This is a genomic window from Achromobacter marplatensis (assembly GCF_049060505.1).
GTDB classification, from domain to species: Bacteria; Pseudomonadota; Gammaproteobacteria; order Burkholderiales; family Burkholderiaceae_B; genus Achromobacter; species Achromobacter marplatensis_A.
Window position 1 is genome coordinate 510764 of the sequence record NZ_JBMGRB010000002.1, and the last position, 57083, is coordinate 567846.

52 protein-coding genes (2 of these 52 running past the window's edge) are annotated in these 57083 nt (G+C 66.0%); 13 read left to right on the forward strand and 39 right to left on the reverse strand.

Annotated elements, in window-relative coordinates; all coding sequences use genetic code 11:
* The 16 genes from ACI0FO_RS07145 to ACI0FO_RS07220 form a co-directional block, all read right to left on the reverse strand.
* Window positions 1–634, reverse strand: the 5' portion of a protein-coding gene (locus tag ACI0FO_RS07145; RefSeq protein ID WP_416025309.1) for an isocitrate lyase/PEP mutase family protein. The gene continues 227 nt to the left of window position 1, outside the view; only the first 634 of its 861 coding nucleotides appear in the window; it begins with the start codon at window positions 632–634; the stop codon falls past the left edge of the window.
* Window positions 635–642: 8 nt separating this feature from the next.
* The gene (locus ACI0FO_RS07150) at window positions 643–2037 is read right to left on the reverse strand and encodes an FAD-dependent oxidoreductase (protein ID WP_416025311.1); all 1395 of its coding nucleotides are present in this window, start codon (window positions 2035–2037) and stop codon (window positions 643–645) included.
* Window positions 2034–2642 carry a cysteine hydrolase family protein gene (locus ACI0FO_RS07155; RefSeq protein ID WP_416025313.1) on the reverse strand — a complete coding sequence of 203 codons (609 nt, stop codon included), beginning with the start codon at window positions 2640–2642 and terminating at the stop codon, window positions 2034–2036. The genes ACI0FO_RS07150 and ACI0FO_RS07155 overlap by 4 nt, the downstream gene beginning before the upstream one ends.
* Before the next feature lie 9 nt (window positions 2643–2651).
* Window positions 2652–4718 carry a hydantoinase/oxoprolinase family protein gene (locus ACI0FO_RS07160; protein WP_416025315.1) on the reverse strand — a complete coding sequence of 689 codons (2067 nt, stop codon included), beginning with the start codon at window positions 4716–4718 and terminating at the stop codon, window positions 2652–2654.
* The gene (locus ACI0FO_RS07165; RefSeq protein WP_416025317.1) at window positions 4715–6385 is read right to left on the reverse strand and encodes a hydantoinase B/oxoprolinase family protein; all 1671 of its coding nucleotides are present in this window, start codon (window positions 6383–6385) and stop codon (window positions 4715–4717) included. The genes ACI0FO_RS07160 and ACI0FO_RS07165 overlap by 4 nt, the downstream gene beginning before the upstream one ends.
* 10 nt (window positions 6386–6395) lie before the next feature.
* Window positions 6396–6899, reverse strand: coding sequence for a 3-isopropylmalate dehydratase (locus ACI0FO_RS07170; protein ID WP_416025318.1), 504 nt, complete (start codon window positions 6897–6899; stop codon window positions 6396–6398).
* A complete protein-coding gene (locus tag ACI0FO_RS07175) occupies window positions 6896–8164 on the reverse strand; it encodes a 3-isopropylmalate dehydratase large subunit (protein WP_416025320.1) in 1269 nt (422 codons plus the stop codon). The genes ACI0FO_RS07170 and ACI0FO_RS07175 overlap by 4 nt, the downstream gene beginning before the upstream one ends.
* A gap of 2 nt (window positions 8165–8166) precedes the next feature.
* Window positions 8167–8877 (reverse strand): ABC transporter ATP-binding protein, encoded by a 711-nt coding sequence (locus ACI0FO_RS07180; protein ID WP_416025322.1) that lies wholly within the window; start codon window positions 8875–8877, stop codon window positions 8167–8169.
* On the reverse strand, window positions 8874–9629 hold the full coding sequence (locus tag ACI0FO_RS07185; RefSeq protein WP_416025324.1) for an ABC transporter ATP-binding protein: 756 nt from the start codon (window positions 9627–9629) through the stop codon (window positions 8874–8876). Before ACI0FO_RS07185 ends, ACI0FO_RS07180 begins: the two co-directional genes overlap by 4 nt.
* Complete coding sequence (locus ACI0FO_RS07190) at window positions 9622–10590, reverse strand: branched-chain amino acid ABC transporter permease (RefSeq protein ID WP_416025326.1); 969 nt, start codon at window positions 10588–10590, stop codon at window positions 9622–9624. The genes ACI0FO_RS07185 and ACI0FO_RS07190 overlap by 8 nt, the downstream gene beginning before the upstream one ends.
* A 2-nt stretch (window positions 10591–10592) precedes the next feature.
* Complete coding sequence (locus ACI0FO_RS07195) at window positions 10593–11465, reverse strand: branched-chain amino acid ABC transporter permease (RefSeq protein ID WP_105559828.1); 873 nt, start codon at window positions 11463–11465, stop codon at window positions 10593–10595.
* Between the two features lie 9 nt (window positions 11466–11474).
* Window positions 11475–12680, reverse strand: coding sequence for an ABC transporter substrate-binding protein (locus ACI0FO_RS07200; RefSeq protein WP_416025328.1), 1206 nt, complete (start codon window positions 12678–12680; stop codon window positions 11475–11477).
* An 18-nt stretch (window positions 12681–12698) separates the two neighbouring features.
* A complete protein-coding gene (locus tag ACI0FO_RS07205) occupies window positions 12699–13496 on the reverse strand; it encodes a GntR family transcriptional regulator (RefSeq protein ID WP_416025330.1) in 798 nt (265 codons plus the stop codon).
* A gap of 157 nt (window positions 13497–13653) precedes the next feature.
* Window positions 13654–15144, reverse strand: a complete 1491-nt coding sequence (adeC, locus tag ACI0FO_RS07210; protein ID WP_416025332.1) for an AdeC/AdeK/OprM family multidrug efflux complex outer membrane factor — start codon at window positions 15142–15144, stop codon at window positions 13654–13656.
* Window positions 15144–18323 carry an efflux RND transporter permease subunit gene (locus ACI0FO_RS07215; protein WP_416025334.1) on the reverse strand — a complete coding sequence of 1060 codons (3180 nt, stop codon included), beginning with the start codon at window positions 18321–18323 and terminating at the stop codon, window positions 15144–15146. Before ACI0FO_RS07215 ends, adeC begins: the two co-directional genes overlap by 1 nt.
* A 14-nt stretch (window positions 18324–18337) precedes the next feature.
* The gene (locus tag ACI0FO_RS07220; RefSeq protein WP_416025679.1) at window positions 18338–19513 is read right to left on the reverse strand and encodes an efflux RND transporter periplasmic adaptor subunit; all 1176 of its coding nucleotides are present in this window, start codon (window positions 19511–19513) and stop codon (window positions 18338–18340) included.
* Between the two features lie 347 nt (window positions 19514–19860).
* Between ACI0FO_RS07220 and ACI0FO_RS07225 the strand changes: the two genes are divergently transcribed.
* On the forward strand, window positions 19861–20766 hold the full coding sequence (locus ACI0FO_RS07225) for a LysR family transcriptional regulator (RefSeq protein ID WP_416025681.1): 906 nt from the start codon (window positions 19861–19863) through the stop codon (window positions 20764–20766).
* Window positions 20767–20864: 98 nt separating this feature from the next.
* Here ACI0FO_RS07225 and ACI0FO_RS07230 read toward each other — a convergent pair whose 3' ends face one another.
* From ACI0FO_RS07230 to ACI0FO_RS07270, 9 genes are all read right to left on the reverse strand, one after another.
* Window positions 20865–21596: a pseudouridine synthase gene (locus ACI0FO_RS07230; protein WP_105559822.1), complete on the reverse strand. Its 732-nt coding sequence runs from the start codon at window positions 21594–21596 to the stop codon at window positions 20865–20867.
* A 37-nt stretch (window positions 21597–21633) separates the two neighbouring features.
* The gene (locus ACI0FO_RS07235; protein WP_416025336.1) at window positions 21634–23133 is read right to left on the reverse strand and encodes a M81 family metallopeptidase; all 1500 of its coding nucleotides are present in this window, start codon (window positions 23131–23133) and stop codon (window positions 21634–21636) included.
* Between the two features lie 25 nt (window positions 23134–23158).
* Window positions 23159–23794: an ANTAR domain-containing response regulator gene (locus tag ACI0FO_RS07240; protein ID WP_416025338.1), complete on the reverse strand. Its 636-nt coding sequence runs from the start codon at window positions 23792–23794 to the stop codon at window positions 23159–23161.
* 2 nt (window positions 23795–23796) lie between these two features.
* Complete coding sequence (locus tag ACI0FO_RS07245) at window positions 23797–24960, reverse strand: transporter substrate-binding domain-containing protein (protein ID WP_416025340.1); 1164 nt, start codon at window positions 24958–24960, stop codon at window positions 23797–23799.
* Window positions 24961–25021: 61 nt separating this feature from the next.
* On the reverse strand, window positions 25022–25735 hold the full coding sequence (locus ACI0FO_RS07250; protein ID WP_416025342.1) for an ABC transporter ATP-binding protein: 714 nt from the start codon (window positions 25733–25735) through the stop codon (window positions 25022–25024).
* On the reverse strand, window positions 25732–27549 hold the full coding sequence (locus ACI0FO_RS07255) for an ABC transporter permease subunit (protein WP_416025344.1): 1818 nt from the start codon (window positions 27547–27549) through the stop codon (window positions 25732–25734). The genes ACI0FO_RS07250 and ACI0FO_RS07255 overlap by 4 nt, the downstream gene beginning before the upstream one ends.
* Entirely contained in the window at window positions 27542–28375 is an 834-nt protein-coding gene (locus tag ACI0FO_RS07260; protein ID WP_416025346.1) for a branched-chain amino acid ABC transporter permease, read from the reverse strand. Before ACI0FO_RS07260 ends, ACI0FO_RS07255 begins: the two co-directional genes overlap by 8 nt.
* Before the next feature lie 56 nt (window positions 28376–28431).
* A complete protein-coding gene (locus tag ACI0FO_RS07265; RefSeq protein ID WP_416025348.1) occupies window positions 28432–29598 on the reverse strand; it encodes a substrate-binding protein in 1167 nt (388 codons plus the stop codon).
* Between the two features lie 22 nt (window positions 29599–29620).
* Window positions 29621–30526 (reverse strand): nitrilase family protein, encoded by a 906-nt coding sequence (locus tag ACI0FO_RS07270; RefSeq protein ID WP_416025349.1) that lies wholly within the window; start codon window positions 30524–30526, stop codon window positions 29621–29623.
* 320 nt (window positions 30527–30846) lie between these two features.
* Here ACI0FO_RS07270 and ACI0FO_RS07275 point away from each other — a divergent pair, with 320 nt between their 5' ends.
* The 4 genes from ACI0FO_RS07275 (at window position 30847) to ACI0FO_RS07290 (ending at window position 33950) form a co-directional block, all read left to right on the forward strand.
* Window positions 30847–31467, forward strand: coding sequence for a chorismate--pyruvate lyase family protein (locus ACI0FO_RS07275; RefSeq protein ID WP_416025351.1), 621 nt, complete (start codon window positions 30847–30849; stop codon window positions 31465–31467).
* A 74-nt stretch (window positions 31468–31541) separates the two neighbouring features.
* On the forward strand, window positions 31542–32129 hold the full coding sequence (locus ACI0FO_RS07280; RefSeq protein ID WP_416025353.1) for a hypothetical protein: 588 nt from the start codon (window positions 31542–31544) through the stop codon (window positions 32127–32129).
* Window positions 32130–32203: 74 nt separating this feature from the next.
* Window positions 32204–32839: a hypothetical protein gene (locus tag ACI0FO_RS07285; protein ID WP_416025355.1), complete on the forward strand. Its 636-nt coding sequence runs from the start codon at window positions 32204–32206 to the stop codon at window positions 32837–32839.
* A complete protein-coding gene (locus tag ACI0FO_RS07290) occupies window positions 32832–33950 on the forward strand; it encodes a hypothetical protein (protein WP_416025357.1) in 1119 nt (372 codons plus the stop codon). Before ACI0FO_RS07285 ends, ACI0FO_RS07290 begins: the two co-directional genes overlap by 8 nt.
* A 4-nt stretch (window positions 33951–33954) precedes the next feature.
* Here the strand turns inward: ACI0FO_RS07290 and ACI0FO_RS07295 are convergent, their stop codons facing one another.
* From ACI0FO_RS07295 to ACI0FO_RS07310, 4 genes are all read right to left on the reverse strand, one after another.
* Complete coding sequence (locus tag ACI0FO_RS07295; protein ID WP_416025359.1) at window positions 33955–35403, reverse strand: MFS transporter; 1449 nt, start codon at window positions 35401–35403, stop codon at window positions 33955–33957.
* A gap of 7 nt (window positions 35404–35410) precedes the next feature.
* On the reverse strand, window positions 35411–36115 hold the full coding sequence (locus tag ACI0FO_RS07300) for an SDR family oxidoreductase (RefSeq protein WP_416025360.1): 705 nt from the start codon (window positions 36113–36115) through the stop codon (window positions 35411–35413).
* A gap of 112 nt (window positions 36116–36227) precedes the next feature.
* Window positions 36228–36827: a TetR/AcrR family transcriptional regulator gene (locus ACI0FO_RS07305; protein WP_416025361.1), complete on the reverse strand. Its 600-nt coding sequence runs from the start codon at window positions 36825–36827 to the stop codon at window positions 36228–36230.
* Window positions 36828–36940: 113 nt separating this feature from the next.
* A complete protein-coding gene (locus tag ACI0FO_RS07310; RefSeq protein WP_105559862.1) occupies window positions 36941–37477 on the reverse strand; it encodes a YaeQ family protein in 537 nt (178 codons plus the stop codon).
* A 654-nt stretch (window positions 37478–38131) separates the two neighbouring features.
* On the opposite strand from ACI0FO_RS07310, the gene ACI0FO_RS07315 reads away from it, so the two are divergent.
* On the forward strand, window positions 38132–38803 hold the full coding sequence (locus ACI0FO_RS07315; protein ID WP_416025364.1) for a LysE family translocator: 672 nt from the start codon (window positions 38132–38134) through the stop codon (window positions 38801–38803).
* A gap of 434 nt (window positions 38804–39237) precedes the next feature.
* Here ACI0FO_RS07315 and ACI0FO_RS07320 read toward each other — a convergent pair whose 3' ends face one another.
* The 5 genes from ACI0FO_RS07320 to ggt form a co-directional block, all read right to left on the reverse strand.
* The gene (locus ACI0FO_RS07320) at window positions 39238–41106 is read right to left on the reverse strand and encodes a dipeptide ABC transporter ATP-binding protein (protein ID WP_416025683.1); all 1869 of its coding nucleotides are present in this window, start codon (window positions 41104–41106) and stop codon (window positions 39238–39240) included.
* 14 nt (window positions 41107–41120) lie between these two features.
* The gene (gene nikC, locus ACI0FO_RS07325) at window positions 41121–41999 is read right to left on the reverse strand and encodes a nickel transporter permease (protein WP_006227378.1); all 879 of its coding nucleotides are present in this window, start codon (window positions 41997–41999) and stop codon (window positions 41121–41123) included.
* Complete coding sequence (locus tag ACI0FO_RS07330; RefSeq protein ID WP_416025366.1) at window positions 41996–42940, reverse strand: ABC transporter permease; 945 nt, start codon at window positions 42938–42940, stop codon at window positions 41996–41998. The genes nikC and ACI0FO_RS07330 overlap by 4 nt, the downstream gene beginning before the upstream one ends.
* A 150-nt stretch (window positions 42941–43090) precedes the next feature.
* Window positions 43091–44605 (reverse strand): ABC transporter substrate-binding protein, encoded by a 1515-nt coding sequence (locus tag ACI0FO_RS07335; protein WP_416025367.1) that lies wholly within the window; start codon window positions 44603–44605, stop codon window positions 43091–43093.
* A 35-nt stretch (window positions 44606–44640) separates the two neighbouring features.
* Window positions 44641–46269 (reverse strand): gamma-glutamyltransferase, encoded by a 1629-nt coding sequence (gene ggt, locus ACI0FO_RS07340; RefSeq protein ID WP_416025369.1) that lies wholly within the window; start codon window positions 46267–46269, stop codon window positions 44641–44643.
* 106 nt (window positions 46270–46375) lie between these two features.
* On the opposite strand from ggt, the gene ACI0FO_RS07345 reads away from it, so the two are divergent.
* Window positions 46376–47278 (forward strand): LysR family transcriptional regulator, encoded by a 903-nt coding sequence (locus ACI0FO_RS07345; RefSeq protein ID WP_416025371.1) that lies wholly within the window; start codon window positions 46376–46378, stop codon window positions 47276–47278.
* Between the two features lie 3 nt (window positions 47279–47281).
* Here the strand turns inward: ACI0FO_RS07345 and ACI0FO_RS07350 are convergent, their stop codons facing one another.
* From ACI0FO_RS07350 to ACI0FO_RS07365, 4 genes are all read right to left on the reverse strand, one after another.
* Window positions 47282–49453 carry a phosphocholine-specific phospholipase C gene (locus ACI0FO_RS07350; protein WP_416025373.1) on the reverse strand — a complete coding sequence of 724 codons (2172 nt, stop codon included), beginning with the start codon at window positions 49451–49453 and terminating at the stop codon, window positions 47282–47284.
* Between the two features lie 35 nt (window positions 49454–49488).
* Window positions 49489–49689, reverse strand: a complete 201-nt coding sequence (locus ACI0FO_RS07355) for a hypothetical protein (protein WP_416025375.1) — start codon at window positions 49687–49689, stop codon at window positions 49489–49491.
* A 21-nt stretch (window positions 49690–49710) separates the two neighbouring features.
* Window positions 49711–51717, reverse strand: a complete 2007-nt coding sequence (locus ACI0FO_RS07360) for a nucleotide pyrophosphatase (protein ID WP_416025377.1) — start codon at window positions 51715–51717, stop codon at window positions 49711–49713.
* Window positions 51718–51952: 235 nt separating this feature from the next.
* The gene (locus ACI0FO_RS07365; RefSeq protein WP_416025379.1) at window positions 51953–53926 is read right to left on the reverse strand and encodes a PhoX family protein; all 1974 of its coding nucleotides are present in this window, start codon (window positions 53924–53926) and stop codon (window positions 51953–51955) included.
* A gap of 195 nt (window positions 53927–54121) precedes the next feature.
* On the opposite strand from ACI0FO_RS07365, the gene ACI0FO_RS07370 reads away from it, so the two are divergent.
* Window positions 54122–54565, forward strand: coding sequence for a hypothetical protein (locus ACI0FO_RS07370; protein WP_416025381.1), 444 nt, complete (start codon window positions 54122–54124; stop codon window positions 54563–54565).
* 63 nt (window positions 54566–54628) lie between these two features.
* Here ACI0FO_RS07370 and ACI0FO_RS07375 read toward each other — a convergent pair whose 3' ends face one another.
* Window positions 54629–54859, reverse strand: a complete 231-nt coding sequence (locus ACI0FO_RS07375; RefSeq protein WP_416025382.1) for a hypothetical protein — start codon at window positions 54857–54859, stop codon at window positions 54629–54631.
* Window positions 54860–54900: 41 nt separating this feature from the next.
* On the opposite strand from ACI0FO_RS07375, the gene gspG reads away from it, so the two are divergent.
* The 5 genes in view from gspG to gspK are tightly spaced (at most 17 nt apart) and all read left to right on the forward strand, a layout consistent with a single transcriptional unit that may run on beyond the window.
* Complete coding sequence (gene gspG, locus ACI0FO_RS07380) at window positions 54901–55329, forward strand: type II secretion system major pseudopilin GspG (RefSeq protein ID WP_416025384.1); 429 nt, start codon at window positions 54901–54903, stop codon at window positions 55327–55329.
* The gene (gene gspH / locus ACI0FO_RS07385) at window positions 55301–55789 is read left to right on the forward strand and encodes a type II secretion system minor pseudopilin GspH (protein ID WP_416025386.1); all 489 of its coding nucleotides are present in this window, start codon (window positions 55301–55303) and stop codon (window positions 55787–55789) included. The genes gspG and gspH overlap by 29 nt, the downstream gene beginning before the upstream one ends.
* Window positions 55776–56177, forward strand: coding sequence for a type II secretion system minor pseudopilin GspI (gene gspI / locus ACI0FO_RS07390; protein WP_416025387.1), 402 nt, complete (start codon window positions 55776–55778; stop codon window positions 56175–56177). The genes gspH and gspI overlap by 14 nt, the downstream gene beginning before the upstream one ends.
* 17 nt (window positions 56178–56194) lie before the next feature.
* Entirely contained in the window at window positions 56195–56806 is a 612-nt protein-coding gene (locus ACI0FO_RS07395) for a PulJ/GspJ family protein (RefSeq protein ID WP_416025389.1), read from the forward strand.
* Window positions 56803–57083: the beginning of a type II secretion system minor pseudopilin GspK gene (gene gspK, locus ACI0FO_RS07400; protein ID WP_416025391.1), read on the forward strand. Its footprint extends 673 nt past the window's final position; 281 of the gene's 954 nt are visible here — the first part of the coding sequence; the start codon lies at window positions 56803–56805; the stop codon falls past the right edge of the window. The genes ACI0FO_RS07395 and gspK overlap by 4 nt, the downstream gene beginning before the upstream one ends.

The following is a 57083-nucleotide window of genomic DNA, read 5'->3' on the forward strand; positions in this document are numbered from 1 at the left end:
TCTTGCCGCCTTCCACCATGTTCGCCAGCAACGGCACGCGGGCGGCGAAGCGCGCACACGCGGCCTGCATCTGTTCCGGCGTGCGCAGCGCTTCGATGAACAATGCGTCGGCGCCCGCTTCCAGATAGGATTCAGCCCGGTCCAGCGCGGCGTCCAGCCCCTCAACGGCCAACGCGTCGGTACGCGCCAGTATCAAGGTGGAGGCGGTGGTCCGCGCGTCCACCGCAGCGCGCAGCTTTCCGCACATCTCGGCGGCGGGAATCACGGTCTTGCCGTCCAGGTGGCCGCAGCGCTTGGGAAACGTCTGGTCTTCCAGCTGGATCATCGCGGCGCCCGCGCGTTCGAAGCCGCGCACCGTTCGCTGTGTGTTCAAGGCATTGCCGAACCCTGTGTCGGCGTCCACGATGACCGGAGTGGCCACGCGTTCGGTGATCCGGGCCAGCGTATCTTCGACTTCGGAATAGGTGGTCAGCCCGATGTCTGAACGGCCCAGCCGCGTATAGGCGATCGAGGCGCCCGACAGGTACAGCGCGTCAAAGCCGGCCTGCTCGGCGATCAATGCCGATAAGGGGTCGTAGACGCCGGGCGCCAACACGGCGCCTGCGGCCAACTGCGCTTTTAAAGGTTGCGTCATGGATATTCCTATACAAGCGTGCGTTCAAGCAGCGCGGCGGCGGTTGCCGCGGCGATATGGCCCCCCGCCACCGCGCTGAGCAGTCCATTGCCGGACAAATAGCCCGACACGTCGTTGCCCGACACGCCGCGTGCGGCGCCGCCGGCAGCCAGCAGATTGGGCAACGGGACGCCGTGGGAATCCAACACGCGGCATTGCGCATCGATATCCAGCCCGCCTTGCGTGTGGAACAGTGCGCCGGTCACCTTGACCGCGTGATACGGCGGCAGCAAACCGCGTCCGAAGCGCCGGCCGTGCGGATCAGCGGCATCCGGATGGACACCTTGGAGCGTCCGTCCCAAAGCGCCGGCGTCGCAGCCGATCAGCGTGGCCAGCTCGGGCAGTCCGGCGCAGTGCCGGACCGCCTGGCCCGCTTCGGCCGCCACGAAGTCCGGGAAGCCGCGCGCCAGCGCCAGGGTGCGGTCGTCGAACACGTTCCAGGCAATCCCGCCCGGCTGTGCCAGCACGTGGACCGCGGCTTCGGAATAGCCGTGCGTCTCGTCATGAAAACGCAGGCCGTTGGCGTTGATCTGCACGCCACCGTCCATCATGACGGCCCAGGAGATAAGCGCCCCCTGCGGCGTCGCCCAGGATCCATGCCCCTGGTACCCACCCAGATCGGCCACGCGCGCGCCCAATTGCCTGCCCCATTCGATGGCGCTGCCGTCATTGCCGGCGTGGCCGCCGTACACCGCGCCTCGCATGGCGGGCAAATGTTCGGCCACCATGGCTGCGTTGCCGCCAAATCCGTTGCAGGCCAGGATCAACACTGCGCAGCCAATCACGTCGACCGACCCGTCGGGCCGCTCGCATCCGACGGCGGTGATGCGGCCGTCTTCGGTTGCCCAGATCTCGCGCGCCAGCGCCCGCGTCAGCAGCGTTGCCCCCGCGCCGGTCGCTGCGCGTTCCAGGGCGGCGACCAGCGCCTGGCCCGTGCGTTCCGGCAGGGCGTGCATGCGGCGCGCGGAGTGGCCGGGGTAGAGGAACCCGTCCAGCACCTGGAACGCCAGGCCATGGCGCCCCAGTGCATCCATGGCCGCCGCGGCGGCGCCGGTGTAGGCGGCGACCAGATGCGGCGCGGCGCTTCCACCGGCCTTGGCCTGGATGTCGGCGGCAAAGCGCGCCGCGTCGTCATCGATGCCGGCCTCGCGCTGCACCGCGGAGCCCGCCGCCGGGATGAAGCCCGAAGACAGCGCCGACGACCCGCTTGACGTGGCATCGCGCTCGATCAACACGGTCTCGATGCCGGCCTCCGCCAGCCGCAGCGCGGCGGTCAGCCCGCACGCGCCGGCCCCGATGATGAGCACCGGCACATGCATCACGTCGCCACCCGGGACGCCGCGTTTGACGGCGGGCGCGCTCACGGGGCCAGCCTGCCCAGGAAGTCCTGGCACGTCACGATATCCGCCACCGTGCGCAGGTCGGCCAGTGCGGCATCGTGCATGGCAGGCGTAGGCGCGGCGCAGCCGTCGGCCAGCACCGTCACGTGATAGTCCCGCATGTGCGCGTCGCGCGCCGTGCTTGCCACGCCGCCGTTGGTGACGATGCCGGCGATCACCACGTCGGCCACGCCCGCGCGGCGCAGTACCCAATCCAGCTGTGTGTTGAAGAACGCCGAATACGCCACCTTCCAGACCGACACGTCCACCAGGCCGTCCAGTTCGGCCACGTTGGCCTGGCCGTGCGACCCAGCGGCGAAATCGCCTTTCGCCAGGAATGGACGTAACTGCTTCAGATGCGGCGAGATCATGGGTTCGCCCCGCGCATCGGGCCACAAGGTGAACAGGCTGGCGGCGACAAGGCCGCCTTGCGCCTTGAGCGCGCGGGCGACTGGCGCAACGCGTGCCGGGAGGGCGCGCGCCTGCGGACTGACGGCAGCGCCCCGGTCATACGCGCCGCCCGGCGCCAGGAAATCGTTTTGCAGGTCAATGACAAGCAACGCGGTCGTGCGGGGATCCAAGGGGTGCATGGCGGTCTCCTAAGCGTCCCGACGGGTGATCAACAGATTGCCCAGTGCGTCGACGCGGCCGGCAAAGCCGGGCTCGATCCAGATGGTGGTGTCCGGCTGCTCAAGAATGGCGGGGCCGGCCACCTCGGCCCCCACGGGCAGGTCCAGGCGCGCGTACCGTGCGGCTTCGTGCCAATGGCCGGCGTGGAAAACCCGTTGCGTGCCCAGCGCGGACGGCATGTCCTGGCAGGTCGGCGCCAACAGCGCCAGATCGAACTTGGGACGCTGCCCGATGCGGGCATAGCGCAGATTCAGGATGCGCACGGCAATGCCGTTCAGGCAGCGGCCGAATGCCGCACGGTAGGCGCCTTCGAAGGCGGCGGCGATACCCGGGCGTGTCAGCGCATTGCGCGCGACCTCCACGCGCACGGTATGGCTCTGGCCCACGTACAGCATGTCCAGCTCGATACTTTCGCGCACGCCTTCGAAGGCCACGCCCGCGGAGTCCAGCCGTTCCAGGCAAGCGGCGGCCAGGCCGTCGATGCGCGCAAGCAGATCGTCGGTATCCAGCGCGTCCAGTGCCGAGTTCAACGTCTGCACGCCGTCGTGCCGCATATCGGCCATGACGCATCCCAGCGCCGACGTCACGCCTGGGTAGCGCGGCACGATGCCGTGGGCCGCGTCGACTTCATTCATCATGGCGCACACGTGCAACGCGCCGCCCCCGCCGAACGGCATGTAGGCGAATTTGCGCGGATCGTGCCCCCGTTCGATCGAGACCACCCGGATCGCGCCCGCCATCTTGGCGTTGGCCACGGTCAGGATCGCCTCGGCCGCCGCATGGACGTCCAGCCCCAGCGGCCTGGCGACATGCTCGTCGATGGCGGCGCGCGCCAGGTCCGCATTCATGGTGGCCAGCAGCCCGCCGCCCAGCGGGCGGTCAGCCGGAATGCGGCCCAGCAACACGTTGGCATCCGTGACGGTGGGCCGGGTATTGCCGCGGCCATAGCAGGCCGGGCCGGGATTGCTGCCCGCGGATTCGGGGCCGACCTGCAACAGGCCTCCCGCATCGACGCTGGCGATCGACCCGCCGCCGGCGCCGATGGTTTCGATCTGGATCATCGGCGCGCGCACCACCATGCCGAAATCGATCACGGTCTGCGCGGACAGCGAGGCCTCGCCGCCCGCCACCAGCGATACGTCGAATGAGGTGCCGCCCATGTCGCCGGTGACGACGTCGGGAAAGCCGGCCGCTCGCGCGATGGCCGCGCAGGCGATCACGCCGGCCGCCGGCCCCGAGAGCGCGGTGCGCACCGGCACGTCGCATGCCGTCTGCCGGGACATCACGCCGCCGTTGCTTTGCACGACCAGCAATTCGCCTCCGAAGCCGTGCTCGCGCAGGTCGGACTCCAGACGGGTCAGATAGCCGCCCACCACCGGCTGCAAGGCGGCGTTGAGCACCGCCGTCGAGCAGCGCTCGAATTCGCGGATTTCGGGCAACACCTCGGTCGCCGCCGTCACGTTGCCATTCGGCCAGACCGCGCGCACGCGCGCCGCCGCCTGCGCCTCGTTGACCGGATTCGCGTAGGCGTTGACGAAGAACACGCACACCGCCTCGCAGCCTTGCGCAAGCAGCGTGCGGGCGGCCGCCTCGACCTGGGCCAGGTCCACGGGGGTATGCACCGTGCCGTCGGCCAGCACGCGCTCGCTGACCTCCAGGCGTCGGTCGCGCGGAACGATCGGCTCGTAGTTGCCGCGCAGCCCCCAGGTCTGGGGCCGGTCGCGCCGCCGCATTTCCAGCACGTCGCGGAACCCGACCGTCGTGATGATGCCCGTGCGCGCCACTTTGCGCTCCAGCAACGCATTGGTGCCCACGGTGGTGCCGTGGACGATGGTGGTGATGGCGCCCGCGCCATCGGCCACCCGGGCGATGCCGTTCATGAAGCCACGCGCCTCTTCGCCACGCGTCGACGGCACCTTGACCACGCGCGCGGCGCCGCCTGCCTCGTCCAGCACGAACAGGTCCGTGAACGTGCCGCCCACGTCCACGCCCACGACCAATCCCTGCGGGGGGTTCACTCCGTGTGCCGCGCTCATGCCGACTGCTCCTTTTTGTTGCCGCCTACATAGCCCATCTTGCGGTCGTGTTCGCGCGCTGCGGCCGAACGCCCCGCCGGTTCGCCATACCCTCCGCCGCCCGGCGTTTCCAGACGCACGCGATCGCCGCGCTGCAACTGGATGCCCAGCATCTTGGAACTCATGGGCGGCGTGCGCCATTGCCCGCCCTGCCGATAACGGAAGACGTTCAACGCGGCCTCGCCGCCGCCCGCGATGCCCTTGGGCGCGCTACGCCCTCGTTCGCCGAAGATGAATGCCTCGGCGCTGTCTTCCAACAGCTCGATTTCGTAGATGGCGCCCAGTCCGCCGCGATGAGTGCCGTCTCCCGCCGAATCCGGGCGCAACGCCCACTGCGTGAAGCGCACCGGATACGCGGCCTCCAGGATCTCCAGCGGCGGGATGGTGGCGGTGGAGATGGGCGCATTGCCGTGGCTCAGTCCATCTCCATCGGAATGTCCGCCATGGCCCCCCCCGAAGAAGCTGAACATCACCCAGCGCTGCCCCTTGCGCGCCGCATCGCTGCGGTAGCCGGCGATGGACAGCGCGTTGATCGTGCCGTAGGCCTGCGCCATGGCGCGCCGGGGAGAGGCTTGCGCCATGGCGCAGAAGATAACGTCGATCATGCGCAGAATGGTCTCGGTGTAGCCACCCACCGGGCGCGGGCGGTCCGCCGAGATGACCAGGCCGTCGGGCAGCACCACGTCCACCGCGTCAAGCACGCCCGCATTCGCCGGCACGTCCGGAAACAGGTGCTTCAGCGCCACGTAGCACGCCGCGATGGCGGTCGCGCGCGATATATTGACCGGACCGGCGCAGGCGGGCGAGGTGCCATTGAAATCCAGCGTCAGCCGGTCGCCGTCGATCTTCAGCTTGAGCGCAATGCGCAGGGCCGCGTCGCGCACGCCGTCGTTGTCCAGCATGTCTTCGAACGCATATTCTCCGTCCGGCAGGCGCGCGATATGGTCGCGCATCAAGCGGCGCGCGCGCGCGCGTAAGGTGTTCAGCGATTCCAGCACGGTGGCGTCGCCGTATTCGTCCAGCAGCCCGCCCAGCCGGCCCGCGCCCAGTTCAAGCGCGGCCAACTGGCCATTCAAGTCGCCCCACAGGCTGTCGGGCAAGCGGGTGTTGGCCTTCAGGATGGCCAGCACGTCCAAGTCCAGGACGCCCGCGCGCACGATGCGCACCGGAGGGATCTGCACGGCTTCCTGCCAGCACTCGGTAGCCGCCGGGTTGTAGTTGCCAGGCACCGCGCCGCCCACATCGTGCCAATGCGCGGCCGACGCCAGGAAGCAGAACAGCTGCCCGCCCCGGAACACCGGCCGCACCAGCTTGAAGTCGTTCGCGTGCGTGCCGCCTTCGTAAGGGTCGTTGAACAACCAAACGTCGCCCTCGACCATGCCGCCGCGCTCGGCGGCCGCCTTCGCCGCCGCCTTGACGGCGAACGCCATTGCGCCCACAAAGACGGGCAGCCCGGACTTGCCTTGGATCAGGGTGGCGCCGGTGGCTGCGTCGTACATGCCGTGGCAGGCATCGTGGGCCTCGGCGATGATGGGGTTGAACGCGCTGCGGTACAGCGTCGCGTCCATCTCATCGGCAATCTGTTCCAGGCGGCCCTTCAGGACCGCCAGGGTGACGGGATCAAGCATTTTCTTCTTCCTAAAAGGTTTGACGCTGTTTCAGCAGGTTCAGCAGGCCGCCGGCCGTGACCATGTCCATCAAAAAGGGCGGGACGGGCTCGCAGAGCATTTCAGAAGGGTCGGCGCCGTCCGCGCGCCGGATGCGCCCGGCGGCGGGATCAAAGGCGATGCGCTCGCCTTCGATCAACGCTTCCGCTTGCGCGCAGGTCAGCAGCAGCAGGCCGACATTGAAGGCGTTTCGGAAGTACAAGCCGTTGAACGACGGCGCGATCACTGCCGCCACGCCCAGGTGCACCAGCGCGGCGGCGGCCTGCTCGCGGGACGAGCCGATGCCAAAATTCGGGCCGGCCGCCAGTACGTCGCCTGGCCGCACCTGACCCGCGAATTCCGGCCGGACGCGTTGCAGGCAATGGCGCGCGATCTCGTCGATGCCGAACTTCATATAGGCACCCGGGGCCAGCGCATCGGTGTCGATGTCCGCCCCCACGCGCCAGACGCGATGCGTCCCGTTGTGGTCCGTCATGCCATGAACTCCCGCGGATCGGCGATGCGCCCGGCCACCGCCGAGGCCGCCACGGTATAGGGCGAAGCCAGGTAGACCTGCGCGGTCTCCGAGCCCATGCGCCCCTTGAAATTGCGCGCGGTCGTGGAAATGACGCTGGCGCCGTCGGGGATAGAGCCGCCATAGCCAGCGCAGGCGCCGCAAGACGTGGGCAGCACCTGGGCACCGGCCTCGCGCAGCCACTGCATCACCCCTTCCTGCTCAGCCTGCCGCTGGTCCTGGATGCTGGCCGGCGCCACTATCAGGCGCATGCCGTCGGCCAACCGGCGCCCGCGCAGCACGCTGGCGGCGGCGCGCAGGTCTTCCAGTTTGGCGCCGGTGCAGGCGCCGATATACGCCACCTGCACCGGCACGTCGCGATACTGTTCAACGTCGCGCGCATTGGCCGGGCTGTGCGGCGCGGCAACCTGGGGCGCCAGCGAATCGGCGTCGAAGTCGTGCCATTCGGCGTCCGCGTCCGCATCGCTTCGCCAGCGATCCAGGTCCAGCGCCTGCGCCACGCCCGCCTCGCGCAGATAGGCGGCGGTGGTCTCGTCGGGCGCGATCAGCCCCACCTGCGAACCCAGCTCGGCGCTCATGTTCGACAAGGTCATGCGTTCCTGCATGGACAGCGCGCGCACGGCCTCGCCGCAGAACTCAACCGCCTGGTAGCGCCCGCCATTCATGCCGTAGCGGCCGATCATGTGCAGCATCATGTCCTTGGCGGTGACGCCAGCGGCCAGCCGTCCGCGCCATCGCATCATCAGGGTCTTGGGCACCTTGACCCAGATCTGGCCGGTGACGGCCACCCCCAGCATCTCGGTGCTGCCAATACCGAACATGTACGCCCCGAACGCACCGCCCGTGGGCGAATGCGAATCCCCGCCCACGCAGAACATGCCCGGGCGGATATGGCCATGCTGAGGCACGACCACATGGCAGATGCCGACCGAGTCATACACGTTGGGCAGCCGCTGCCCCGCCGCCCAATCGCGCGCAATGCGCACGATGCGGCGCGATTCATCGTCGGATTCAGGCACGTAGTGGTCAATGACCAGCACGATCCTGGCGGGGTCCCACAACTTGGCGCCCAGTTCCTCCAGCATGGGCTGCAGGCGCCGCGGGCCGCTGGAATCATGGAACATCGCCAGGTCCACCGCGCAGGTGACGATTTCGCCCTCGTCGACAGCGGATCGCCCGCAAGCGGCGGCGATCAGCTTCTGGGCCAGGGTTTGAGGCCGGGTCATCGCTACATCCCCAGGTAGGCGCGGCGAACGTCGTCGCTGGCCATCAGTTCCGCGCACGATCCGCTGTGGCGCACTGCCCCGTTTTCCAGCACATAGGCGCGTTGCCCGGTCTCCAACGACAGGCCGACGTTCTGCTCGACCAGCAGGATCGACAGCCCGTCGGCGTGCAACCGCCGGATCAGGCCGAACAGTTCTTCCACCATCAACGGCGACAGCCCAAGCGACGGCTCGTCCAGGATCAGCAGCCGGGGTTCGGCCATCAGGCCCCGGCCGATCGCCAGCATCTGCTGCTCGCCGCCCGACATGGTGCCGGCCAACTGCGTCAGCCGCTCGCGCAGCCGCGGGAAGATATCCAGCACCCGGTCCAGGTTCGCCGCGCGATTGCCGCGCGCACGCGTGAACGAACCCAGCTCCAGGTTCTCGCGCACGCTCAGGTTCGGGAAGATACGCCGCCCTTCGGGCACCTGGATAAGCCCCGCCTTGACGACCTCGCGATAGTGACGCCCCGTCAAGTCGGCGCCGCCAAAGCGGACGGATCCGCCCCAGGGCCGGCATAGCCCGGAGACGGTGTTGTTCAACGTGGATTTGCCGGTGCCGTTGCTGCCCAACAGGACCACGATCTCGCCTTCGCCCACCGTCAGGTCCACGCCGCGCAACACCTCCATGCGCCCGTAGCCTGCCCGCAGGCCGGTGATTTCCAGCAGCGCGCTCATGCCGCGGCTCCCTGCGCGGCCAGCCGGGCCGCCGCGCCATGCCCCAGATAGGCTTCCACCACCGAGGGGTCGCAGGTCACTTCGCCAGGCGTGCCGGACGCGATCAGCTTGCCCTGGGCCAGCACCCACACGTGTTCGGCCAAACTCATCACCGCGCGCATGACGTGTTCGATCATCAACACCGTGACGCCATCGTCCACCAGCTTTCTTACCACCGGAATCATCTCGTCGATCTCGCTTGGGTTCAGCCCCGCCAGCACCTCGTCCAGCAGCAGCAGGCGCGGTCGCGTAGCCAGCGCGCGGGCCAATTCCAGCCGTTTTCGCCCCGCCACCGTCAGGTCGGCCGCGGGCTTGTCCAGCACCCCTTGCAGGTTGACGCGCGCGGCCACCTCTTCGGCCGCAGCCAGCGCCGCCCTCCGATCACGCAGGCGCAAATGCGCGCCCACCGCAATGTTCTGGCGCACCGTCTGGGCGCCAAAGGGCTGCACGATCTGGAAGGTTCGGGTCAGGCCCAAGCGCGCCGACTCGTGCGGCGCGCGGCCCGTGATGTCCTGGCTGGCAAAGTGCACCGAACCCGTGCCCGGTTTCAGAAAGCCGGACAACAGCGCGAACAGCGTGGTCTTGCCCGCGCCGTTCGGGCCGACCAGCGCGGTCAGCGAGCCTTGCGGCACGTCAAGGTCGACGTCCTGGACCGCCTTCAGGCCGCCGAAGGAGATAGACAGATTACGGGCTTGCAGCAGCGTTTCAGACACGGGCGCGCTCCTTGCCGAACAGCTGGGCCAGCGAGCGGCCACCGCCGCTGATGCCGCGTGGCAGGAACATCACGATCAAGATGAGCACCACGCCGTAAATCACCATACTGATGCCCGGCAGTTCGCCGAACAGGTTGCGCGTCAGGTCGGCCAGCCCGTGCAGGACGACCGCACCCAACACCGGCCCCCAGAGCGTGCCCAAGCCCCCCACGATCGCGCCCACCAGGGCCTCTACCGACACGGCGGAACCGAAGGCGATACCCGGATCGATGTACTGGAACACCTGCACGTAAAAGGCGCCGGCGGCGCTCATGAACGCCGCCGACAGCGCAATGCCGCCCAGCTTCACGCGCAGCGGGTTCACGCCGATGGCGCGCGCGGCGTCCTCGTTGTCGCGCACCGCCTGCAGGTAGGCGCCGAAACGCGAATGGCGCAGCCAGGCCGTGGTGGCCAGCGCCAGCATCACGAAGGCCAGCAGCAAGTAGACATAGCCTCGGCGCGACGCGAACTGCATATTGGCCGCCCCTTCTTGCAACGGCACCATCAGCCCCACCCCGCCGCCGGTGAAAGACGCCGACAACGCCAGAATGCGGAACACCTCGGCGAACGCCAGCGTCACCAGCGCGAAGTACGAACCCTTCAGCCCGTAGCGGAACGTCAGGCCGCCCACCGCCAGGCCCGCAAGCGCGCCAAACGCAATGGCCATCGGCAGCGCCAGCCAGGGGTTGATCCCCAGGTTCAGTTGGCCCAGCGCCTGGGCATAGGCGCCCACGCCGAAGAACAGCGCATGGCCGAAAGACAGTTGGCCGCCATAGCCGCCCAGGATGTTCCAGGCCTGCGACAACAGGGCCGCGTACAGCGACATCATCACAAAAGTCAGCAAGACGCCCGACTGAACGAACGCCGCGAAGGCGGCCAGCGCCACCCCAAACAACGCGATTGCGCAAAGATCCCGGTTCATGCTCAGCCCCTCGCCCCGAACAGCCCCTGCGGGCGAAACAGCAGTACCGCGATGAAGATCGCGAAAATGCCCATTTGGCCCAACGAATCGCCCAGGAACAGGCCTCCGATGGACTCCACCACGCCAATCAGCAACCCGCCCGCCAGCGCGCCCGCGAAGCTGCCCATGCCGCCCAGCACCACAATGGTGAACGCCACCAGCACGAAGCCGCTGCCCACCTGTGGGTTCACGTAATAGGCCGGCAGCAGAAAACAGGCGGCCGCGCCCAGGCAGGCCATGCCGATGCCGAACGACAGCGCATAGACCTTTTCCACGTCGATACCCATCAGCCTGGCGCCCTGCTTTTCCCGCGCCACCGCGCGGATCGCCCGGCCCAGGTCGGTGCCGCGAAGGATCCAGAGCAGCACCGCCGCCACCGCCAGCGCGCCGAAAAAGGCAATGACCTTGGGCAGCGCGATCATGGCCGGGCCGATTTCCACGGTGGACAGGGTGTAGGCCGTATCGATGCTGCGCGTGTCCGACTTGAACCACACCAGCGCCAGGTTTTCCAGCACGATCGCCAGGCCCAACGTAACCAGCAGGATGTTCTCGTCCTTGCCGTGGCTGGCGCGGTTGATCACGAAGCGTTGCAGCGCGTAGCCCAGCGCAAACATTCCCGCCACCACCAGTGGCAGGGCCGCGTAGGGATCGATGCCTAGCCGGTCCTTCAGCAGGTAGACGGCGTACAGCGCCACCATCAGCGCGGCGCCGTGGGCGAAGTTGATGATGTGCAGCACCCCGTAGATCAGGGTCAGCCCCAGGGCGATCAGCGCATACACCGCGCCGGTCGTCAGGCCGTTGAGCACGGAAGAAAAGAGGATGGCGGGATCCAGCATGCTTCGCGCTCAGGCCTTCAACGGGAAGATGGCATCGGCCTGGCGGTATTCGGCCGGAACGATCACCTTGATGTCGCCACCGATTACCTGCGTCAGCAGCGGCCGCGCCCCGGTGTTCTGGCCGTTCACAAACCGGGTCGGTCCATACGGCATCAGGTTGTCCTGGAAGGTGCTGGCGGCCAGCGCGTCGATGATGGCGGCGCGGTCGGCGGACTTGGCCCGCTCAAGGGCGTCGGCCAGCAACTGCATCGACACGTAGGTCATGAAGACTTCATAGCTGAAGTACGCGCCCTTTTCCTCGACCCGGGCTTTCAGGGGCGCCACGCGCGGATCCTTGGGGTTGAACCAATGGTTGCAATCGATGATGCCGTTGGCGATGTCGGGGAATTCCTTCAAGAACTTGTAGCTGGACGCCGCGCCTCCCAGCACCGAATAGATGGCCTTGGGCTGCACCTTCTGCTGCTTCATGGCGCGCAACAGCAGCGCGTACTCGTTGTAGTAGTTGGCGGGAATGACGATGTCCGGATTCACCGACTTCATGCGCAGCACGATGTTGTTGAAGTCGCGGGTGGGGTTCGGGTGCTTCACCACGTCCTTCACCTCGAAGCCGTGCTGCGGCAGCGACTTCGACAGGAGCGCCGCGGTACCGGTGCCGAACAGCGAGTCTTCATGCACGATCATGACCGTTTTGGCCGGCTTGCCCGCGGCGTCGTTCAACGCGGCCAGGTCGCTGATGGCGCGTTCGCTGCAGGCGCGGTAGCCGGGGCCGAAGCGGAAAGTGTTCTTCAGACCGCGCTCCACGATCTGGTCGGCCACGCCTACGTCCACCACATGCGGCAGGTTGTACTTGGCGGCGGTCTGGGTCGTGGCCAGGCAGATGGCAGACGCATACGCGCCGACGATGGCCGACACCCCCGCCTCGTTCATCTTCTCCACTTCGGCGGAGCCGGCTTCAGGGCGGGACTGCGCGTCGCCCAGCACGGCCGCCAACGGCGCGCCGCCCAGCGACTTGATGCCGCCGGCTTTATTGATGTCTTCAATCGCCAGCAGCGCGCCCAGGCGGCATTGCTGGCCCGAGTACGCCAGCGCACCGGTCACGGGGTGCAGCACGCCAATCTTCACGGGCGTGGCGCCCTGCGCGCGCGCCACCCAGGGCGCGGATACCAGGGCTGCCGCGGCGGCGGAGCGATAGAGAAAGGTGCGGCGCGAATTCATGGGAGATCTCCGAAGGGTTCAATGAAATTGGGCCGACAGCTCTTCGCTGACCCAGACCTTGGCGTCGATGCTGCCGACGCGCGACAGCTGCAATTGGTACTGATAGCGGTCGGGCCGATACAGGCCCTGCAACAGCTGGACGGGGCGGTCGTTCACGTCGCGCACGACGCGGGTGACCGCCAGCAGCGCCGAGCCCACCGACACGTCCAGATGGCGCGCCACCTGCGCATCGGCCAGCTTGGCCGAAATCGTCTGCGTGGCGCCGCCGAACTCCACCCCCGCAGCCTCCAGCAGCATCAGCAATGGCTCGCGCTCCAGGTCCGCGCGTGTAAAGTCGGCCACGGCCTGCGGCACATAGGTCGTGATGTGGGAAAGCGGCCCGGCCTCGGTGCTGCGCACGCGCAGGCTCTTGTGAACCGGCGTGCCGGGCGGGATGCGCAGCGACTCGGCCACGGCCAACGGCGCAGACACCAGCGTGCTGTCCAACACCTGCACCGAGGTACGCAGGCCCATGTTGACGATGTTCTCAAGCAGCCCGGTCAGATGCGCCTTCTGCGGCGCGTTGGGCGCGGGCGCGGCCTGCGGGCTGGACGCCGCGCGCAACGGCCACGTCCCCAGCCCGGGGCGCCGAGACACCAGCCCGTCGGACACCAGCATTTCCAGCGCTTTGCGGATGGTGATGCGGGCCACGTCGAACTGGTCGGCCAGCGCGTGTTCGCCTGGCAGCCCATCCTGGTCGAACCTGCCCTCTTGCAGCTGCTCGCGCAGCACAAGGTAGATCTGATGGTATTTCGGCAAAGGTAGTGAGGTTCCCATGTCGGGAACTCTAGGGGTGTCCTAATGTACCGTCAATGGAACAAATAACGCGATGGGCTGTTCCATCGGGAAAACACTGAGCCGAAAAAAAGGCCGCGCAATGCGGCCTTGTGGAACCCGATACCGCGGCAGGGGAAGATCCCCTGCCCCTTGCCGGTTACGACCCGGCGCCGGATCCCGCCGCCGGCGCGGCTTGCGCGGCCGTGGCCGTGCGTTCAGTCCAGCCGCCGCCCAATACCTTGTACAAGGTCACCAGGTTGGACAACCGGGCCAGGCGCGTGTCCACCAGCGCCTGCTGCGAGGTGTACAGCGAACGCTGTGAATCCAGCACGCTCAGGTAGTCGTCGATGCCTTGACGGAAACGCTGGTCGGATACGTCATAGGCCCGCTGATTGGCGTCCACCAGCAAGCGCTGCGCGTGGATCTGGTCGTCCAGCGTACCGCGGCCAGCCAAGGCGTCCGCCACTTCGCGAAAGCCGGTCTGGATGGACTTTTCGTACTGAGCCACCTGAATGTTCTTCTGCACCTTCGCCAAGTCCAGGCCCGCCAACAGCGAACCGCCCGCGAAGATCGGCACTGTGATCTGGGGCACGAAGCTCCAGGCGCCGGAGCCGCCTTCGAACAAGCCGCCCAGGCTGGCGCTGGCGGTGCCCGCCTGGCCCGTCAGGCTGATGGTCGGGAAGAACGCCGCGCGCGCCGCGCCGATGTTGGCATTGGCGCCCTTCAACTGGTGTTCGGCCGCACGGATATCCGGGCGGCGGGCCAGCAGGTCGGACGGCAGCCCGGCGGGCAAGGTGGTCGGCAGCATGCCGTCGTCCAGCTTGACGGCCTGGTCCAGCGCCGCGGTGATCTCGGGCGACATGGGCTGCCCCACCAGCAACGTCAGCGCATTGCGGTCCTGCGCGGCCTGGCGCGTGTATTGCGACAGGTTGCGCTGGGCCGTGCGCAGCGACACTTCGGCCTGGCTGAGGTCCAGCGCGGTGGACAGGCCCTGGTCATAGCTTTGCTGCGTGAGCTTGAAGGAGTCTTCCTGGCTCGTCAGGGTGTCCCGCGTCAGGCTCAGCAATTCCTGGTCGGCGCGCAGCGTCAAATAGGCGTTGGCCACCTCGGCGATCAGCGTCAGCTGGGTCGCCGTGCGGGTTTCGTCCAGCGCCAGATAGGACTCCAGCGCCTTATCGCTCAAGCTGCGTATGCGGCCGAACAGGTCCAGCTCCCAGGCCGACATGGCGGCGCCCACCTGATAGCTGTGGCTGGTCGTGGCCCGGCCGCTGGCGGACAGGTCCGCCGGCGAACGCTGGGCCGTTTCCTGGCCCGCGATACCCACGCTGGGCATCAGGTCGGCACGCTGAATGCGGTACTGCGCCCGCGCCGCTTCGACGTTCAGGGCGGCCACGCGCAGATCGCGGTTGTTGGCCAGCGACAGTTCAATCAGCTGCTGCAAGAGCGGATCGCTGAAGAAATCGCGCCAGCCGATATCCGCCGTGGACATCCCTTGCGCGGCCTGCGAACCGTCGGCCTTGTAGGCCGGGCCGGTGGGATAGGCGGCGTCGACCGGCGCGTCCGGCCGTTCGTAGGTAGGAGCCAGCGAGCAACCCGCCAGGGCTGCCGCCAGGGAAACAGACAATAACGTTCTCATCTGAAATTTCATTACGGTTGTCCTTCGGCGGACACTTCCTGCGAGCCGTTGGCGCTGGGGTCGTGCTTGTCTTGGTTTTCGCTCATGCGCTTCACCTTGAACATGCGCAGCATGATCACGAAGAAGGCCGGAACGAAGAAGATCGCCAGGAACGTGCCCGTCAGCATGCCGCCGATCACGCCCGTGCCGATGGCGTTCTGGCTGCCCGAGCCGGCGCCCGACGAGATCGCCAGCGGCGTCACGCCCAGGATGAACGCCAGGGACGTCATCAGGATGGGACGCAGGCGCTGGCGGGCGGCATGGATGGCCGATTCCGTCAGGCTGGCGCCGGACTCGAAGTGTTCCTTGGCGAACTCCACGATCAGGATGGCGTTTTTGGCCGCCAGCCCCACCGTGGTAAGCAGCCCCACCTGGAAGTACACGTCGTTGGACAAGCCCCGCATCAAGCTCGCCAACAGCACCCCGATGATCCCCAGCGGCACCACCAGCATGACCGCGGTCGGGATGGACCAGCTTTCATACAGCGCCGCCAGGCACAGGAACACCACGATCAGCGAAATGGCATACAGCGCCGGCGCCTGCGAACCCGACAGGCGTTCTTCGAAGGACAAGCCCGTCCATTCGAAACCCACGCCGACCGGCAGCTTGGCCGCCAGCCGCTCCATTTCTTCCATGGCCGCGCCCGAGCTGTAGCCCGGCGCCGCCTGACCCTGGATGTTGTAGGACGGCACGCCGTTATAGCGGTTCAGCTTCTGCGGGCCAAAGCTCCATGTCGCCTTCGAGAAGGCCGAGAACGGCACCATGTCGCCCGCGTTATTGCGCACATACCATTTGTTCAAGTCTTCCGGCAGCATGCGCGACGACGCCTCGCCTTGTGCGAACACCTTTTTCACGCGGCCACGGTCGATGAAGTCGTTCACGTAGGACGAACCCCATGCGGTGGCCAGCGTGCTGTTGATGTCCGACACGGCCACGCCCAGCGCACGCGCCTTCTCGCGATCGATGTCCAGCTGGTACTGCGGCGCGTCTTCGATGCCGTTCGGGCGCACGCCGACCAGCACCGGGCTTTTCGCGGCTTCGCCCAGCAACTGATTGCGCGCGGCAAGCAGCTTTTCATGGCCCACGCCCGCGCGGTCCATCAGCTGGAAGTCGAAACCGGTCACGTTGCCCAGTTCCATCACGGACGGCGGCGGCACCACGAACAGTTGCGCGCGGCGCTCGGTCTTGCCGAAGTGCGCATTGGCGCGCGCCGCCACGGCGCCGGCCTTCAGGCTGGCGTCGCCGCGTTCTTCCCAGTCGCGCAGCTTGATGAACAGGATGGACGCGTTCTGGCCGCGGCCGCCGAAGTTAAAGCCGTTCACCGCGAACACCGAGGTCACGGCGTCTTTTTCTTCGGTCAGCAGATACTTCGTGGCATCGTCGATGACGGCCTTGGTGGCTTCCGCGGTAGCGCCAGCCGGCGTCTGAATCTGGGCGAACAAAATGCCCTGGTCTTCCGCAGGCAGGAACGCCGTCGGGATGCGGGTGAACAGCCAGCCCATGGCGATGACAAGCGCCAGGTACACCACCATCAGGCGCTTGGTGCGGTTGAGCCCGCGCGCCACGCTATTGGCGTAGCCGTTGCTGCTGCGTTCGAACGTGCGGTTGAACCAACCGAAGAAGCCCTTCTTCGTGCCATGGTGGCCCTTCGGGATGGGCTTGAGCAGGGTCGCGCACAAGGCCGGCGTGAAGACGATGGCCACCAGCACCGACAGCACCATCGACGACACGATCGTGATCGAGAACTGGCGATAAATCACGCCGGTGGAGCCGCCGAAGAACGCCATCGGGATGAACACCGCGGCCAGCACCATGGCGATGCCGATGAGCGCGCCGGTGATCTGGCTCATGGACTTGCGCGTGGCCTGCTTGGGCGTCAAGCCCTCTTCGGCCATCACCCGTTCAACGTTTTCCACCACCACGATGGCATCGTCCACCAGCAGGCCGATGGCAAGCACCATGCCGAACATCGTCAGGGTATTGATGGAATAGCCAAACGCGGCCAGCACGCCGAACGTGCCCAGCAACACCACCGGCACGGCCAGCGTGGGAATGATGGTGGCGCGGAAGTTCTGCAGGAACAGGTACATCACCAGGAAGACCAGGATGATGGCTTCCACCAGCGTCTTGAACACTTCGTGGATCGACAGGCTGACGAACGGCGTCGTGTCATACGGGTAGACGACGTCCATGCCCGGCGGGAAGTACGGCTTCAGGTTATTGATGGTGTCCCGCACCGCCTGCGCCGTGTCCAGCGCGTTGGCGCCCGGCGCCAGCTTGATCGCCAGGCCCGAGGCAGGCTTGCCGTTGTAGAAGCTGTCGATGGCGTAGGTCTGGCCACCGAGTTCGATGCGCGAGACATCGCCCAGGCGCACTTGCGAACCGTCGGCGTTGACCTTGAGCAGGATGCGGCCGAAATCTTCCGCCTTCTCCAGGCGCGACGGCCCAATGATGGTGGCGTTCAACTGCTGCCCGCGCACGGACGGCAGGCCGCCCAGCTGGCCGGACGACACCTGCACGTTCTGTTCCTTGATCGCCGCAACCACGTCGACCGTGGTCAACCCGTAGTTGACGAGCTTGGCGGGGTCCAGCCAGATGCGCATCGCGTATTGCGAGCCGAACAACTGGAAGTCGCCCACGCCCTGCGTGCGGCTGATGGGATCCTGGACGTATGACGCGACGTAGTCGGCCAGGTCGTCCTTGGTCATCGTGCCGTCGGTGGACACGAAGCCCGCCACGATCAGGAAGTTCTTCGTGGCCTTGGTGACGCGGATGCCCTGCTGCTGCACTTCCTGCGGCAAGAGCGGCTGCGCCAGCGCCAGCTTGTTCTGCACCTGCACCTGCGCGGTGTCCGGATTGGTGCCTTGCTTGAAGGTCAGCGTGATCGACATGCTGCCGTCGGAATTGCTTTCCGACGAGATGTACTGCAAACCGTCCAGCCCGTTCATCTGCTGTTCGATCACCTGCACCACGGTGTCCTGCACGGTCTGCGCGGAAGCGCCCGGGTAGGTCACCGCGATGCCGATGGCCGGCGGCGCGATGTTGGGGTATTGGGAGACCGGCAATTGCAGGATGGACAGCGCGCCGGCCATCATCAGCACGATCGCGATCACCCAGGCGAAAACCGGCCTATCGATAAAAAACTTTGCCATGCATGGCTCCCTGATTACTGCTTGGCCGGCGCGGCATTCGCCGCCTGCGGCTGCTGCGCATTGGCGCCCGCTTCGGTGGCGACGACTTCGACGCCCGGACGCACCATCTGCAGACCTTCCACGATGACCTTGTCGCCAGCGGCCAGGCCGTCGGTCACCAGCCACTTGTCGCCAATGGCGCGGTCGGTCTTCAATTCACGCAGTTCGACCTGATTCTTGGCATTGACCACCAGCGCCGTCGGCAGACCGCGCTGGTTGCGGGTCACGCCGCGTTGCGGCACCAGCAAGCCGTCGGCGGCCACGCCATCCGCCAGGCGGGCGCGCACGAACATGCCGGGCAACAGACGGCGGTCCGGGTTCGGGAACACCGCGCGCAGCGTGATCGAGCCGGTGCCCTGGTCCACGGTCACTTCCGAGAACTGCAGCTTGCCGGTCTGCTTGTATTGCGAACCGTCTTCCAGCGTCAGCGTGACCAGCGCGGCCTGCTCGCCGTCGGCCTTCTTCAACTGGCCGCTGGCCAACGCGTCCTGCAAACGCAGCAACTGAACGCTGGATTGGGTCACGTCGACGTAGATCGGGTCGATTTGCTGCACTGCAGCCAACGCACCGGTCTGGTTGGCCGTGACCAGCGCGCCCTCGGTCACCGAGGACCGGCCGATGATGCCGTCGATGGGCGACAGCACCTTGGTGTAGACCAGGTTGATGCGGGCCGTATCCAACGCGGCCTTGGCCGACATCACGTCGGCGGCGGCCTGGTCGCGCGACGCGACGGCGTTGTCATAGGTCTGCTGGCTGACGGCGCGCGTGGCCACCAGCGGTTTGTAGCGTTCGGCCAGCAAGGCGGCGGTCTTTTGCTGCGCTTGCGCGCGGGCCAGGGCGGCCTTCTGGCTGTCCACGCTGGCCTGGTAGAGCGCGGGGTCGATCTGGTAGAGCTGTTCGCCCGCCTTGACCTCGCCGCCTTCCGTGAACAGGCGCTTCTGGACAATGCCGTTGACCTGGGGCCGGACTTCGGCAACCCGGAATGCGGAGGTGCGGCCCGGCAATTCCGTGGTCAGGGAAACGGGCTGCGTGGTCAAGGTCACGACCGAGACTTGCGGCTTGCCCGCCTGCGGCGCGTCCTGCTTTTTGCCGCAAGCGGCCAGGGTGAGAGCCGATGCCGTCAGCGTGACGATCGCCGCGCCGCGCCACATAGCGCTTTTCTTGTTCATAGATTGCATTCCAAAAAATATGAGGCCCCACGCTGCACCCGCTTTCGCGGGCTTGCTGCCCCTAAAAGGGCTTTTTTGCCCCGGGCAGGCAAAGCGGCAAAAACAAACCGCCTAGCCGCGCCCGAACTGGCAAGGCAGTGCATCAACTGGGTGGATTCGCGTTGAACACGCAGGGTGGGCTTAGTCGCATTGCTGCATTGCAGAACTCGCATTCTGAGTTATCCCGCCCAGGAAACAAAGGGGCACATTAAGAAAACATCATTCCATTTATGGGACAATTAGATCTTCCCGGCCTATGACAGAATCTCGCCATGAAACGCTTACAAGGCATGGAACTCTTCGTGGAAGTGGCCAAGACGCACAGTTTTAGCCGCGCGGCGGCGACACTGGGCGTCCCCAAGTCCACCTTGTCTCGCCAGGTGGCCGAACTGGAACGATCCGTCGGCTTGCGGCTGCTTAGCCGCACCACGCGCAAGGTGGAACTGACCGACGCGGGCCGGCTGTACTTCGAACGCTGCCAGCGCATCGTCGCCGAAGCGCAGATCGCCCATGAAGAACTGCAGAAGCTGGTGGATACGCCAGCCGGGCCGCTGCGGGTGAACATGCCCGCGGATTTCGGCACGGACTTCCTGGCTGAATCGTTCATGGAATTCTCCCGCCGCTATCCCGACGTCACGTTTTTCCTTGACCTTGCCAATCCGGACCACGCGTCGCGCGTATTCCAGACCTGCGACATCTCCATCGAAATCGGCGACCTGCCCGACTCAACGCAGATTGCCAGGTTGCTGGGCATGCTGCCCGCCCATTTGTATGCCTCGCATGACTACTTGCAAAAGCACGGCGAACCGCGGCACCCCAGCGACTTGACCCGCCACGAGTGCATAGAGTTCCGCGCCGAAGGCGCCGGCCGCGTGACCCGCTGGCCGCTTTCCAACGGCGACCAGCACATTGAATTCACGCCGGGTAACCGGTTTTCAGTCAATGGCGTCGCCATGGCGCGCCGGTTGGCCATGCTGGGCGCGGGCATCGCGGTGTTGGTGGGCGGCCAGACGGCCGAACAGCAGTCAGGCCAACTGCGGCGCGTGCTGCCGGACTGGCAACTGGGGCCCTTCCCTGTCTATGCGGTCACCGAAACCCGGCTTCTGCCCGCCAAGACACGGATCTTCATCGAATTTCTGATGGAGCGCCTGGGTAGCGACGGGCAAGCGAAGAATACCCCCGCTTTCATGAAGTAACGGCGTCTTGGAAACAGATTGAAAAATCTGCCGACCACCGCGCAGGCGTGGCGGCCGCACCCGTCGACGGAGCGGCGGACATTCCGGAAAAACGGGGGTCAGAACCCTTCGTCGTCGCGCAGATAGCGCCATTGGCCCAGAGGCAGGTCGCCCAGCGACACGCGGCCGATCCGCACGCGCTTCAAGCCCACGACCTTCAGGCCGACCAGTTCGCACATGCGGCGGATCTGCCGCTTCTTGCCTTCCCGCAGCACAAATCGCAGTTGGTCGTGGTTCTGCCACCGCACTTGGGCGGGTTTGAGCGCGCGGCCGTCCAGCGACAGGCCGTGATTCAGGAGTTCAAGCCCACGGTCCGAGAGATCGCCCTGCACGCGCACCAGGTATTCCTTGTCGACGCTGGAATCTTCGCCGATCAGGTGTTTGGCGATGCGGCCATCCTGCGTCAGCACCAGCAGGCCTTGGGAATCGATGTCCAGCCGGCCGGCCACGGCCAGCCCATCCAGGTGCGCGCGCTCGAAGCGTTGCGGCGCCCGGTCACCCGAAAAACGCGAGCGCGAATCGATCAGCGCCACCGCCGGCGTATAGCCTTTTTCGGCCTGGCCGGACACATAGCCGACTGGTTTGTTGATCAGGATCGTTACCCGTGAGGTCTGGCGCGCCTGCGCGGCGCGCTCAAGCGTGATGACCTGGTCGGGATAGGCCCGGGCGCCCAGTTCGGACACCACGGCGCCGTCCACGCGGACCCAGCCGCGTTCGATATAGCTGTCGGCCTCGCGGCGCGAGCAGAGTCCGCGCTCGGACATGAGCTTGGAGATGCGTACTTTTTCCATGGCCGGTATTGTATGCGGACGCCCGCCGGCCTGCCGCTCAGGCCGACGGGTCGTAGTCGGACAGCGCCATGGGATCCAGCGGATACAGCGGCCGACGCCGGCGTTCGTAGGGGAACAGGGAAAAATCCGAACTGGTGACGCCCGCGCTGGCGCATTCCACCAGCGCCTGCGAAATGGGCTCGAACACCGGCCGGCAGTACATGCGGGATTTGACCAGCACGAAGCGCGCCCGACGCGGGTCCAGCCCCATGCTTTCAAACACGCCCAGGTCCCAGGGTTCGTGGGTGCGCTCGGTGATCACCAGTTGCGCCGCGCCAATATCCAGCACGGCACTGCGGCCCATGCACGCCGTCTGCCCGGTATAGGTGGGACCCGTGATGACGTATTGGCCATCGGTTACGGCCCCGACCACGCCCTGCAGCCGCACCGGCGCCGCGGGCCGGCCGATGGCGGGAATCGGCCGCTTGTTGCCCACCAGGATATCGACCTGGGCGCCCTCGCCCGCCGCCGTCAACGCCTCCACGGCTTGGGGATCGCAGTACAGGCCCGCGACAATGCCCGTCAAACCGGCGTCCACCGCGGCCATCAGCACTTCCATGGTGTCGCAGGTGCCGCCAGACATGCAGTTGTCGCCATGGTCCAGCAGCAGTACCGGCTTGCTTGCGCCGCATGCCAGCTCGACGGCGCGGGCCAGGGAATCGGCCAGGGGTTCGCTGTCGTAGAAAAAGCCGTCCCGCGCCGCCCAGATGGAGCGCGCCATCCCGGTCGCTGCCTGCTCGGCCAGCGCCGGCTCGCCCGCCCCCACCACCACCACGCTCAGGCAAGGGTATGGGATGTCCGCCAAGGCGAATCCCGCCAGCACGGATACGGCCAACGTGCCCGCGTCCTCGGCGCGCCGGGCCGCCTGCACGGCGTCGCGCATGGCGCCTTGCGCCGTGGCGCTGTGCAAGGTGTGCGTCATCAAGGGCAGGCGGCGCCACGCCATCACCGGGCGCGGCCCGCCGTTGAGCCAGTCGAACAGGATGCGGCCCGCGTGCTCGCCGGTTTCGTACATGTCCACGTGCGGATAGGTCTTGAAGCTGACGATGACGTCGGCGTTGGCCATCATCTTGGGCGTCACGTTGCCGTGCAGGTCCAGCGCCACGGCGATCGGCACGTCGGGCGTCTGCTGGCGCAAGCGCTCCAGCAGGTCGCCTTCGCCGTCGTCGGTGCTTTCGACCGCCATGGCACCATGCAGGTCCAGCAGAATGGCGCCGCATCCGCGCGCGCCGGCCACGATCTCGTCGCAGAGCTTGCGATAGGCCTTCGCGTCCACCCGGCCGCTGGGATACGCGGTGGCGGACACCGGCGTGACCACCGACGCGCCGTTCGCCTCGGCGATGTCGATGAAGGCCGACATCGCCGTGCGCTTGCCCTTGTTCTCTTCGTAGGCCGCCGCGCCGAAGGCGGGGCCGTCGTTGCCAAAAGCGGCCAATGGCGTCGGCACGGGCGAGAACGTATTGGTCTCGTGGTTCAAGCGGGCAATCATGACTTTCATTGTTTTCCTCTTTGCCGGCAGGTACTTAGCCGATTGACGGCGGCCCCGGGCGTGTGCCGCCCAGGCCGAGCTTTTCCATGGCTTCGCTGGCCTCGATGATCATCGCGGCGACTTCGGCCACGCTGACGCGCAAACCCGTGGCACGAGTGCGCATGTGCTCATAGGCCGCGCGTTCGTCCAGCCGCTGGTGATCCATCAGCACGCGGATCGCTTTTTCGATAACGCGCCGCGCCTTGATGGTGTTTTCCAGCTTGTCGATCTTGACCTGCTGGCGGTTCTGGAACTGCTTGGCCGACCGCGCCAGCACCAGCGTGCTAAGAATGCCCGCCGAACGGAATGGCCGCGTCAGCACCCCATGGGCATTGGTCTTCAGCAGTTGCTTGAGCGTGGTGGGCGTTTCGTATTCGGACAGGGCGATCAGGGTGGCCTCGACTTCGCTGGCCGACCAAGCCGAGCTGTTCTGCACGCACTGCGACACCTGGAAGAAGATGACGTCCGCGCCGGCCGGTGCGGCATCCGGGAACGGCCAGTGCAAGTGGATGCGGCAGCCGATGCGCTTGAGCTGTTCGACCAGCACGTCGCGGTCTTCGCCAGGCGGATACACCACCGCGACGGCCACGCTGCGCAGGTCCTCGTAGAGGCGGCGAAGGCTATGGTCCATGCTCATTTCAACCAGAATTCGTCCAGGCCGAACGCCGTCAGATAAGGGTCCGGCTTCACCGGCTGGTCGCTTTCCCAGACGATATCGAACCGCCCGTCGGCCCGGCACACGCCAATGCGCGGCGTCAGCACACAGTGGTTGTTTTCGGCAAGGATGAACATCCGCCCATCTGGCGCATCGAATTGCACCTGATGCACCGCCCGTACCAGCTTGCGGGTGTCCATGCTGCCCACGCGCTGCAGCGCGCGCGCGAACAGGTGCACCTGGCTGTAGCACGTTTCGGCATAGACGCTGGCGGGCTGGTCGCCAAACCGCTCGCGCCAACGCGACAGGAAATGCCGGTTGGCGGGCGTATCGACGGTATTGAAATACGTGGCGGCGGTGATGTGCCCCACGCAACGCTGTGGCCCGATCTCGGCCACCTCGGATTCCGCCATGGTCAGGCTGGCGATGGGGATGTGGGCCGTTTGCGCCCCCGCCTGTTGGCAGGCCTCGTGGTAGCGCTGGTAGAAGCGTTGCGCATCCGCGCCGATCAGCGTGGAAAACACCACGTCCGGCTGGATACGCCGAATATCCGCCACGACGTCGATGATGTCGCTTTCGTCGCATCCCAAGGGCAGATAGGTTTCGTCCAGGATCTCGCCGCCATGCTCTTCGACGGTCTCGCGCATGATGCGGTTCGTTTCGCGCGGGTAGATGTAGTCCGCGCCCACCAGAAAGATGCGCGAGCCGCAGTTCTGGATAAGGTAGGCCGCCAGCTGCATGCTGCCCTGGTTGGGCGCCGCCCCCGTGTAGATGACGTTGGGCGAATACTCGAAGCCCTCGTAGACCGAGCCGTACCAAAGCAAGGAATTGCTGCGCTCAACCACGGGCAGCATCGCTTTGCGGCAATGCGAGGTGCAGCCCCCGAAGATGACGCTGACTTCGTCATCCAACAGCAGGCGGGCGGCCAGCCGGCGGTATTCTTCGGCGTCGCTGCCGGGGTCGTACACCACGGGTTCCAGCGGCCGGCCCAATACGCCGCCCAAGGCATTGATCTCTTCCACGGCAAGCACCGTTCCGAAGAAATGCTGCGATTCGGTCGTGCCCGTCACGCCGCTGCGCGAGTACAGCACACCGATGCGCCACCCGGGCCGTTCCGCGTCCTGGTCCTGGAGCGAGGTCATGATTGCGTCCTTATGCGTGAATCGAGCATGCCGGCCCGCGCCGCAGCGGGGGCGACGGCATTCATACCTTCAGATGGTCAATGATATGGCCGATGGCCTCGGGCGCGCCAGCCTCGCCCTCGTCCACGATCGCGCCCTGTTTCAGCACCAGATAGCGATCAGCCACGTCCAGCGCGAACGCGACATTCTGCTCGACGATGAGCATGGTCGTGCCGCGGCGCTCGCGTTCCCAGTTCAGGGCGCGGCCCAGACGTTCTATCACCGATGGCTGCAGCCCTTCGGTGATTTCATCCAGCAGCAACAGTTCGGGCCGCTGCATCAGCCCGCGCGCCACCAGCAGCATCTTCTGTTCGCCGCCCGACAAGGTACCGGCGTGCTGGCGCAGGCGCGTCGCGAACACCGGAAACAGTTCGGCGATGTCGGCGAAGCGCTCGTCGAAGAGATCATCGCGGGGCAAGCCCAGGCGCAGGTTGTCGCGGATGCTCAGGTCGGGGAACAGGGGCTGTTCCTGCGCCGCGTATGCAACGCCACAGCGCGCCACTTCGTGCGGACGCAGGCGGGTGGCATCGACCGCGCCCAGGCGGACGCGCCCGCGCAGCTTGGGCAGGTAGCCCATGACCGTCTTGAGCAGCGTGCTTTTGCCCATGCCGTTCTTGCCCAACAGCGCCACGCAAGCGCCGCGATCGACCGATAGCGACACCTCGTTCAGCACCACCGAACCTTTATAGCCGCTGGACACGCCTTCCACGCTTAATGCCGGTGCGATACCCGTCATTGCCCTGCTCCTTGCGCGGCCTGCGCGCTACCTGCATAGATGGTGCGCACCAATTCCGATTCCACGACTTCCTGGAAACTCCCGTCCATGACGATGCGGCCCTGGTGCAAGACGACGATCCGCGTCGCCACTTCCTTCACGAAATCCAGGTCGTGCTCGACCAGCAGGCAGCACAGCCCGTACTTGTGCGCCAGCGACGACAGCATCTGGCCGATCTGCGCCCGTTCGGCCTTGGACAGGCCGGCCGTGGGTTCGTCCAGCAGGACGATGCGCGGCTCCAGCGCCAGCACCATCGCCAGCTCCAGCGCCTGCTGCTGCCCGTGCGACAGGTCGCGGGCCACGGTGGCCAGGCATTGGTCCAACCCAGTCACGCGCAGCACTTCCAGCGCGTAAGGCGGCAGGTCCAACGTGGGCGAACGCCGCCACCACGACGGTTGTTCCCGCAGGGTCGTCGCGATGCGCAGGCTTTCCGCCACGGTCATCGTATCGAACACATTGGCGTTCTGGAACTTTCGGCCCAGGCCATAGCGCACGCATTGTTCCGGCCCGTCCCGCTGCACCCGATGACCGTAAAGCTCCAGGTCGCCTTCGGACCGTTCGGCGCCGTCGGCGATGCAACGCATCAGGGTGGTCTTGCCCGCGCCGTTGGGGCCGATCAGGCCCACCAGTTCGCCGCCTCGGGCCTGCAGATCGATTCCTTCCAGCACTTTCAGGCTGCCAAAGCGCTTGGCCACCCCAGACAGATTCAATGCCTGCGACGCGCCGTTGGCTGGCTGCGACTGGCCCGCGCGCACGCCCAGCACTGGCACCGCGACCGCTTGACCGCGCCGGAAGAACGGCGCGGTCAACAGGGGCAATAGCCCGCGCGGCAACAACAGGATGATCAGGATGAACGTCACGCCCAGCAGCAACTGCCACAGGAACGGCATGTTCCCGCTCAGGTAGGAGCCCGCCACGTTGATGAGGATGGCCCCCAGCACCGGGCCCCAGATGGTGCCGCGTCCGCCCAGCGCCACCCATATGATCAGCTCCGTGCCGAACACGAAGCCCGTGAGTTCCGGCGCCACCACGCCGCTGAACGCGCCATAGCCAAACCCCGCCAGGCTGGCCACCGCGCCGCACACGACCAGCAGCACGATGCGCCAATGCGCGGTGTTCAAGCCCAGATAGCTGCAACGGGACTCGTTGTCGCGCAGGGCCACCAGGATGCGGCCGCCGTCGCTGCGCACCACCACCCACGCCAGCAAGGCCACCACCGATAGGGAGCCTGCCGCGATCACATACCAGGCCTCGAGCGACAGATCGAACGTCTCGTAGCCCGTCAGGCCCGACGACGATCCGGTGTACGTGCCGCCGGCCAGCACCAGTTGCGTCAACACGATGGGCAGCACCAGCGAGATGACCGTCGCGAAGAACGGCGACGCCCCCCGATAGAACGACAGCCAGCCGGTCGCCAGCGCCAACAGCGCCGCCGCGCCCACCGCCGCCAACGCGGCGAGAATGGCGATCGACGGTGAAAACCCGTAGTGCGTGAAGGCCAGGCCCGCCGCGTAGGCGCCAACCCCAAAAAAAGCCGATTGGCCGAAGGTGAGATGGCCCGTGTAGCCCCACAGCACGTCCACCGTTACCGCCGCCATCGCGAAAAACAGCGCCTTGATCAGCACGTTGAGCAAATAGGTGTCGAACAGCCACGGGCCCGCCACGGTCAGGATCAGGCACATGCCGGCCAGCCACGGCAATGCGTGGCTGCGCCGTGCGCGCGTCTCGGGCGCCGTGGCGGCCTCGCGCGGTTGTGCAAGCGAATGGTCAGTCATGGGCGAATCCTTGGGGACGCAGGCGCAGCGTCAACGCGGCCAGCACGGCAATGGTGACGCCGCCCAGGATCGGGCTGACGAAGATGCTCACCAGCACCTGGCAAGCGCCGTAGACCAGGCAGGTCAACAACAGCGCAGTGATCGAGTGGCCCGACACCATGACAAGCATGAAGGCGCTGACCAGCCACGGCAGACCCATGTTGGGGTCCACGCTGGACAGCGGCGTGATCAGCGCGCCGGCCAGCGCGCCCAGCCCGGCGCCCAGGCCAAAGGTCGTGAAGCGGATGCGTTCGGCATTGATGCCAAGGCCGCGCGCCAGATCTTCGTTCATGATCACGGCGCGCGTCCGCACGCCGAAACGCGTGCCGTTCAGCAGCAAGGTCATGGCCGCATAGATCAGCAGCGCCCCGGGCACCAGGAACAGGCGATACGCCGAATACTCCGTGCCCAGGAAAGACACGGCGCCCTGGATCGGCGAGTCCACGAATTGAACCTCGCGCCCGAAGGCGACCGTGATGAGCTGGCCGATCACGATACCCAGCCCCCAGGTGGCCAGGATGGCGTCCAGCGGCCGCTTGTACAGGGGCTGAACGATCAGGCGTTCCACGCCCATGCCCACCAGCACGCCGACCGCCAGCGCGAACGGCAGCGCAAGCCAGGGGTTCAAGCCCAGCTGGGTCACCACCAGGCTGGCATAGCTTCCCAGCGTAAGAATCGCCCCATGCGCGAAATTAACGATCTTCATCACGCCGAAGATGATCATCAACCCCGACGTCACGATGAACAGCATGGCGGCCGTGCTCAAGATGTCCAGCAGCAAACCCATAATCGGTCTCCGGCGCCGCCGGACGGGCCGGCGGCGCTTATCACGTTACTGCGGCGTCACTTCAAGTCCGGGCATTGCGCGCCCGGGTCGACTTGATTGAAGGTCTGCAGGATTTTGATGGAACCGTCCTGCTGCACCTGCCCCAGGCGCATGGTCAGCGCGGCGTGGCGCTGCCGGTCCATCTTCACGGGGCCACGGGGGCCATCGAACGACACCTCGCTCAGGGCCTGCACCACTTTCTGCGGATCCAAGCCCGCTGCTCGCTCGACAGCCGCCTTGTACAGGTAGAAGGCCTCATATTGCGGGCCGGAGAATTCATTGGCGGTCTTGGCGTCGTTGCCGAACTTCGCTTTCAGGCCGTCCAGGAACTTGCGGTTCTGCGGCGTATCGATGCTGGTCAGGTAAGACGCCGACATATACATGCCCACCGCCGTATCGCCCATTGTCTTGGCCGTGCCCTCGTCGATCGCCAGGTTGCCGTAAGGCATGGACAGCCCTGCCGCCTTGATCTGCTTGGCCAGACTGACGTTAGGCCCCCCGCCCGCCGTCGAACTGATCAGCGCATCGGGGTTTGCCGAGCGGATCTTCGACACCACCGGCGTCCAGTCCGAGCCATCGATGGGCAGGTATTCCTCGCCCACCACGCGCCCGCCCTGCTTTTCGATATACGCCCGCGTGAACTTCAACATGCCGCGGCCGAAGGCATAGTCGCTGCCGACCAGGAAGAAGGTCTTGGCTTTACGCGCTTGCATGAAGTGGTCCACCACCGGGGCGACCTGCTGCTCGGGCACCCAGCCGTTCACATGCATCCAGCGGTTGCACGACCGGCCTTCGTAGAAAGAGGTATAGATGTACGGCACCTTGCCGCGCGACACGATGGGCAGCGCGGCATTGCGGGCCGCGCTGGTCTCCATGGCGATGATGGCATCCACCTTCTTCTGGAAGACCAGGGTGTCGTAGGCCTTTTGGGCGCCGACGGCGCCCGACGCGTCATCGGCGATTTCCAGCACAACTTGGCGGCCCAGAATGCCGCCGGCCGCGTTGATCTCGTCGGCGGCCAACTGGGACGCCTGCACCACGCCGGGCGCCACCACGCTATTGGCGCCCGACAAACCAACCGGCACGCCAATGCGCAAGGGTTCCGCGGCGTGCGCGCTGGCAACGCCAGCCAGTAACGCAATGAACGACAAGCGGATGCGGAAGCTGCTGAACAGGGGTTTCATAAGGTTGCTCCTTGGAAGTGGGCTACATGCCCGGCGCTTGACGTTGCCGCGGGGCGTCGTCCGCGCCCAGTTGCTCGTCGTAGAGATCGCAGCGCCTATCGCGCAGCACGTGGTTGAAATCGTTCAATTGGCGCGCCCGGCGCGACGCCTTCACGTCGATGGGCGCCAGCAATACTTCTTCCTGATCGGCGCTGGCGGGGCCTGCGGCCGTCCAGCCTTGCGATCCCACGATCAGGCTGCGGCCCACGAACGGCTGGCCGCGTTCCGTGCCCACGCGGTCGGCGCACACCACCGTCAAGCCGTTGCTGTGCGCCCCCGCGATGGTCAGCGCATGGGCCATTACCGGCCCGTCGGGCGTCTGCCCCGGCATCGGCACCCAGTTGGTCGGCACCGCCACGATGTCCGCGCCGCGCACCGCCAGCATGCGGTACACCTCGGGAAACCAGCCGTCATAGCAGATCGCCACCCCCAGGCGGCCCAGCTCGGTATGGAACACCGGCAGGCCCAGGTCCCCGGGTTCGAAATAAAGATTCTCGTCGCCCCACAAATGCAGCTTGCGATAGGTGCCGAGATATCCGGCCGGGCCGGCGACCAGCGCGGCGTTGTACAGCCGGTCGCCGCAACGCTCGGCGATGCCCGCCACCAGATAGATGCCCAGCCGCTGCGCCAGCGCGATCCAGGCCTGCGAGCTGGGGCCACCGGGCACTGCCTCGGCCAAGGCATAGGCTTCTTCGCGGCTTTCGAACACATAGCCCGTGTTGGCCAGTTCGGGCAGCACCACCAGCCGCGCGCCTTGCGCGGCGGCCTGCTCCACCATGGCGGCCGAGCGGGCCACATTGGCGGCAACGTCGCCGATGACGGGAGCCATCTGCACACTGGCCACCCAGGTCGACTGGACCGGGGAACGTTGCGGATCCGACGCTTGCATGCGATCTCCCTCTTCGAAAATTGAAAACGAAAAAGCCCCCGACCACGCATTGCGTGCAAGTCGGGGGCTTCTATAGCCATACTGAATGTTCAAGCAGCAATTATTGCTGCGGGGTACTGCATGCCTTGAAGGCATTCTGGTCAATCTTGACCGTGGGCAGATAATAGAGAGACGCCCGCGCCCGCGACAATAAGTGCTTTCCCGAACGCTGGAATCGCGTGCCGGCCCGTCGCGTTAAAGCGGGCTTTTCCCGGCAGCGCCCACGCTGCGTCACTGCGACGCATTGGGGCCGTCAGCCGGGCTTGGCATAATACGCAGCCATGATGAAACCCGCAGCACATCACCCTCCCCTTGCCGCAGGCTGGCTTGCCATCGCCCCGCCCGTTCTGCCTCCTGCCGTGCGCCACTGGCTGTTCCGGCCCGGCGCGCTCACCGCCGGCCTGCGCCAGGTCGGCCAGGTCCGCCTGCGCGTACTGGCCGAGTATGCCGACGGCGCCCCGCTGGATGAAGCCCGCGCAATGGGCATCGCGCCCGGCACGCCCGTTTGGATCCGTGAAGTCCTGATGTCGGTGAACGGCGTGGACAGCGTGCCGGCCCGCAGCTTGACGCCGCTGGGCGCATCGCATGGCGCATGGCAAGGCATGCGCCGGCTGCTGACCCGGCCGCTGGCCGACATGCTGTACCACGACAGCACCGTCATTCGGTCGCCGTTCGCCTGCCGCCGGCTGGCCTCGCCGGTGCCGTTTCACGCTACGGCGCGTGGCGTGCTGCCGCCCGAGCAGCGCGACCGCGACGCCGCCCGCATCTGGGCGCGACGGTCCGTGTTCTGGCGCCAGGGCCAGCCGTTGCTGGTGGCGGAGTGCTTTCTGCCGGGGTTCTGGGAGTTGATCGCTGACCAGCCCGCGCCGCCCTTGATGCCCCATCAGCGCACGCCACGCTGAGACGCCGGCCGGCGATGCCGGGCACATCCCAGGGCGCATGCGCCACGCCCTGACTCTTGTGCCAGAATAAGGCAATGAGACTCTTCCTCGTTCTGGGCCTGCTCTTGCTTGGCATCCTTGCCGCCGTCGGCTACCGCTTCCGGCGGCCTCGACCGGACGACACCCGCCGCCGCATTGTCAGCGACCTTGTCGCTGGCGGCATCATGTACGCTTTCGTTGCGCCCGCCGTGGGCGGCGTCGCGCTGATGATCGGGGTCGCGATCGTCACCCTGGAAGGCCAGAACCTGATAACCGCCATCTTCGGTCTGCCATGGTTCTATGTCTTTGGCATCGTGCCTGCGCTGCTATGCGGCATCGTGGCGGGCGCGCTCAAACCCGTCCGCCCCACGTGGCCGGCGTTGGGCATGATGACAGGGGTGGGCGCCCTGTGCGGCTTCCTGTTCTTGAGCGGATTCGGCAGCCGGGAATTCCAATGGACGGAACTGCTGTTCCCCTTCGTCGTGGGCGCCTTGCCCGGTATGGTCGGCGCGTTCCTGTGCACGGTCTGGTTCTACGGCTGGCCCGGCCGCGGGCGCGCTAGTACGGTGGATACGGCGAATACGGCCGATACAGTGAGTACAGCGAATACGGCATCGGATGCTGCGTCGGATCGCCCGCAATGACGGCGATCATCCGCTCGTTTTCTGCCCGTTTTCTTTCCGCTTTTTCCCCTTCCCTTGGCCGCCCGGTCACTGACATGCCCCCTCACAGGCTCACCCTCTGGTTCCGACGTTTCTGGCTGCTTGCCGTGGCCAGCCTTTTCACGCTGCATGCTGGCGCAAGCGTCGCCCAGACTTTTGACCGCCAACTGGAAAACCAACGCTACCAGCAGTGGCTGGATGCCTTCCGGCAGGATTTCCAACAGTTCCGCCAGATGCCCGATCGCGAGAACGCCGACGTCGACAAGCTGTTCGCCAACACGCTGGTGCCCGGTTCGCGCGCTTCGCAGGTGGTGAAGGAGCTGGCCCGCGCCCAAGGCGACAGCACGCACGGTGAAATCCGCTTCGTCGGCATCCAGCGCGTATTCATGGCGGCGCTGTCCCATTCCGTCGTCGCGGGCGACGGCGGCGTCTATCCCGAAACCCTGGCGGCTTTCAAGCAGCAGACGCTGCGCGTGCGCTATATGCATGTGGATGGCGGCGGACGGCTGGAGGACTACTTCAACAACCCCGAAATCTACAAGCCTTACCGGCTGCCGGAACCCGGCGTGTTGACTCGCGACGCCTACCCGTTCCTGCTGTTTGAAGACACGCAAGGCAAACTGCGACTGGGCGGCGTGTCCAAGGAATTCTGGGACCTGGTGCAATACATGGACGCGCAACAGTATGCGTAAGTTGCCGATCGTCCTTGCCTTGGCCGCCCACGCGCTGCTTGCCCCGGCCGCCATGGCGGCGTGCGGGCCGGTGGATACCGATTTTTCCGTGCCCTCCACGCGACCGGCAGTGCCGGTGTCCGTGGACCTGACGGACGACCGCGTGTTGCTGGGCAAGCGCGGCGAACGCGTCCCCACGAACCGCAAGCTGGCCTGGACCCACGAGCGCGGCGACCCGACTCCGCACACCTGGACCGACAAGGTTGATTGGTCGGCTTACCGGGTCCGGGAAACCGCGGCCGCGCCCACACGCCTCTATTTCGATCCGGACGGCAAGCTGTGCCGGGTGGAACGCTATGGCAAGATCCGCGGCGGGACCGTGCTTGAAGGCGGTTATCGCCTGGCCTACGACGCGACGGGCGCACTGGCGGCCTATACCGAATACGACTTCGCGGGATCATCCAGCGCGCAGCCCTATTCCGCGACCCGCCGCGCCTGCCTGCGGCGCGACGCGCAAGGCGTGCTGACCACCTTCATCGACGACGGCTGCGGCGACGCCAAAGGCCCCGGTGTCAGCCGCCATTATCTGCACGACGCCTCGGGCCGTCTGCTGCGTGTCATCGACACGCTATCGCCGGGCCAACCGCTGGCCGTCCAGACCTTCGATGCGCAAGGCAAGCCGGCGCAGCGCTACGTGCGGCAATATTCCGCGTTCGCCGCGCCGAACGATAGCGCGGAGCCTCTTGCCTACCCCGAACCCGCTACACGCCCCGACCGTCTGTACCCGCGCCTGCGCGAACATATGGCGGCGATGCCGGGTGAGATCCCGGGCGTGGCGTGGCGCATCGTGCGCATTCCCGAAGACGTACCGATGGACGGCGACGACCAATCGTCCTGGGACCCCGAGCTGCAGGCCGTGCTGGCCAAGGGTGAAACCGACGCGCAAGGCACGGCGCACGTGACGCCGCAGGCCCAAGAACATATCTGGCAGGCCATGCACCAGCATCCCGGCCGGGTCCTGTTCTATTTCGACCCGATGGGGCGCGTCGCGCTGGTGCCGGCCTTGACGCCCACGCAATGGAACGCGTGCGGCGACCCGGCCAATCTGGCGCCGGACGCCTGCACGCAGTGACGTATCACGCCTGGCGGGGCCGCGTGTCCACTGCCAGGCACAGCACGGCCGTCAAGAGCGCCAAGGCGACGTGCCCGACATACAGCGGCGAGAAATCCGCATGGCTCACCGCGCCATGCCCCAGCATCAGCACCGTGATCGCCACGCCCATCACACCGCCGACCTGCCTCGTCGCCTGGTTGACGGCGCTGCCCACGGCGTAGTGTTGCGCCGGCAGGCGGCTGACGGCCGCCCCCGACAACGACGGCAACACCATGCCCACGCCGATGCCGCTCAGCAGCAGGCCCGGCAGCCATTGCGTCACATAGGCGGGTTGCTCGCCCGGCACCAGCAAGAACCACAATCCGCTGGCTGCATAGATCAAGGCGCCGCCCACCAGGAACGGGCGGTGGCCCATGCGCGCCGCCAGCCGGCCGGTCAAGATCGCCGTGGGCATCACCAGCAGCGGGCCCGGCGTCACGGCCAGGCCGGCGCGCGGCAGGCTGTAATGCCAGACCCCCGTCATGTAGAAGAAGAAGGCAAAGAACATCATCGCGAAAGCGATGCCGAAGCTCAGCGTGGCCAGGTTCACATAGCGATAGGTGCGATGCTTGAAGAGCGACAGATCGACCAGCGGGTGCGGCGTGGCGCGGGCCCACGCCACGAAGGCGCCCATGGACACGACGCCCACGGCAGCCACCACGCCCAGTTCCACGCGGCTCCACGACGGCGATTCCGACTGCACGATCGCCAGCGCCAACGCCCCCACCGCCACAACCAGCAGCGCCATGCCGACACCATCCACGCGGCGGCGCGCATCGGGCTTCACGGATTCTTGCAACAGGCCCGCGCCGTACCATAGCGACAAGGCGCCCAGCGGCAGATTGATGTAGAAGGCCCACGGCCAGCCCGCCACGTCCACCACGAACGCGCCCAGGCTGGGGCCCACCGCGGCGGCCAGGCCTCCCACCGCGCCCCACAGGCTGACCGCCACGGCGCGCTGGGAAGTCGGAAAGGCGGCCAGCACGATCGACAACGAGGCCGGCGTCAGCAGCGCCGCGCCCACGGCCTGCAACACGCGGGCGGCGATCAGCCACCCCACGCTGCCCGCCAGGCCGCACGCGGCGGAAGCGGCCAGGAACAGCACCACGCCCACCATGAACATGCGCTTGCGACCATGCGTGTCGGCCAGGCCGCCGGACGGGATCAACATGGCAGCGAACACGACGGTGTAGGCGTTGAGCACCCACGACATGTCGGCAGCCGAAGCCTGGGGAAAGCCGGCGCGCAAGGCGCCGAATGCCGCATACAGCATGGTGCCATCCAGCGACACCAGGAACACGGCGATGCTGGCCACCCAGAAGACGGGCCAGGGAGAGGCCGCGGCGGGCGCATTCGCGGCGTGGATCGCCGGGTCGTTGGCCGACGGGGCTGCCGATGAGGCGGCAGACGTGGAGCGGGCGGTAGCGCGCATGATGCTCCTACCCCAGCGCTTTCAAGTACACCGCCGGCTCGGCGGACAAGCCCTGCTTGACCAGGCGGGTGCGTTCGTCCGCCAGCACCTCCTCGGCGCCCGCCTCCAACCCGTCAAACGCCTGCCCCACGATGGACGCCGGCGTGGACTTCGGGCCATCAATGCCGCGGGTCAAGTCCGTGTCCACAAAGCCCATGTGCAGGCCCAACACTTGCGTCTTCTGCGCCCGCAGGTCGTTGCGCAGGCCGTTGGTCATGGCCCAGGCGGCCGACTTGCTCATGCCGTACACGCTCAGCAACGGACCATTGATCCAACTGGCGATGGACAGCACATTCAACAGCGCGCCCCCGCCGTTGGCCGCCAGCACCGGCGCGAACGCCTGCGCCACGCGCAACGAACCGAACAGGTTGGTGTCCAGATGGCGTTGCGCGGATTCGATGCTGCCCTCGGCCATGAAACTGCCGGTGGCAGCGATGCCCGCATTGTTGATGACCAGCGTCACATCCGACGCATGCGCGGCGGCCGCCGCCACGTCTTGCGGGTTCGTCACGTCCAGCTTGATGGCTTCCACGCCGGCCAACGTAACCGTCGAAGGATCGCGTGCGCCGGCATAGACTTTGCGCGCGCCACGGGCCAGCGCCTCGCGGGCAAATGCCAACCCTAAGCCGCGGTTGGCGCCAGTAATCAAAACCACTGCATTCTTCAAATCCATGATGGGATGTCCTTGGTAGGGATACAGCAACGAAAGTCGACGAAATATGATGATCATCATATTTTTGGTCGGTAAAAAGACCGCGCAATGCGGCCTTTGGATAGGGATCGTGTCAGGCGGATGCGGGGCGGGCCTCGTGGTCGTATTGGTCCAGGATGGCATGTCGGGCGGAGGCCAGCACGGCGCGCCCTTCGGGGTTGTCGCCCAACGCCCGGGCCAGTTGCAGCGCGCCCACCAACGTACTGGTCACGGCCGCCGCGGCCTCTTTGCCGGCCGTCTCGGGCAGGACCTGCCGCACGGCATCCATCAAGCGCCGCACCCGCAACGCCGAGACCTCGCGCACCTCGCTCGACTGACGAGGAATTTCGGACGCCAACGCCGATACCGGACAGCCGCCTTCACAGCCTTTCAAATGCGCCTCGCCCAGATACGCCTCGACCCAGGCTTGCAAGGGGCTGGCCCCCTCCTCTCGGCGCTGGGCAATGCTCTTGGACATGCGCGCCGCGCCATCGCGCCCGGCGCGTTCCATGGCCGCGGCCAACAACGCGTCGCGCGACGGAAAATGCGCGTAGAAGCCGCCATGGGTAAGCCCGGCCTCTTTCATGACGTCGGCCACGCCCACGCCCGCATAGCCTTCACGCCGGATCGCGCGCGCGGCCGCGTCGACGATGCGTTCGTGAGAAAGCGCTTTACGGGAGGACGGGCCGGGCATGGGAGGAAATCCAAAATATGATGATCATCATATTAATCCCGCAAAAACACCCCGGGCAAGAAAAATCCAGGGTGAATATGTAACGCCGCGATGCCGTCCTGTGGGTGCGGCGGTTACCGCCAGGCCTCGGGTTCGACGCTGACCTCGCCCTTGTCGGCCGAAAAGTACACGATGCCATCCGAGATGTTCGCGTTCAGCTGCATCGTGCGTTCGGCCAGCTTGGCCAGTGCGCGGCTCTGGTCCGACGGCAGGTTGATGACCTTCAGGTTGCGGGTGCGTTCCAACTTGTTGCGCACGCCATCCCACCAGATCTTGCTGGCCGAACCGCCGTAGCAATACACAATGACTTCGTCGGCGCGGCCACAGGCGCGCAGGATGCGGCGTTCTTCGGGTTGACCGACTTCGATCCACAATTTGACCGCGCCGGTCAGGTCTTTGACCCACAAATCGGGTTCGTCGGTGTCGCTCAAACCCTTGGTGAACGCCAGCTCTTCCTGCGCATGCAGGGCGTAGGCGACCAGGCGGACCATCAGGCGCTCGTCGGTTTCCGAGGGATGGCGGGCGACCGTCAGCGAATGGCTGCCGTAGTAGTGGCGGTCCGTATCGGCAACGTTAAGTTCGGCCTTGTAGATGGTGGCGCGCAGGGCCATAGCGAAAAATCCGTTGAAATCGTGCAGATTGCGTGAAGGCCGCAATGATAACGCTTGGCGGCTGGGGGTGTTTGCGGGGCGTCGTGGGGCATCGTTGGGCGGCATTGTTGCGGGGCGTCGTTGCGGGCTTTCGGCTGGCACGTTGTCGGTCGCTCGTCGGCGTGGGCGGCATGGGCGCTCGCGCCCACGATTGCGGTCCGGTGCGCAGGCGCCGGACTACCCCGTTGTCATCGTCGTCCGCCTGCGGCTCCCTTCCGATTCCCTCGGGCGCATCGAGGTTGCTCGCGCCCATGCCGCCCACGCCGACGAGCTGGCGCCGTCTTGGATTGATGCGCTGCTGGAGCCGTGGTCGGTGGCGATGCTTGCGGGGCCCGCCGATTTCGGCCGCCCGGGCGGCCGAAATCGGCATACGTGCCTTGCTTCGTCGTGGCGGTGGACGCTTGCGCGAATGCGAAAGGGCGGGTGTTAGTGCGCTTTCAAGTGCGGGGGTAGGTAGAGATGGGCGGCGCGCGGTGGACGGTAGTGTGCGTAGACAGACTTTGTGCGCGCGCCGCCCATCCGCACTGGGGTTAAAGTGGCGATTGGCCGCGTTGCGCTGCTGGTGGGCGCCGGCCTGGCATTCCTGGCCCTCTATCCTTGCCCTAGCTTCCGATCATGACCGCCACTGCCGCTCTGCTCGCCTTTACGTTGGCCGCCACCATCCTCACGATCACGCCGGGGCTGGATACGGCGCTGGTCTTGCGAACTGCCGCCGTTGAGGGCGGACGCCGCGCGCTGATGGCGGGGTTGGGTATCTGCGCGGGATGCCTGCTTTGGGGCGCCATCGCCGCTTTCGGCCTGGGCTCCCTGCTGGCCGTCTCCACGCTGGCGTACAACACGCTGCGCATCTGCGCTGCCGCCTATCTGTTCTATCTGGGCGCCAAATTGCTATGGCGCACCTTGCCTGGCCGCCGGTCCGTGCAGGCAGAGATGACCAGCACGGGCACCGCCTCCGCATCCGCATCCGCCCTGCCATACGCCTCCACCAGCGCCACCGGCTGGTTCCTGCGTGGCTGCCTGACCAATGCCTTGAACCCGAAGGTCGGCATCTTCTACATCACTTTCCTGCCGCAGTTCATCCCGGCAGGCGCCAACGTGCTGACCTTCAGCCTGTTGCTGGCCGCGGTCCACGCCCTCCTGGGCGTACTCTGGTTCACTCTGCTAGTCGCCGCCACACGCCCTTTGGCAAAATGGCTATCCCGCCCCACCGTGATGCGCGGCCTGGACCGCATGACGGGCGCGGTGTTTATTGCGTTCGGATTGAAGCTGGCGCTGGAGAAGCGCTGACCCGAAAGAGGAAGATTACACCCCGTGTCCGGCCACGTATGTTGGATGTCCGACAACGTGTATTGGGTATCCGATAATGGGTCGTCTGCTTTTGATGACGGATTACGTATATTCGATGATGGGTTTCGCGCGTTGAACGATTCGCCACGAAGCCATGCCATGCCGCGCTCCACCCATCCTACGAGCACGATCAGTCAGGATCACGCCGCATTCGCGAAGCGCCACTACCCGACGCAAGCCCGCCTAAACGCCAAAAAAGGCCGCCCGCGCGGCCGTCTTTGGCGACCCCGCAAACTCCTCCCTCCTACTCCACCCGAGGCCAAAACGCCAAGCACACCCCCCGCCCCACCGCCAGATGCGTCTTAAAAACTCAACCGCCAACGCGTCTCAGAAACTCACCCGCCAGTCCCACCTCAAGAACAACCCATCAAGCCTCAATAAACCCCAATAGAATGTCTCGCCACGAAATGCCCCTCGCCCACCGCCACCAACGGTTCGACCAACGGATCGTCCCCCAGCTTTCGCATCGGGCTGGGAATTTCGTCCACCAGCAATGACCGCTCCCGGTGCCGCCGCTGCGGATCCGCGATCGGCACCGCGGCCATCAGCTTCTTCGTATAGGGATGTTGGGGATTCTCGAAAATTGCTCGCCGCGGCCCGATCTCGACGATCTGCCCCAGATACATCACCGCCACCCGGTGGCTTACGCGTTCCACCACCGCCATGTCATGCGAAATGAACAGGAACGACACACCCAGCTCACGCTGCAGATCCAGCAGCAGATTCACGATCTGGGCCTGGATCGACACGTCCAGCGCCGACACCGACTCGTCCGCGATCACCACCTTGGGATTCAGCGCCAGCGCCCGGGCAATGCAAATGCGCTGGCGTTGGCCGCCCGAAAACTCGTGCGGATAGCGGTCGATCATTTCAGGCAAAAGCCCGCACTTGTCCATCAGCCAGCGCACGCGGTCCTGCGCCGCCTTACCGCGTGCCACGCCGTGGATCAACAGCGGCTCCATGATGGAATAGCCCACCGTCATCCGCGGATCCAGCGACGCGAACGGGTCCTGGAAAATGAACTGGATGTGCTGGCGCAACGTCTGCATGGCGCTGCCGCGCAGCGCGCCGATGTTCTTGCCGTCGAACTCGATCGTGCCGCTCTTGCTCTTGACCAGTTGCAGCAACGACCGCCCTGTCGTGGTCTTGCCGCAACCCGACTCGCCCACCAGCGACAGCGTCTCGCCGGGGTATAGATCGAAACTGACTTTCTCGACTGCGTGCACCCGCTTCTGCACCCGGCCCAGAATGCCGCCGGTGATATCGAAACTGGTCGTCAGGTCGCGCACCTTCAGGACCGGCCCGTTCTCGCGGCGGACGGTCGTCGGCGCCGCCACGGGCGCATCCACCAGCGCGGCAGGATCGGCGACGTGGGCGGCTTCCTCGACCTTCAGCAGCGGGAACGGCGCGGGTTCGTCGGTGCCGTGCATCGCGCCCAGGCGCGGCACGGCGGACAGCAAGGCGCGCGTATAGGCATGCTGCGGACGCGCGAAGATCTCGTCCGCCCCGCCCTCTTCCACCTTGTCGCCGCGATACATCACCAGCACGCGGTCGGCCACTTCGGCCACCACGCCCATATCGTGCGTGATGAAAATCACGCCCATGTCCATCTCTTCCTGCAACTGGCGGATCAGTTGCAGAATCTGCGCCTGGATCGTGACGTCCAGCGCCGTCGTCGGCTCATCGGCGATCAGCAGCTGAGGCTTGCACGACAGCGCCATCGCGATCATCACGCGCTGGCGCATGCCGCCCGACAACTGGTGCGGATAGCGGTCCAGGATCGCGCGGGCCTCGGGGATGCGCACGCGTTCCAGCATGCGCAGCGTCTCCGCGCGCGCGCCGGCCGCGTCCAGCCCCTGGTGCAGCTGCAGGGCCTCGGCGATCTGGTTGCCCGCCGTGAAGCTGGGGTTCAGCGACGTCATCGGCTCCTGGAAAATCATCGCCACGTCGGCGCCGCGCACGCGTTGCAGCGTGGTGTCGGGCGCGTGGGCCAGATCCAGCACCTCGCCGCTGCGGCGACGCAGAAACATGTCGCCGTTGACAATCTTGCCGCCGCCGTACTCCACCAGGCGCATCAGCGCCAGCGACGTCACCGACTTGCCCGACCCCGACTCGCCCACGATGGCCAGGGTTTCGCCGCGATCGACATGGAACGAGACATTGCGCACGGCTTCGACCGTGCGGTCAGGCGTTTTGAAGCGCACAGTCAGGTCATTGACCTGAACGACGCGTTTGGGATCCATGGTTGCCATAGTGATTACTTTTCCTGACGCGGATCGAGCGCATCGCGCAGCCCGTCGCCCAGCAGATTGAAGCCCAGCACCACCAGGAAAATCGCCGATCCGGGGAAGATCGACATCCAGGGCGCCTGGGTCATGAAGTTCTTGGCCGTGTTCAGCATCGAGCCCCACGACGGCGTCGGCGGCTGCAGGCCCAGCCCCAGAAAGGACAGGCTGGCTTCCGCGATGATGGCGGTGGCGATCGTGATGGTGGCCTGGACGATCAGCGGCGGCATCACATTGGGGAAGACGTGCCGGCCGATGATGCGCAAGTCGGATGCGCCCAGCGCCCGGGCGCTTTGCACATAGTCTTCATTCTTTACCGCCAGCACCTGCCCGCGCGTCAGGCGCACGAACTTGGGCGCGGCCGACACGCCGATGGCGATCATGGCGTTGGTCAGGCTGGGCCCCAGGAAGGCGGCCAGCGCGATGGCCAGGATCAGGAACGGGATGGCCAGCAGCGCCTCGGTGGCGCGCGAGATGAAGCTGTCGGTCCAGCCGCCGAAGTAGCCGGCGGCAAGCCCGAAAGGCACCCCGACCACCAGCGCGATCAGCACGGACACCAGGCCGGCCATCAGGGACGCGCGGGCGCCATAGACCATGCGGCTGAAAATATCGCGGCCCAGCTCGTCCGTGCCCAGCCAGTAAGACGCCGACGGCGCCTTGCGAATAGTGGTGAAACTGGTCTGTAGCGGGTCGTGGTTGGCGATGAACGGCGCCAGCACGGCCAGCAGGACGAAGAAAGCCACAATGCCCAGGCCCAGCATCGCGATGTGGTTGCGTTTGAATTTTCCCCAGGCGCGGTTGCGGCTGCGGGGCGGCGTGACGGCTGCGGCCGTTGCAGGAAGTGCGCTCATGAGTGCCTCAGGCGGGGATTGACCAGGATGTACAGAATGTCGGCCAGCAGGTTCATCAGGATGAAGCCCACCGCCACGCAGAGCACCACGCCCTGCACCACCGCGTAGTCGCGCGTGAACACCGCGTCCACCACCAGCTTGCCGAAGCCCGGGATCGTAAAGACCTGTTCCGTCAGCACGGCGCCGGCCAACAATTCGCCGAACAACAAGGTCACCAGGGTGACGATCGGCATCAGCGCATTGCGCAGCGCATGGCGCAGCACCACGCTACGCGGCGACACGCCCTTGGCGCGGGCTGTGCGCACGTAGTCGGCGGACAGCGCTTCCAGCATGGACGACCGCGTATGGCGCATCAAGTAAGCCGCAATCGCGGTGGACAGCACCAGCGACGGCATCAGCATGGTCTTGATCGACAGCCAGAAGTCTTCGGCCGGCGACACATAGCCCGAGGCGGGCAGCAGCTTCCACTGCACCGACACCACCATGATCAGGATGATCCCCAACCAGAAGTTGGGAATCGACATGCCGGATAACGCCGCGATATTGGCGCCCATTTCAATGGGCTTGCCCTTGCGCACCGCGGCGAGGATCCCCATCGGGATGCCGATCAACAGCGCAAAGAACATCGCCATGGCGGCCAGTTGCAACGTCACCGGCAGCTTTTGCGCGATCAGCGTCGTGACGGGCACGTCGGTGCGCAAGGACTTGCCCAGATCGCCTTGCAGCACCTGCCCGGCCCACGCCGCGTACTGCATGGGCAAGGGATCGTTCAGGCGGTATTTGTCGCGCAGGTAATCCAGGACGGCCGGATCGCGTTCTTCGCCGGCCAGCGTCAACACCGGATCGCCAGGCAGGATTTTTTGCAGCATGAAGACGATCATCGACACCAGTATCAGTGTCGGTATCGCGACGATCACGCGGCGCAAGATGAGTTTAAGCATGTGGGAAAACCGTAGAACAGGAACGGCGGACGGCGTCAGGCCAACAACACCTGGCGCGCGGCCGCCGCAAAGAACCATTGAACGCGTCGCCGCACAGCGCCGCCGCGTTCAACGTGCGCGGCGCCCCAGAGAGGCCGCCGCGCCGCATTGTCACTTCTGCGCGAACGTCACACCCTTCAGGCGGATCATGCCGTCGGGATACGGCGTGAAGCCCTTGACCTTCTTGCCCATCGCGAACGGCCACGGCTGGTAGTAGTTGTACACCCCGGGCAGTTCGTCCTGGATGATGGTCTGCGCTTGCTCGTAGATCGCCTTGCGGCGGGCTTCATCCGGCACCGTGCGGGCCTCGTTCAGCAGCTTGTCCACTTCCGGGTTGCAGTAATGACCGTCGTTCAGCGCGCCCTTGCACGTCACGAACGCATGGACGTTGCCGTCGGGATCCACCCGGCCGGACCAACCCAGCATCACGATCTGGAAATTGCCGCCAGACGCTTCCTTCTGCAAGGCCGCGTATTCGGTGGGGCGCAAGGACAGGTCGAAGCCCGCCTCGGACGCCATGGCCTGGACGATCTCGGCGATGGACGACGTCGTGGTGTTGTTGCCGAACACCAGCTCGGCCTTCACGCGTTCAAAGCCGGCCTGCTTCAGCAAGGCCTGGGCTTTTGCCACGTCGCGCTTGGTGACGGGGAACTTGTCGCTATGGTAGGGGCTTGCCGGCGGGAACGGCTGCTGGGCGGGTTCGAAGATACCGCCGCCCGCGACCTCGTTGATGGCGTTGCGATCCAGCGCGTACTGGAACGCCTGGCGCACCAGCTTGTTCTTGAACGGATTGTCTTCGGCCCGCTTGCCGTTGCCCACATTGAACATGAACTGCTGGAAACCCAGCCCCGCCACCGGCGCGAACGTCAGGCTGGCGTCGGTCTTGACCTGCGGTGCATCGGACGGGTTCAGGCGTTCCAGCATATCCAGGTCGCCCGCACGCAGGTTCGACAAGCGGACCGTGGTGTCGGGAATGGGCAAGAACGTCACGCGCTTGAAAGCGTAGTCCTTGGCGTTGTAGTACTGGTCGAATTTTTCCAGCACGATGCGGTCGTTCTGGATACGTTCAACGAACTTGTACGGCCCGGAGCACACGGGCTTGCGCCCGACCGACGCCACGTCCGCGTCAGAGAAGGTCTTGGGCGACAGCATCATGCCGGCGCGGTCGGACAGTTGGGCCAGCAAGGTCGCGTCTGGCTTCTTCAGCGTCAGCACCAGCGTCGACGCGTCGGGCGCGTCCACTTTCTCGACCGAGGCCAGTTCGCCCTTGCGCAGACTGTCCGGCAGGCTCATGGCGCGTTCCAGGTTGGCCTTGGCCGCCGCCGCGTCGAACTTGGTGCCGTCATGGAACAGCGCGTCTTCGCGCAGCTTGAAAGTCAGTACCTTGTTGTCGGGGCTGAACGTCCACGACGTGGCCAACTGCGGTACGAAATGCAGCTTGGGATCGATGTCCACCAGTTTGTCGCACAGCGACGTGAACACGATGCGGCCCACGTATGTGCGGGCGCGGTGCGGGTCCAGCACGTCCGGGTCTTCTTGCAGGCCGATCCGGATGTTCTGGGCGCATGCGGCCCCCGCAGCCAACGCCAGCAAGCTGGTGCCGAAGGTCATGGTCAAGCGTTTCATTGTGTTTTTCCCCTTGTTGCTTGCGAACTTAACGTTTAGAAGCCCACCGCCTGGCCGTCGCGGCGGCTGTCGCTGGCGGCGACGTAACCCAGTTCGTTGTCGTTCTCGGACATGCGCCAGATGAACTGACCGGCGCCGAAGTCCATGTAGGGATCGTCAACGGACTTCAAAGCATGCCCGAGGTCTTTCAGGCCTGCAATGGTCGAGGCCTTCATGTTGGTCTCGATGTCGAGCGTGAAGTCGCGGTTGACCTTCCAGCGCGGCGCGCAGCAGGCGGCCTGGGGGTTCTGGTGGTAGTCGATCATGCGAACGACGGTCTGCATATGGCCTTGGGGCTGCATGTCGCCGCCCATCACGCCAAAGCTCATGACCGGCTTGCCGCCGCGCGTCAGGAAACCCGGGATGATGGTGTGGAACGGGCGCTTGCCGCCTTCGACCACGTTGGCCGACTTGGGGTCCATCGAGAAACCCACGCCCCGGTTCTGCATGCTGATGCCGGTGCCCGGCACGACCACGCCCGACCCGAAACCCATGTAGTTCGACTGGATGAACGAAATCATCATGCCGTTCTCGTCGGCGGCGGTCAGGTAGATGGTGCCGCCGGCGTGCGGGCGGCCCGCCTCGGCGTGCGTCGCCTGGTCCAGGCGGATCAGCTTGGCGCGGCTGTCGAGGTAGGCGTCCGACAACATTTGCTCGGGCGTGACCTGCATGGCGCGCGGGTCGGCCACGTACTTGTACAGATCGGCGAAGGCCAGCTTCATGGCTTCGATCTGGATGTGCTGCGATTGCACCGAATCCACCGGGATGTCGGACATGTCGAAGCGTTCCACGATGCCCAGCGCGATCAGCGCGGCAATGCCCTGCCCGTTGGGCGGGATCTCGTGCAGCTCGTAGCCGCGATACGACTTGGAAATGGGCTTGACCCAGTCCGGACGGTAATTGCGCAGGTCTTCCAGCGTCATCGCGCCGCCGCATTCCTTGCTGAACGCGGCGATGCGTTCGGCCAGTTCGCCTTCATAGAAGTCGCGGCCCTTGGATTCGGCGATGCGGCGCAGCGTGTTGGCGGCATCGGGGAAACGGAAATGCTCGCCGACCTTGGGCGCGCGGCCTTCCGGCAGGAACGCCTGGGCGTAGCCCGGCTGCGACTTCAGTTCGTCGGCGGCGGCGGCCCACTTGTGCGCCACCACCGGCGGCACGGCGTAGCCACGCTCGGCGATTTCAATGGCGGGTTCGAACAGCTGTTCGAACGGCAGCTTGCCCAGCTTCTCGTGCAACGCCGCCCAGCCGGCCACCACGCCCGGCACCGTCACGGCATCCCAGCCGCGCTTGGGCTGAATGGCCAGGCCGTCCGGGCCCGTGCCGTACTTGGCCTTGAAGTATTCGGTGTTCCAGGCGGCGGGCGCCACGCCCGACGAGTTCAAGCCATGCAGTTCCTTGCCATCCCAGACGATGGCGAAGCAATCACCGCCCAGGCCGCACGACACGGGTTCGACCAGGACGATCGTGGCCGCGGCCGCGATGGCGGCGTCCACGGCATTGCCGCCCTTGAGCAGCATGCGCAGCCCCGCCTGGGCTGCCAGCGGATGCGACGTGGACACCACGTTGCGCGCGAACAGCGGGATGCGTACGGAAGGATACGGGTTGCCCCAGTCGAAGGATTTCATGTGGCTTGTCTCATAACGGGTAAGCAGGCGAAGGTACTCTCGTGATCTAATTAAATCAATTTGATTTTTTGTTCCGTCATAAAAGAAATTTTTATGGGTCGCAGCGATGAGCACCATCCGGTTTTTGCGCACTTTCCTGGCCGTTGCGCACCACGGCTCTTTTTCCGAAGCCGCCGAGCAGGTCGCCCTGACCCAGGCGGCCGTCAGCTTCCAGATGCGTTCGCTGGAGGCCGAACTGGGCCGCGAACTGTTCGACCGTAGCGGGCGTCTTGCCATTCTTAACGCAGCCGGCCGGGAATTGCTACCGGAAATCAAGCATTTACTGGATTTATACGACCGAATGAGGTTGCCGCGCACCGTGCCCGGCGAACTGGCGGGCGCCGTGTCGGTGGGCAGCATCGTGTCGTGCATGGGAACCTTGTCCAAGGTCGTGTCGGGCCTGAAAAAGGCCCATCCGAAGCTGGACGTGCGCATTCTGTCGGGCAAGGCCAGCGAGCTGGCCGGCAAGGTCGAAGACGGCGAACTGGACGCGGCGTTCCTGGTGGAAGCCGGACGCAAGATGGCCAGCACGCGCTGGACCCCGCTCTATGAAGAGCAATTGGTGGTGATCGCCCCGGCGTCCGCCACGGGCAAGGATGCCCGTCAGGTATTGGCGAACAACCCCTTCCTGCGGTTCGACCGCACCCAGCGCACGGGGCTGCAGATCGACCGCCTGCTGCGGCGCCTGGCGGTGCCGCTGAACGAGTTCCTGGAACTCAACGCCATCGAGACCCTGGTGGAACTGGTGCGCCAGGAAGTCGGCGTGACCCTGCTGCCGCTGATCAACGGGTCCAACTGGCAGCACAGCCCGGAACTACGGATATTGACGCTGCCAGAAGACTTAGGCCCGCTTTCGCGGGCCATCGGCATGCTGGAACGGCGCGAACACGCGCGCCAAGGGATTACGGCGGCGATCTGCGACGCGTGCGCCACGGCATTCCGGGCGCGCGAACCGCAAACCGCCACCTGACGATCAGGTGCCCATTGCCGGATCCGTGATGGAGGTCTTGCCCGTTTCAACGTGGCCGGCGAAGCGGCGCAGGTAGGACGGGTCTTCGGACAGGCGGGCCGTGAAGTCGTACCAGTGGCCGCTGCCTTCCAGCGCCCAATGTTGTTCGACCTTGCTGCCTGCCGGCACGGTCAGCGTCCAACGCTCGTTATTGGTGTAGTACGCGTTGGGCGTGACTTCGAAGGTGCAGGCGTCCTTGCCGGTGTTGATGAAACTGACATAGAGGTCGCCATTGGCAATGTCGTAGCAGACGCGAATTTCCGGATCCAGCTGCGACGTGCGCGCCAGCGCCAGGTCACCCGCGAAATGGCGGTGATAGCCGTTGGGGCCCAACACCCACAGATCGTACTTGCCGCCATCGGCCGCCGTATCCCAACTGCCTTCCAGCTGCTTGTCGGGTTCTACCGTATAGCGGCGCGGCAAGCGGTCCAGATGCAGGCGGTCATACACATGGAAAACCGCCGCCTGCTTGCCCGTGTTGGAAAACACCAGCCACATACTGCCCATATTGGGTTGGCTGCGGCCGCTGGTGTGCAGCTCGTAGGGCAAGGCACGCGCGTAGCGGTAGCCCTTTTCCTGCACCGGCTTGGCCTGCGTCGTCGTGTCCGGCAACGGCACGGCGGTCAGTGCCTGCTGGTCGGTGCGCAGTTGGTCGGCGCCGGCACGCGTCAGCGTGTTCAGGTCAGGCAGCTTTTCGTCGTTGGGCGTCGCGAAGTTGAAGGCCGACGTCAGGTCGCCCAGCACGGCACGCCGCCACGGGCTGATGTTGTCTTCCGGCACGCCGAAGCGCGCTTCCAGGAAACGCAGCACCGATGTGTGGTCGAACGCCTGGGAATTGATCCAGCCGCCACGGCTCCACGGCGACACCACGTACATCGGCACGCGCGGGCCGGGGCCGTAGACGCGGTTGTCGGCCGCGTCCTGGGCGGAAGCGTGGGTGTGGCGTTCCAGGTCGGTATTGACGGTGGACGCGCCGGCCATCGAGCCATCGGGGTTTAGGGACGGCGCGGCGGGCGACGGCACGTGGTCGAAGTAGCCGTCGTTTTCGTCGAAGTTGATCAACAGGACCGTCTTGCTCCACACATCCGGATTCGAGGTCAGCGCATCCAGCGTTTCCTGGATATACCACGCGCCCTGCACCGGGCTGGACGGGCCGGGGTGTTCGGAATACGTGGCGGGCGCCACGATCCAGGACACTTGCGGCAAGGTGCCGTTGTTGACGTCATCGCGCAGCGATTGCAGAAAACCGCCATCGGGCATGGTGTTGGCCGTGCCCTTGTACAACGGGTTGGCGGCATCCATGCTGGGCGTCCAGGCCGGATACGGCGATCCGTTGGCCGCGTTGCCCGCCTGTTCGTTGGCGCGGCGGTATTGCTGGAAACCGGCCAGCGAGTTGTCGCCGAAGTTCTCGGGCAAGTTCTGGTAGACCTTCCAGCTGACGCCAGCCTTTTGCAGCCGTTCCGGGTAGGTCATCCAGGTCCAGCCGGTGGTGGACGCGCCCAGGCTGTCCCACTGGTTGCGGGTCGACGGCCCGTTGCCCTGCGCCAGCGGATCGTTGGTGCCGGTCCACAGGAACAGGCGGTTGGTGTTGGTGCCGCCGTGGGTCGAGCAGTGGTAGGCATCGCACAGCGTGAAGGCTTCGGCCAGCGAAAACTGGAAGTCCACTTCTTTCTGGCGGTAGTAGCCCATGGACTGGTTTTGCTTGTAGCGCGGCCACTGATCCATGCGGCCGCCGTCCCACGCCATTTGCGCATCCATATAGTCGTGCGGCGTGCCGGACACGCGCTGGGCATTACCCTGCGTGCTGTCCAGGTGATACGGCATCACCACGCGCGTGCCGTTGGTCTGTTCCCAGACCGAACGGTTCTGCGGCAACGGGATCGTGATGCGGTCGCCAAAACCGCGCACGCCCTTGTACGTGCCGAAGTACATGTCGAACGAGCGGTTTTCCTGCATCAGGATGACCACGTGCTCGACGTCGTTGATCGTGCCGGTGCGGTTGTTGGCCGGAATGGCCAGCGCGCGGCGAATGGCGGGCGGGAACATCGACAGCGCGGTCAGGCCGGCGGTGGACGCCGCGGCGTTGCGCAGGAAGCGGCGCTTGCCAGTGTGGATCGGGTCTTTTTCGGACTTCACGGTTTCGTTTCCTATGACTCGGGAGAAAGCGCGGTTCAAGGCGCGCAACGCAGTTCGGGCTTGGCCGGGGTGGGCGGCGTCACCGGCGTTTCGGTGCCGCCATTGCCGGGCGTGCCGGCACCGTTGTCGGGGTTGCTGTCGTCGCTATCGTCGCCACCGCATGCGGCCAGCGTGGCCGTCAACATCAGCACCGCACCAGCGCGCAGGAAACCGCGCAATATCAGGGACTTGCTCATGGTTTTTTCTATCCTTACCAATCAGGGAAACAGGTCGGAAACGGACTTGCCGGACAGCGCCAGGGACCTGACTTCCGTCTCGGTCAAGGCGCGCGACCAGAAGGCCAGATCGTCAAAATTCATCGTGTAAGGGCCCTTGGTGCCGGCGCAGCAGACGCCGTAGGTGCCCAGGCCGTCTTCGTTCAGGCCGATGTGCGGACCGAATAGGCCGGCCACCAGCGCCAGGTTCACCGAGCCCGTCGTCATGTTGCGGCGCGTAAAACCGATCTCGCTGTCGTACACGAACGCCGTCATCATCTTGGCGGGCTTGTCGATGGTCATGGCGACGTACACGGGCTTGTTCGGCGTGAATTTGACGCCGTTGATATCAGCGCGGACGCCGCCGCCCGCCACGTTGAAGCGCAGCTCGGGGCCGGCCCACTGGGCGATGGTGATGCCGGGGTTGCCGCCGGAGTTGTAGTCTTTGTTGCCCAGGATCGAACGGTCGTTGGCCGTGCCGTCCGACTGGTACCAAAAGCCGATCGTGAAGACCGGCAAGGTGTCGAGCAGCCCCGCCGGGTAGTCCAGCTTGAATGCGCCCAAGGCGGCGGCGCCGCGCTCGTTCTGGAACATCTTGCCGAACACGCCCGCGTTGGCGTAGGCCGGCGCCTGCACGCCGTCGTATGGCGTGATCGCGCCGCCGCCCGCCGCCACGTCGGTCACATTGCCTTCGAACGGGAACAGCATCGTCAGGCCGGTGCGCAGCGAAGCCAGCAACGGCACGGGCTTGGCATAGACCACCGTGGCGCGGGTCGCGCTGACGGCGCGGCCAGCGGACACGCTGTAGTTCAGCGCATGCACGCCTTCGGTATCGAAGGTGAAACCCGTGTCCGCGTATTCCGTGGCGGCCGCCGGCAAGCGCGCCACTTCGGCGCCGTCGCGGCTGACCACGATTTCGTCCCCGGCTGCGCCCACACGCACCCACGAGAGTGTCACGGTCTTGTTGTCCATGGACGTGCGGGCCGCCAGGCGGCGCAGGGCCAGGGGTTCGGACAGCGGCGTGCCCGCCATATCGTAGGCGCCCGCGGCAGGCAGTGCGCCCAGATGGGCCAGCAGCGTCGGCGCGACATCGGCGGCGCTGGGCAACGCATACCAGTTGTTGTCCCACACACCGTCGAACGACGCGTCGTCCGACGTGCCCCCCAGCATCGCAGGTTGGTTCGTCGCCAGCACGATAGTCTTGTTCAACGACATGGGCAGGCCGTCGCTGGCGCCCGTCTTGTCCAGGCCATGACTGGCGGCCACGACGATCAGCCAGTTCTCGCCGGGGTTCGCGGCGCGGCGGTCGGCGACCTGTTTGGCCAGCACGCCCACGGCGGCGTCCGTCTGACGGATGACCGCTTGGTAATTCGCGCCAAAACCGCTATCCGAGGCGGCGCGCTCGGCGGCGCCGAACTGGGCCACCACCACGTCATAGCCTTCCGTGATGCGGTCGCGCGCTTGCGTGGCGACGCAATCGTCAACGCCCGCGCAGTCCGTCACGGCTTGCAGGTAACCGGCGTCGCGGTCGCCGCCGACCAACCCCGCCAGCAACGTCGAATTGAAGGCCGCCGACACGCGGGCGTCGGGACGCGCCGCCTTCACGCGCTGGAACAAGCTGGGCGCCTTCATCGCCTGGCCGGCGGCGTTGGACCGCACGCCATGCGCGTCGGCCCACTGGCCCGTCAGCAACGTGGCCCAGCCGGGAACCGCCAAGGTGGGCTGTTGCGTAACCCCGCCCGTCACGCCGCCCGTCCAGGCGCGCGTGATGGTCAACTGGCCGATGTTGGACAAGGACTTGTCCGCCACGCCTTGACGCATGGCGTCATAGGTCAGGCCGTCGACACCGATGAACAGCACTTTCTCGACGGCCGGCTTACCCGGCTCGGTCACCGGCGGCGCGGTCGGCGGCGCCTCGGTCTCGTCGTCATCGTCACTGCCCCCACAGCCCGCCAATGCGCTGGTAGCCAGCAACATGGCGCACCATCTTCTCCAATTCAATGCTTGCATGCTTATCTTCTCGTTTCATGAATAGGGTTTTACGCTGCGCACATAGTGGCGGCTCAAGGTGAAGGCCCCATGAAACAAAGGACAGAAAGCCTGATCGACGGATCAGGATTCTTTTGCGAAAAATCGGGATGTGTCCGCGCATGAAAAAGGGACCGGCGTGCCGGTCCCTGCGATCGTGGCTGAACCGCGCGCGCCGCTTCGCGGCCTGCGCGGTTCAGCCGGGGTGCCGCGCGGGCTACGCGCCGATCTTCACGCCGGTCAGGTAGCCGACGGCCGCACCGAAGCCATCCTTGTAGTTGGCCTTGACCAGCGGTTCGAGCGTCGGCCGCACCACCGCGTGTATGCCGCCCCAGTCGGCCGCGTGCTGGAAGTTGCTGGTGATGTAGGTCCAGCCGTTGATTTCGTCCACGGCCTGCAGGCCCGTGGATTCCGCGGCCACCGGGCACGACAGCAAGCGTGACAGCGCCTTCGTATCGACGTTGTAGGCCCACATGAAATTGTTAACGTGGCCGCCGCTGTCTTCACCCACGAACAACGTGCGCAGCTTTTCCGAGAACTTCAGGTTGTCGGGGTTCGAGACGAAATCGGCGTTGTGCGTGTTGCCCAGCGCATCCGGCGTAGCCAGCGGTTTGCCGACCAATTCCGCCACCGCGCCCATGTCCACCGGCACCCATTCGCTGTCGATCACATTGCCATCGGTGTCGACCTGGCCCGCTTGCAGGTGCAACTGGTACACCGCGCCGGCGGCGTTGGCTTCCACTTTCAGGCCCGCAACCTTGCCGTCGATCATGGACGATTCAATGCGCGACATGGCGCTGTAAGCGATCTTGTCCTTGGCGTTGACGGTGGTGCCTTCCATTTTGGTGAAGGCCAACGTGCCGCCCACCAGCGCCGCATACCGGTGCGTTTCCAGGAAAGCCGCGGCCTGCCGGCGGCCCGGCTGCAGCTTGACCCAGTTATCCTTGCCGCTGTAGCGGATCTTGGTGAAGGACGCGTCGGCCGGGTCGGCGGTGCGCACGTCCATGATGTCGGCCGCCACCAATCGGTCAGCCAGCTCCTTGACCTCGGCGCTGGTGGCATGGCCCAGTTTGATCCATTTCAACGTGCCGGCGCCCGGGCCCGTACCCAGGGTCTGGGTCCATTGGGCCACGTACAGCGTGCCCGCCGACAGGTCGGCCTTGCGATCGGCCACGAACATGAACAGGCCGCCGTTGGTGGCGTCGTCGCCCATGAGCGCGGTGCGCTGGTCAGGCATCATCTGCACTAGCTCGTGCGAAATGCGGCCCATGCAGTAGTGCTTCTTGATGCTGCCCGTGCCGTCCGGATGCACGGTGACTTCCGGCATATGGCCGTAGTGGTACGGGTTGGCCTTGGCCGGGTCGCCGTAGACGTTCTGGCTGTAGGTCTGGAACGACGCCTGCGTGCGGGCGATCGTCGCGTCGGGCTCGTACTCTTCGCTGGACAGGTGGGTGCCCCAGGGCGACAGGCTGGCGCCGCAGGTGATCCACAGGCCGTGCACCGATGCCGTGTCCACGTTGCTGTACTTCACCAAGCTCAGTTTGCCGGTGTTCGGGTCTTGCGAGAGGGTCAGCACGGCAATCGGCGACGGCAGCAACCCGTACATGTCGTTGCCCGCCTGGTCCATCGATTGGTATTCGAATTGCACCACGGCGTAGACGGCGTTGCCGGCCACGCCAGCGACCTTCGTCGGTTCCGACAGCGCCAGCAAAGACGTGCCGTCCGGACAGTTCGAAAAGAACTGGCGTGCGCGGGCGGGCACCGAGTTATCCATGATGGGCGCGCCGGCCAGGTTGAAGTACCCGCCCGCCACCATCGTGCCGCCCTTGCCGTCCGGCACGGCGTCGCCCGTCACGAAGAACGGCTCGTAGCCCAGTTCGACGGTGCGCTTGGAGCCGTCGCTGAACGTCAGCGCCATGGCCGAGCTCACGGTTGTTCGCGCCATCAGTTCCGGCGTGGCCAGGGTCGGCGCGGGCATCGACGTGAACGCGGCGGACGAAAACGTCACTGGCGCGGTGGGCGGATTGGGATTGGGAGTCGGATTCGTCGAGCCATCGCTGTCGTCATCATCGTCGCTCGAATTACAGCCGGCCAGCAGCGCAGCCATGCTGACGCCGCCGATCGGCAGCATCGGCGCTCCTCCCAGCATCTTCAGGAGTCGGCGGCGATTGGCTTGATTCGTATCTTGCATGCGGGTGTCCCAGTTGGATCGGATAAAGGCGCTCGGGGAAAATCGAGCGTTGCCCGCATGCTAGAGACGCGCCGTGTAAGCGCCATGACAAAAAACTGTACGGAACCTGAATCGAACGCGGATTACCGGTATCGGCGTTGTCATGATCAACCGCTATAGTCGGGCGCGTCGCTTTTCGTGTGCGTTATCGCCCTTATGCCGCTTTTCCTGCGTCCCTCTCTGCCCTCCGCGCCCGCCACGCTGCGCGTCCTTGCCGTGCTGGCGCTTGCCGCGGGCGTGGGTGTTTGGGCCGCGGTACTGCTTGCGCCGCGGCCCGGCCCGATGCCGCCAGCCGTGTCGGCGCCCGCGCCGCGCGCAGCCGACAACACGCCCGTGGCGCTGTGGTTCGGAAAAGACGAAGTGATGCGCACGCAGATCAGCGTGCTGGGCCTGATCGCGGCCGGCCCGGATGGCGCGGCGGTGCTAAGCGTGGATGGCGGCCCGCCGCTGGCTTATCGCGCGGGCGGCGAAGTGGCCCCGGGCATCGTGCTGCGCGATATCGCAGCGGACGCCGTGACGGTAGAGCAAGGGGGAAGATTGAATCGCCTGGCCACCCCCGCCGCGTTGGCGGCGCCAGCGGGGATCGCGCAGGTGAATTGAAACGCCGGGGCTTGAATCTGATGATTGCGGGTCAGGCGGCGCTTCCTTTCAAGCGCCCGCCAATCAGCGCTTACGGCCCGCGGGGCGGCCCATTTGCTTGCGGCCTGCCAGGTTCGACAGGGACGACCCTGCCGGTTTCTGTGTGGCGGCAGCCTGCTTCTTCTGTTGAAGCGCCTTTTCAACCAACGCTGCCAATCCAGTCGAAGACTTCTCTTTTGTAGCCATTACCGCTCCTTGTAGAAGGGCCATGGTAGCAGGCGGGCGGCGTCGCAACGCATTACTGTCATATTTCATGTCCACAATTCCGGGCTTCTACTGAATACCGGAGTTGCAAAGTGCGCCAGTTACCGCGCGGGCTAGCCCGCCAGCAAGGTTTCACCCTGATCGAAATCATGGTGGTGATTGTGATCATGGGGATCCTGGCGGCCCTGATCGTGCCCCGCGTGCTCGACCGTCCCGATCAGGCCCGGCAAGTCGCCGCGCGCCAGGACATCGCGGGCATCATGCAGGCGCTCAAGCTCTACCGGCTGGATAACGGCCGCTACCCCAACACGGCGCAAGGACTACGCGCGCTGGCCGAAAAACCCGATGGCGCCAATAACTGGCGCGGTTACCTCGACAAGCTGCCCAACGACCCCTGGGGCCATCCGTACCAATACCTGAGCCCCGGCGTCAAGGGCGACATCGATGTCTTCTCGTTCGGCGCCGACAACAAGCCCGGGGGAGAAAACGGCGATGCCGACATCGGTTCCTGGGAACTCTGAACGCGGGTTCACGCTGGTCGAAGTGCTGGTGGTGCTGGTGATCGTGGCCATTGCGGCCAGCATGGTCAGCCTGTCCATCGGGAAAAGCGACAACGGCCTGCGCAGCGATGCGCAGCGCCTGGCCGACGCCTTCACCGTGGCGCAAAGCGAAGCCCGCAGCGACGGGCGCGCCATCCGCTGGCTGGCGAACGACCAGGGCTGGTCCTTCGAACGCCAGGGCCGCCTGCCGGGCCCCAGCGCCCAGGAAGATACGCCCGTGCCAGTCGACCACCTGGAACACGACGATATGTTGCGTGCCCAGACCTGGCGGGCGGGCGCGGTCCAGCTTCGGCTGAATCCCGACCGTCCGCTGGTGTTCAACACCGAATGGGTGGCCCCCCCCATGACGCTTACCCTGCACGCGGGCGACGCCAGCATCACCCTGCAACGCGACGCCTCCGGCCGCTATGACATCCGTTGAATCGCCCCGCTCCGCTGAGCGCCAGCGCGGCTTCACCCTGATCGAGGTGCTGGTGGCGTTGGCCATCATCGCCGTGGCGATGGCCGCCGCCCTGCGCGCAACCGGCGTCATGTCGGCCAACAACCGCGCCTTGCAAGACAAGACGCTGGCGCTGCTGGCCGCGCAAAACGCGTTGACGCAGCTGCGGCTGGAGCAGACCTTGCCGCGTGCCGGCTCGCAGACGGTGCCCTGCCCGCAAGGCGGCCGCGCGCTGCAATGCGAACTGGTGTTCACCAATTCCATGAACCGCAGCTTTCGGCAGGTTTCCGTGAACGTCCATGACGCGGCGTCCTCGCGTCCGGACGCGGTGCTGCTGCAACTGGACGGGCTGTTGTCCAGCCTGCGATGAGCATGCGCGCCGCACCGATGCGATCGTCTCCCGCCCATACCGCCCAGGCCGGCTTCACGCTGATCGAAGTTCTCGTGGCCCTGGCATTGATGGCGCTGGTCAGCCTGATGGCGTGGCGCGGGCTGGCCAGTGTGTCCAGCGCGCGCGACTGGATCGAGCAAGAAGCGGAAGACACGGACGCCATCGTCCGCACCCTGGGCCAGATGGGACGCGATGTCGAATTGTCCTATTCCGGGCCGGCCTTCGACCCCGCAGGCAAAGACGCATTGGCGTTGACGACGGGCTTGCGCCTGTTGCGGCGGACGAGCGGCGGCAACGCCCTGGAACTGCTGCGGCCCGACCCCGACGGCAACGGCCTGTGGCAGCGCGTGCAATGGCAGGTGCGGGCGGACGGCCTGTGGCGTGCCAGCGGTCCGTCGGCGCCGCGCAGTCCGCTGCCGGCCGCGACCGACGCCGTGCTGCTCTTGCCCGGCGTCCGGGCGCTGGGCGTGCGCGCCTGGATCCCCGGCACGGGCTGGGTCGACGCCAACGCCAGCTTCGCCACCGCGCCGACCGGCATTGAAATCACGCTGGAACGCGGCGCGGCCAACGCCCCCCAGCGCTATATCCGCATCCTGGAGCTGCCATGACGGCCCGCCCTCCGGCTTACGAACGCGGCGCGGCGGTCATTAGCGCGCTGATCATCGTCGCCATCGTGGCGGCGCTGACGACAAGCCTGTTCCAGCGCCAGACCGCCAGCACGCGTCGTGTGGAAAACGAACTGGCCCGGGTGCAGGCCCGCGTCATGCTCGCCGGCGGCATTGACTGGGCGCGGCTGGTCATCCGCGATCATGGCAAGCGCGAGTCCACGACCCGCGGCGACCAGATCTGGGCGACGCCGGTGCTGGACACGCGCATCGAACGGCC

Bases quoted from the DNA above. Each gene is read 5' to 3' on its own strand.
- ACI0FO_RS07155 (WP_416025313.1), bottom strand. From the start codon at position 2,642: ATGCACCCCTTGGATCCCCGCACGACCGCGTTGCTTGTCATTGACCTG.
- ACI0FO_RS07160 (WP_416025315.1), bottom strand. From the start codon at position 4,718: ATGAGCGCGGCACACGGAGTGAACCCCCCGCAGGGATTGGTCGTGGGC.
- ACI0FO_RS07165 (WP_416025317.1), bottom strand. From the start codon at position 6,385: ATGCTTGATCCCGTCACCCTGGCGGTCCTGAAGGGCCGCCTGGAACAG.
- ACI0FO_RS07170 (WP_416025318.1), bottom strand. From the start codon at position 6,899: ATGACGGACCACAACGGGACGCATCGCGTCTGGCGCGTGGGGGCGGAC.
- ACI0FO_RS07175 (WP_416025320.1), bottom strand. From the start codon at position 8,164: ATGACCCGGCCTCAAACCCTGGCCCAGAAGCTGATCGCCGCCGCTTGC.
- ACI0FO_RS07180 (WP_416025322.1), bottom strand. From the start codon at position 8,877: ATGAGCGCGCTGCTGGAAATCACCGGCCTGCGGGCAGGCTACGGGCGC.
- ACI0FO_RS07190 (WP_416025326.1), bottom strand. From the start codon at position 10,590: ATGAACCGGGATCTTTGCGCAATCGCGTTGTTTGGGGTGGCGCTGGCC.
- ACI0FO_RS07195 (WP_105559828.1), bottom strand. From the start codon at position 11,465: ATGCTGGATCCCGCCATCCTCTTTTCTTCCGTGCTCAACGGCCTGACG.
- ACI0FO_RS07200 (WP_416025328.1), bottom strand. From the start codon at position 12,680: ATGAATTCGCGCCGCACCTTTCTCTATCGCTCCGCCGCCGCGGCAGCC.
- ACI0FO_RS07205 (WP_416025330.1), bottom strand. From the start codon at position 13,496: ATGGGAACCTCACTACCTTTGCCGAAATACCATCAGATCTACCTTGTG.
- adeC (WP_416025332.1), bottom strand. From the start codon at position 15,144: ATGAAATTTCAGATGAGAACGTTATTGTCTGTTTCCCTGGCGGCAGCC.
- ACI0FO_RS07215 (WP_416025334.1), bottom strand. From the start codon at position 18,323: ATGGCAAAGTTTTTTATCGATAGGCCGGTTTTCGCCTGGGTGATCGCG.
- ACI0FO_RS07220 (WP_416025679.1), bottom strand. From the start codon at position 19,513: ATGTGGCGCGGCGCGGCGATCGTCACGCTGACGGCATCGGCTCTCACC.
- ACI0FO_RS07225 (WP_416025681.1), top strand. From the start codon at position 19,861: ATGGAACTCTTCGTGGAAGTGGCCAAGACGCACAGTTTTAGCCGCGCG.
- ACI0FO_RS07230 (WP_105559822.1), bottom strand. From the start codon at position 21,596: ATGGAAAAAGTACGCATCTCCAAGCTCATGTCCGAGCGCGGACTCTGC.
- ACI0FO_RS07235 (WP_416025336.1), bottom strand. From the start codon at position 23,133: ATGAAAGTCATGATTGCCCGCTTGAACCACGAGACCAATACGTTCTCG.
- ACI0FO_RS07240 (WP_416025338.1), bottom strand. From the start codon at position 23,794: ATGGACCATAGCCTTCGCCGCCTCTACGAGGACCTGCGCAGCGTGGCC.
- ACI0FO_RS07245 (WP_416025340.1), bottom strand. From the start codon at position 24,960: ATGACCTCGCTCCAGGACCAGGACGCGGAACGGCCCGGGTGGCGCATC.
- ACI0FO_RS07250 (WP_416025342.1), bottom strand. From the start codon at position 25,735: ATGACGGGTATCGCACCGGCATTAAGCGTGGAAGGCGTGTCCAGCGGC.
- ACI0FO_RS07255 (WP_416025344.1), bottom strand. From the start codon at position 27,549: ATGACTGACCATTCGCTTGCACAACCGCGCGAGGCCGCCACGGCGCCC.
- ACI0FO_RS07260 (WP_416025346.1), bottom strand. From the start codon at position 28,375: ATGGGTTTGCTGCTGGACATCTTGAGCACGGCCGCCATGCTGTTCATC.
- ACI0FO_RS07265 (WP_416025348.1), bottom strand. From the start codon at position 29,598: ATGAAACCCCTGTTCAGCAGCTTCCGCATCCGCTTGTCGTTCATTGCG.
- ACI0FO_RS07270 (WP_416025349.1), bottom strand. From the start codon at position 30,526: ATGCAAGCGTCGGATCCGCAACGTTCCCCGGTCCAGTCGACCTGGGTG.
- ACI0FO_RS07275 (WP_416025351.1), top strand. From the start codon at position 30,847: ATGATGAAACCCGCAGCACATCACCCTCCCCTTGCCGCAGGCTGGCTT.
- ACI0FO_RS07280 (WP_416025353.1), top strand. From the start codon at position 31,542: ATGAGACTCTTCCTCGTTCTGGGCCTGCTCTTGCTTGGCATCCTTGCC.
- ACI0FO_RS07285 (WP_416025355.1), top strand. From the start codon at position 32,204: ATGCCCCCTCACAGGCTCACCCTCTGGTTCCGACGTTTCTGGCTGCTT.
- ACI0FO_RS07290 (WP_416025357.1), top strand. From the start codon at position 32,832: ATGCGTAAGTTGCCGATCGTCCTTGCCTTGGCCGCCCACGCGCTGCTT.
- ACI0FO_RS07295 (WP_416025359.1), bottom strand. From the start codon at position 35,403: ATGCGCGCTACCGCCCGCTCCACGTCTGCCGCCTCATCGGCAGCCCCG.
- ACI0FO_RS07300 (WP_416025360.1), bottom strand. From the start codon at position 36,115: ATGGATTTGAAGAATGCAGTGGTTTTGATTACTGGCGCCAACCGCGGC.
- ACI0FO_RS07305 (WP_416025361.1), bottom strand. From the start codon at position 36,827: ATGCCCGGCCCGTCCTCCCGTAAAGCGCTTTCTCACGAACGCATCGTC.
- ACI0FO_RS07310 (WP_105559862.1), bottom strand. From the start codon at position 37,477: ATGGCCCTGCGCGCCACCATCTACAAGGCCGAACTTAACGTTGCCGAT.
- ACI0FO_RS07315 (WP_416025364.1), top strand. From the start codon at position 38,132: ATGACCGCCACTGCCGCTCTGCTCGCCTTTACGTTGGCCGCCACCATC.
- ACI0FO_RS07320 (WP_416025683.1), bottom strand. From the start codon at position 41,106: ATGGATCCCAAACGCGTCGTTCAGGTCAATGACCTGACTGTGCGCTTC.
- nikC (WP_006227378.1), bottom strand. From the start codon at position 41,999: ATGAGCGCACTTCCTGCAACGGCCGCAGCCGTCACGCCGCCCCGCAGC.
- ACI0FO_RS07330 (WP_416025366.1), bottom strand. From the start codon at position 42,940: ATGCTTAAACTCATCTTGCGCCGCGTGATCGTCGCGATACCGACACTG.
- ACI0FO_RS07335 (WP_416025367.1), bottom strand. From the start codon at position 44,605: ATGAAACGCTTGACCATGACCTTCGGCACCAGCTTGCTGGCGTTGGCT.
- ggt (WP_416025369.1), bottom strand. From the start codon at position 46,269: ATGAAATCCTTCGACTGGGGCAACCCGTATCCTTCCGTACGCATCCCG.
- ACI0FO_RS07345 (WP_416025371.1), top strand. From the start codon at position 46,376: ATGAGCACCATCCGGTTTTTGCGCACTTTCCTGGCCGTTGCGCACCAC.
- ACI0FO_RS07355 (WP_416025375.1), bottom strand. From the start codon at position 49,689: ATGAGCAAGTCCCTGATATTGCGCGGTTTCCTGCGCGCTGGTGCGGTG.
- ACI0FO_RS07360 (WP_416025377.1), bottom strand. From the start codon at position 51,717: ATGCAAGCATTGAATTGGAGAAGATGGTGCGCCATGTTGCTGGCTACC.
- ACI0FO_RS07365 (WP_416025379.1), bottom strand. From the start codon at position 53,926: ATGCAAGATACGAATCAAGCCAATCGCCGCCGACTCCTGAAGATGCTG.
- ACI0FO_RS07370 (WP_416025381.1), top strand. From the start codon at position 54,122: ATGCCGCTTTTCCTGCGTCCCTCTCTGCCCTCCGCGCCCGCCACGCTG.
- ACI0FO_RS07375 (WP_416025382.1), bottom strand. From the start codon at position 54,859: ATGAAATATGACAGTAATGCGTTGCGACGCCGCCCGCCTGCTACCATG.
- gspH (WP_416025386.1), top strand. From the start codon at position 55,301: ATGCCGACATCGGTTCCTGGGAACTCTGAACGCGGGTTCACGCTGGTC.
- gspI (WP_416025387.1), top strand. From the start codon at position 55,776: ATGACATCCGTTGAATCGCCCCGCTCCGCTGAGCGCCAGCGCGGCTTC.
- ACI0FO_RS07395 (WP_416025389.1), top strand. From the start codon at position 56,195: ATGCGATCGTCTCCCGCCCATACCGCCCAGGCCGGCTTCACGCTGATC.